This is a genomic window from Actinomadura chokoriensis, assembly GCF_039529475.1.
Classification (GTDB): Bacteria; Actinomycetota; Actinomycetes; order Streptosporangiales; family Streptosporangiaceae; genus Spirillospora; species Spirillospora bangladeshensis.
The window spans coordinates 1-57,671 of sequence record NZ_BAAAMW010000001.1; the positions used below are offsets into that span (position 1 = coordinate 1).

Annotated in this window: 47 protein-coding genes, 2 tRNA genes and 1 riboswitch (1 of these 50 running past the window's edge); of the genes, 31 read left to right on the forward strand and 18 right to left on the reverse strand. The window is 72.8% G+C overall.

Annotation, left to right across the window (positions count from 1 at the left end):
* Positions 1-1,549, reverse strand: a 1,549-nt coding sequence (locus ABFX46_RS00005; RefSeq protein WP_346039232.1) for a cupredoxin domain-containing protein, incomplete at its 3' end; no start/stop codon positions are given.
* The gene (locus ABFX46_RS00010) at positions 1,546-2,823 is read right to left on the reverse strand and encodes a hypothetical protein (protein ID WP_346039233.1); all 1,278 of its coding nucleotides are present in this window, start codon (positions 2,821-2,823) and stop codon (positions 1,546-1,548) included. The genes ABFX46_RS00010 and ABFX46_RS00005, both read right to left, overlap by 4 nt.
* A gap of 59 nt (positions 2,824-2,882) precedes the next feature.
* Between ABFX46_RS00010 and ABFX46_RS00015 the strand changes: the two genes are divergently transcribed.
* Positions 2,883-3,665: a DUF2249 domain-containing protein gene (locus ABFX46_RS00015; protein WP_346039234.1), complete on the forward strand. Its 783-nt coding sequence runs from the start codon at positions 2,883-2,885 to the stop codon at positions 3,663-3,665.
* A 69-nt stretch (positions 3,666-3,734) separates the two neighbouring features.
* On the opposite strand, the gene metH is transcribed toward ABFX46_RS00015, so the two are convergent.
* The gene (metH, locus tag ABFX46_RS00020) at positions 3,735-7,340 is read right to left on the reverse strand and encodes a methionine synthase (protein WP_346039235.1); all 3,606 of its coding nucleotides are present in this window, start codon (positions 7,338-7,340) and stop codon (positions 3,735-3,737) included.
* A gap of 172 nt (positions 7,341-7,512) precedes the next feature.
* Here metH and ABFX46_RS00025 point away from each other — a divergent pair, with 172 nt between their 5' ends.
* Positions 7,513-8,142, forward strand: coding sequence for a nucleoside/nucleotide kinase family protein (locus ABFX46_RS00025; protein WP_346039236.1), 630 nt, complete (start codon positions 7,513-7,515; stop codon positions 8,140-8,142).
* Here the strand turns inward: ABFX46_RS00025 and ABFX46_RS00030 are convergent.
* The 5 genes from ABFX46_RS00030 to ABFX46_RS00050 form a co-directional block, all read right to left on the reverse strand.
* Positions 8,139-8,513, reverse strand: a complete 375-nt coding sequence (locus ABFX46_RS00030; RefSeq protein WP_346039237.1) for a DUF6221 family protein — start codon at positions 8,511-8,513, stop codon at positions 8,139-8,141. The genes ABFX46_RS00025 and ABFX46_RS00030 overlap by 4 nt on opposite strands.
* Positions 8,514-8,571: 58 nt before the next feature.
* Positions 8,572-9,825 (reverse strand): lipase family protein, encoded by a 1,254-nt coding sequence (locus tag ABFX46_RS00035; protein ID WP_346039238.1) that lies wholly within the window; start codon positions 9,823-9,825, stop codon positions 8,572-8,574.
* A gap of 133 nt (positions 9,826-9,958) precedes the next feature.
* A complete protein-coding gene (locus ABFX46_RS00040; protein ID WP_346039239.1) occupies positions 9,959-11,080 on the reverse strand; it encodes a cytochrome P450 in 1,122 nt (373 codons plus the stop codon).
* Complete coding sequence (locus tag ABFX46_RS00045; protein WP_346039240.1) at positions 11,077-11,859, reverse strand: SAM-dependent methyltransferase; 783 nt, start codon at positions 11,857-11,859, stop codon at positions 11,077-11,079. The genes ABFX46_RS00040 and ABFX46_RS00045 overlap by 4 nt, the downstream gene beginning before the upstream one ends.
* 57 nt (positions 11,860-11,916) lie before the next feature.
* A complete protein-coding gene (locus ABFX46_RS00050; RefSeq protein ID WP_346039241.1) occupies positions 11,917-13,044 on the reverse strand; it encodes a glycosyltransferase in 1,128 nt (375 codons plus the stop codon).
* A gap of 77 nt (positions 13,045-13,121) precedes the next feature.
* On the opposite strand from ABFX46_RS00050, the gene ABFX46_RS00055 reads away from it, so the two are divergent.
* The 7 genes from ABFX46_RS00055 (at position 13,122) to ABFX46_RS00085 (ending at position 19,737) form a co-directional block, all read left to right on the forward strand.
* Complete coding sequence (locus tag ABFX46_RS00055) at positions 13,122-14,492, forward strand: type I restriction-modification system subunit M (protein WP_346039242.1); 1,371 nt, start codon at positions 13,122-13,124, stop codon at positions 14,490-14,492.
* A gap of 6 nt (positions 14,493-14,498) precedes the next feature.
* Positions 14,499-15,536: a restriction endonuclease subunit S gene (locus tag ABFX46_RS00060; RefSeq protein WP_346039243.1), complete on the forward strand. Its 1,038-nt coding sequence runs from the start codon at positions 14,499-14,501 to the stop codon at positions 15,534-15,536.
* 32 nt (positions 15,537-15,568) lie between these two features.
* Positions 15,569-16,348, forward strand: a complete 780-nt coding sequence (locus ABFX46_RS00065; RefSeq protein WP_346039244.1) for a class I SAM-dependent methyltransferase — start codon at positions 15,569-15,571, stop codon at positions 16,346-16,348.
* Between the two features lie 277 nt (positions 16,349-16,625).
* On the forward strand, positions 16,626-17,129 hold the full coding sequence (locus ABFX46_RS00070; RefSeq protein WP_346039245.1) for an ATP-binding protein: 504 nt from the start codon (positions 16,626-16,628) through the stop codon (positions 17,127-17,129).
* Positions 17,130-17,314: 185 nt separating this feature from the next.
* Complete coding sequence (locus tag ABFX46_RS00075) at positions 17,315-18,358, forward strand: hypothetical protein (RefSeq protein WP_346039246.1); 1,044 nt, start codon at positions 17,315-17,317, stop codon at positions 18,356-18,358.
* Positions 18,359-18,392: 34 nt separating this feature from the next.
* The gene (locus ABFX46_RS00080) at positions 18,393-19,148 is read left to right on the forward strand and encodes a class I SAM-dependent methyltransferase (RefSeq protein WP_346039247.1); all 756 of its coding nucleotides are present in this window, start codon (positions 18,393-18,395) and stop codon (positions 19,146-19,148) included.
* 10 nt (positions 19,149-19,158) lie between these two features.
* Positions 19,159-19,737 (forward strand): methyltransferase domain-containing protein, encoded by a 579-nt coding sequence (locus ABFX46_RS00085; RefSeq protein WP_346039248.1) that lies wholly within the window; start codon positions 19,159-19,161, stop codon positions 19,735-19,737.
* Here ABFX46_RS00085 and ABFX46_RS00090 read toward each other — a convergent pair.
* The 3 genes from ABFX46_RS00090 to ABFX46_RS00100 form a co-directional block, all read right to left on the reverse strand.
* A complete protein-coding gene (locus ABFX46_RS00090) occupies positions 19,734-20,552 on the reverse strand; it encodes an exodeoxyribonuclease III (protein WP_346039249.1) in 819 nt (272 codons plus the stop codon). The two genes, ABFX46_RS00085 and ABFX46_RS00090, sit on opposite strands and share 4 nt — an antisense overlap.
* Positions 20,553-20,662: 110 nt before the next feature.
* Complete coding sequence (locus ABFX46_RS00095) at positions 20,663-21,994, reverse strand: MFS transporter (RefSeq protein WP_346039250.1); 1,332 nt, start codon at positions 21,992-21,994, stop codon at positions 20,663-20,665.
* Complete coding sequence (locus ABFX46_RS00100) at positions 21,991-22,281, reverse strand: hypothetical protein (RefSeq protein WP_346039251.1); 291 nt, start codon at positions 22,279-22,281, stop codon at positions 21,991-21,993. Before ABFX46_RS00100 ends, ABFX46_RS00095 begins: the two co-directional genes overlap by 4 nt.
* Positions 22,282-22,390: 109 nt before the next feature.
* On the opposite strand from ABFX46_RS00100, the gene ABFX46_RS00105 reads away from it, so the two are divergent.
* The 3 genes from ABFX46_RS00105 (at position 22,391) to ABFX46_RS00115 (ending at position 27,792) form a co-directional block, all read left to right on the forward strand.
* The gene (locus ABFX46_RS00105; protein ID WP_346039252.1) at positions 22,391-23,281 is read left to right on the forward strand and encodes a LysR family transcriptional regulator; all 891 of its coding nucleotides are present in this window, start codon (positions 22,391-22,393) and stop codon (positions 23,279-23,281) included.
* 387 nt (positions 23,282-23,668) lie between these two features.
* Positions 23,669-24,820 (forward strand): FKBP-type peptidyl-prolyl cis-trans isomerase, encoded by a 1,152-nt coding sequence (locus tag ABFX46_RS00110; protein WP_346039253.1) that lies wholly within the window; start codon positions 23,669-23,671, stop codon positions 24,818-24,820.
* 293 nt (positions 24,821-25,113) lie between these two features.
* A complete protein-coding gene (locus tag ABFX46_RS00115; RefSeq protein WP_346039254.1) occupies positions 25,114-27,792 on the forward strand; it encodes a transglycosylase domain-containing protein in 2,679 nt (892 codons plus the stop codon).
* Between the two features lie 116 nt (positions 27,793-27,908).
* Here the strand turns inward: ABFX46_RS00115 and ABFX46_RS00120 are convergent, their stop codons facing one another.
* The gene (locus tag ABFX46_RS00120; protein ID WP_346039255.1) at positions 27,909-28,280 is read right to left on the reverse strand and encodes a hypothetical protein; all 372 of its coding nucleotides are present in this window, start codon (positions 28,278-28,280) and stop codon (positions 27,909-27,911) included.
* Between the two features lie 50 nt (positions 28,281-28,330).
* A riboswitch (SAM riboswitch) is annotated at positions 28,331-28,447 on the forward strand.
* Positions 28,448-28,488: 41 nt separating this feature from the next.
* Here ABFX46_RS00120 and ABFX46_RS00125 point away from each other — a divergent pair.
* From ABFX46_RS00125 to ABFX46_RS00140, 4 genes are all read left to right on the forward strand, one after another.
* The gene (locus ABFX46_RS00125; protein WP_346039256.1) at positions 28,489-29,745 is read left to right on the forward strand and encodes an aminotransferase class V-fold PLP-dependent enzyme; all 1,257 of its coding nucleotides are present in this window, start codon (positions 28,489-28,491) and stop codon (positions 29,743-29,745) included.
* A gap of 101 nt (positions 29,746-29,846) precedes the next feature.
* Positions 29,847-34,031 (forward strand): SseB family protein, encoded by a 4,185-nt coding sequence (locus tag ABFX46_RS00130; RefSeq protein ID WP_346039257.1) that lies wholly within the window; start codon positions 29,847-29,849, stop codon positions 34,029-34,031.
* A complete protein-coding gene (locus tag ABFX46_RS00135; RefSeq protein ID WP_346039258.1) occupies positions 34,028-34,396 on the forward strand; it encodes a hypothetical protein in 369 nt (122 codons plus the stop codon). The genes ABFX46_RS00130 and ABFX46_RS00135 overlap by 4 nt, the downstream gene beginning before the upstream one ends.
* 119 nt (positions 34,397-34,515) lie before the next feature.
* Complete coding sequence (locus ABFX46_RS00140) at positions 34,516-35,538, forward strand: hypothetical protein (protein ID WP_346039259.1); 1,023 nt, start codon at positions 34,516-34,518, stop codon at positions 35,536-35,538.
* A 273-nt stretch (positions 35,539-35,811) separates the two neighbouring features.
* On the opposite strand, the gene ABFX46_RS00145 is transcribed toward ABFX46_RS00140, so the two are convergent.
* The gene (locus ABFX46_RS00145) at positions 35,812-36,204 is read right to left on the reverse strand and encodes a hypothetical protein (RefSeq protein ID WP_346039260.1); all 393 of its coding nucleotides are present in this window, start codon (positions 36,202-36,204) and stop codon (positions 35,812-35,814) included.
* A 331-nt stretch (positions 36,205-36,535) separates the two neighbouring features.
* A complete protein-coding gene (locus tag ABFX46_RS00150; RefSeq protein WP_346039261.1) occupies positions 36,536-37,351 on the reverse strand; it encodes a TrmH family RNA methyltransferase in 816 nt (271 codons plus the stop codon).
* Positions 37,352-37,584: 233 nt separating this feature from the next.
* Here ABFX46_RS00150 and ABFX46_RS00155 point away from each other — a divergent pair, with 233 nt between their 5' ends.
* The 3 genes from ABFX46_RS00155 to ABFX46_RS00165 all read left to right on the forward strand — a co-directional run bounded on the left by ABFX46_RS00155 (position 37,585) and on the right by ABFX46_RS00165 (position 43,501).
* Positions 37,585-39,966 (forward strand): substrate-binding domain-containing protein, encoded by a 2,382-nt coding sequence (locus tag ABFX46_RS00155; protein ID WP_346039262.1) that lies wholly within the window; start codon positions 37,585-37,587, stop codon positions 39,964-39,966.
* Positions 39,967-40,277: 311 nt separating this feature from the next.
* Entirely contained in the window at positions 40,278-41,780 is a 1,503-nt protein-coding gene (locus ABFX46_RS00160; RefSeq protein WP_346039263.1) for an RNA polymerase sigma factor, read from the forward strand.
* A 248-nt stretch (positions 41,781-42,028) separates the two neighbouring features.
* On the forward strand, positions 42,029-43,501 hold the full coding sequence (locus tag ABFX46_RS00165; RefSeq protein WP_346039264.1) for an RNA polymerase sigma factor: 1,473 nt from the start codon (positions 42,029-42,031) through the stop codon (positions 43,499-43,501).
* Positions 43,502-43,550: 49 nt separating this feature from the next.
* Here the strand turns inward: ABFX46_RS00165 and ABFX46_RS00170 are convergent, their stop codons facing one another.
* Complete coding sequence (locus ABFX46_RS00170) at positions 43,551-44,636, reverse strand: phosphotransferase family protein (protein ID WP_346039265.1); 1,086 nt, start codon at positions 44,634-44,636, stop codon at positions 43,551-43,553.
* A 453-nt stretch (positions 44,637-45,089) separates the two neighbouring features.
* Between ABFX46_RS00170 and ABFX46_RS00175 the strand changes: the two genes are divergently transcribed.
* Positions 45,090-45,776, forward strand: a complete 687-nt coding sequence (locus tag ABFX46_RS00175; protein WP_346039266.1) for a hypothetical protein — start codon at positions 45,090-45,092, stop codon at positions 45,774-45,776.
* Between the two features lie 44 nt (positions 45,777-45,820).
* Here ABFX46_RS00175 and pdxR read toward each other — a convergent pair whose 3' ends face one another.
* Entirely contained in the window at positions 45,821-47,188 is a 1,368-nt protein-coding gene (gene pdxR, locus ABFX46_RS00180) for a MocR-like pyridoxine biosynthesis transcription factor PdxR (RefSeq protein ID WP_346039267.1), read from the reverse strand.
* A 69-nt stretch (positions 47,189-47,257) separates the two neighbouring features.
* Between pdxR and ABFX46_RS00185 the strand changes: the two genes are divergently transcribed.
* The 7 genes from ABFX46_RS00185 to ABFX46_RS00215 all read left to right on the forward strand — a co-directional run bounded on the left by ABFX46_RS00185 (position 47,258) and on the right by ABFX46_RS00215 (position 50,727).
* Positions 47,258-47,908 carry a pyridoxamine 5'-phosphate oxidase family protein gene (locus ABFX46_RS00185; protein ID WP_346039268.1) on the forward strand — a complete coding sequence of 217 codons (651 nt, stop codon included), beginning with the start codon at positions 47,258-47,260 and terminating at the stop codon, positions 47,906-47,908.
* A 52-nt stretch (positions 47,909-47,960) separates the two neighbouring features.
* A complete protein-coding gene (orn, locus tag ABFX46_RS00190; protein WP_163058926.1) occupies positions 47,961-48,557 on the forward strand; it encodes an oligoribonuclease in 597 nt (198 codons plus the stop codon).
* A 54-nt stretch (positions 48,558-48,611) separates the two neighbouring features.
* A tRNA-His gene (locus ABFX46_RS00195) sits at positions 48,612-48,687 on the forward strand.
* A 121-nt stretch (positions 48,688-48,808) separates the two neighbouring features.
* Positions 48,809-49,375: a response regulator transcription factor gene (locus ABFX46_RS00200; protein ID WP_346039269.1), complete on the forward strand. Its 567-nt coding sequence runs from the start codon at positions 48,809-48,811 to the stop codon at positions 49,373-49,375.
* A gap of 85 nt (positions 49,376-49,460) precedes the next feature.
* Positions 49,461-49,533, forward strand: a tRNA-Lys gene (locus ABFX46_RS00205).
* Positions 49,534-50,219: 686 nt separating this feature from the next.
* Positions 50,220-50,384 carry a hypothetical protein gene (locus ABFX46_RS00210; protein WP_346039270.1) on the forward strand — a complete coding sequence of 55 codons (165 nt, stop codon included), beginning with the start codon at positions 50,220-50,222 and terminating at the stop codon, positions 50,382-50,384.
* A 1-nt stretch (position 50,385) separates the two neighbouring features.
* Positions 50,386-50,727 (forward strand): hypothetical protein, encoded by a 342-nt coding sequence (locus ABFX46_RS00215; protein ID WP_346039271.1) that lies wholly within the window; start codon positions 50,386-50,388, stop codon positions 50,725-50,727.
* Between the two features lie 56 nt (positions 50,728-50,783).
* On the opposite strand, the gene ABFX46_RS00220 is transcribed toward ABFX46_RS00215, so the two are convergent.
* Together ABFX46_RS00220 and ABFX46_RS00225 are read right to left on the reverse strand one after the other, a co-directional pair.
* Positions 50,784-51,452: a response regulator transcription factor gene (locus ABFX46_RS00220; protein WP_346039272.1), complete on the reverse strand. Its 669-nt coding sequence runs from the start codon at positions 51,450-51,452 to the stop codon at positions 50,784-50,786.
* Entirely contained in the window at positions 51,449-52,609 is a 1,161-nt protein-coding gene (locus ABFX46_RS00225) for a sensor histidine kinase (protein WP_346039273.1), read from the reverse strand. Before ABFX46_RS00225 ends, ABFX46_RS00220 begins: the two co-directional genes overlap by 4 nt.
* Before the next feature lie 111 nt (positions 52,610-52,720).
* Here ABFX46_RS00225 and ABFX46_RS00230 point away from each other — a divergent pair, with 111 nt between their 5' ends.
* The 4 genes in view from ABFX46_RS00230 to cydC are tightly spaced (at most 28 nt apart) and all read left to right on the forward strand, a layout consistent with a single transcriptional unit that may run on beyond the window.
* Positions 52,721-53,992 carry a cytochrome ubiquinol oxidase subunit I gene (locus ABFX46_RS00230; protein WP_346039274.1) on the forward strand — a complete coding sequence of 424 codons (1,272 nt, stop codon included), beginning with the start codon at positions 52,721-52,723 and terminating at the stop codon, positions 53,990-53,992.
* 28 nt (positions 53,993-54,020) lie between these two features.
* Positions 54,021-54,788, forward strand: coding sequence for a cytochrome d ubiquinol oxidase subunit II (locus tag ABFX46_RS00235; RefSeq protein ID WP_346039275.1), 768 nt, complete (start codon positions 54,021-54,023; stop codon positions 54,786-54,788).
* A 10-nt stretch (positions 54,789-54,798) separates the two neighbouring features.
* The gene (cydD, locus tag ABFX46_RS00240) at positions 54,799-56,370 is read left to right on the forward strand and encodes a thiol reductant ABC exporter subunit CydD (protein WP_346039276.1); all 1,572 of its coding nucleotides are present in this window, start codon (positions 54,799-54,801) and stop codon (positions 56,368-56,370) included.
* Positions 56,367-57,671, forward strand: the 5' portion of a protein-coding gene (gene cydC / locus ABFX46_RS00245) for a thiol reductant ABC exporter subunit CydC (RefSeq protein WP_346039277.1). 276 nt of this gene lie beyond the right edge of the window; the window shows 1,305 of its 1,581 coding nt (coding positions 1-1,305); it begins with the start codon at positions 56,367-56,369; the stop codon falls past the right edge of the window. Before cydD ends, cydC begins: the two co-directional genes overlap by 4 nt.

Consider the following 57,671-nt stretch of genomic DNA (forward strand, 5'->3'; position numbering starts at 1 on the left):
GACCCGGCACCGTGCACCAACCGTCGATCGCACCCTTCACCGACGGCACCGTCAGCGTCGCCGACTCCCCCTGACCCAGCATCGGCGTCGCCTCACCCGACGCCAACCGCAGGTCATGCCGCATCGCGTCCTTGTTCGTCACCTTCAGCACCAGACGCGTACCAGGCGCCGCCTCGATCGTCCCCGGACGAATCCGCATATTCGCCAACGTCACCTCCACCACCCGCGTCCCCGACGCCGCCACCGTCTGGGACGACGACGAATCGCCGTTCCCCACCGTCACCCCGGCGGCCAGGGCGGTCAGCAGAACACCAGCCGCCAGGCCCGCAATGACCGGAGAGGGGCGGTGAGACCGGAGAATCGTCGCGACCGCCAGCACGATGAACGCGGCCAGGGCGGCCAGGACGACGATCCATGCCGCGCGCGACGCCCGTTCCGGCACCGGGAGCACGAGCAGCGGCACCGCAGCGTTGATCAACGCCACCCGCACCACCCAGAAGCGTTCGATCAGCGCCGAGTTGGCCTTCAGGGCGGCCGGTCCCCCGCCCAGGACCACGGGCAGCAGGAACGTCAGCGCGCCCAGCAGCGTCTGCCCCACGAAACCGACCAGCACCAGCGGGAGCAGCCCCGAGAGGCTCTGCCGCGAAGCGTCCGCGATCAGCGTGATGGCGAACCATGTCGTCCCCGCCGCGAGCATCCAGGACGCGGCCGTATGCGGACGCCGCTGCCGCAGCACCCGGACGAACGGGACCAGCGCCAGCGCGGCGGCCCCCGCGTACACCAGCAGACCGCCGACCACGACCCACCGCAGCGAGGCGAGCAGGCCGCCCACCGCGACCGCGAGCCCCGGCACGGCGAAACGCAGCGACCAGCGGGCGATTCGTCCCGTCCCGTCCACCATCCGGGTGCGCAGGACGGTCGGCCACAGCGTGAACAGCGTGCCCAGCACCGCGAGCCCCACCCAGCCCAGGATGTTGACCTGCGCGTGCGCGGCGTGCAGCCGCTCGTGCCATTCGGACGGGATCCGCCCGGACGCCATCAGCCCGCCCAGCGCCCCGCCCGTGACCAGCGCCGCCCCCGCCCACAGGTACCAGGCCACGACGTGCGCGAACCGTCCGCCCAGGGCGCTCCGACCGCGCAGCGCGAGCACCGCGATGTGCGCCGCGACGACCCCCACGACGCCGGCCGCACCGCCGACCGCGAGCGCCGCGTATCCCTCGGACACCCCGCACAGCACCGCGACGATCCCGGCGTTCAGCACCGCCAGCCGGGTCACCGGCCACCAGTCGGGCGGGGCCTGGACGCGCAGGAGCGCCGACGCGAAGTGCTCCGTCCACGTCACGATCGCGTTGGTCACCGCGCCCAGCAGGAACAGGTGGATCAGCAGCCATTGCGGCATCGGCAGGTCATGCCGGACGAAGGCGGCTGCGACGGTCAGCGCGAGCCAGACCAGCACGACCCCGTTCGCGACGGCGTGCCACGCGGACCGCGAGCGGCGCGGGGCCGGCGGCGGGCCGCCGACCTTCGGACGCACACCGAGCGACGTCATGTCGGTTCCTTTCCGGCAGGGTCGTGCGCGGCCCCTCCGCCGCCCGGCTGCGGCGCGGCGTCCGCCTCCGGCGGCGATGCCGCGTCCCCGCCCGGCCCCGACGCGGCCGGGCCGGCGTTTCCGGCAGGCGCGGTCACGGGGTGTCCCACCGTGCGCGATGGGGCCCTTTTGACCAGGCGTGATGCGGCTGCGGCGCAGGCGCCGAAGAGGAGCAGGGAGACTTCGCCGAGCACTCCCCCGGTCGTCCGCGCCACCGCGACACCGGCGAGGTCGCCCGCGACCCGCAGCGCCAGCGACGCGTGCAGCAGGGCGAGCGGCACGTACAGGATCGGGTGGTACGGCAGCCGGACCCGCAGCACGGCGGGCAGGATCACCGGCGCGTGGCCGAACACCATCGAGATCACGAAGCCGAGGAACACCGCGTGCAGCGCGGCGTCGTAGAAGCCGGTCGCCGACGGGACTCCGGCGGCGAGCCAGATGCCCCCGGCGACGGCGAGCCAGGCGTATCCGGCGAGGAGGCAGGCGGCGGCGAAACGCGGCAGGCCGTTGCCGCGGACGGTGCGGCGCGCGACATCGTGGACGGCGAGCCAGCCCGCGAGCGCCACCATGCCGAGGCCCGCGAGGCGCCAGCCCGGTTCGGCCCACCGCACGGAGACGGCCGCGCCGGCGCCGAGGAGCGCGGCCGCGGCGACGAGCCCGTCGGACGCGCGGCGCCCCAGGAAGGCGACGCGGGCGAGTTCGAGGCGCTCGCCCGCGATCGTGAGGATGAGGAACGCGGCGAGCCACGGGACGATGTCGCCGACCGTCCGGCCGCCGATCCACAGCATGCCGCCGATGTACCAGGCGGCGGCGCCCGCCAGCTGGACGGCGAGGTCGCGTCCGGTCCGGCGGCCGAGGACCGTGATGTAGATCGCGACGAGCCAGCCGCCGGCGGCGGTGAGCAGCAGCCGTCCGGGGACGGCGAACCCGGCGGCGGTGACGAGGCCGCCGGCCGCGGCGAGCGCGGGGGACGCGTAGGCCCAGGGCCGGCCGAGGGCGACGGCGCGTTCGAGGGAGATCAGGGTGCCGAGGAAGCCGAGGGCCATCAGCGGGCCGTGCTGCTGCGCGAACGACGTGCGCGGCAGCGGGACGGGGAGGTCGAGGAGGCCGAGGGCGCCCCAGAGGGCGACGAGGAGGGTCAGCAGCGCGCCGGCGAGCAGCGGGAGCCGGCGCGCCGCCGGGCGGGGCACGGCCCGGGGTCGTTGGTCGCGTACCCCTGTGGCCTGATTCTCCATGGCCGCTATTATAAATACAAGTAGTGTTGTGAAAAACAGGCCGGCACTGAGGAGTGCTCATGACCACATCGACCGCCAGCCCGCAGCAGGAGACGGTGCGGGCCATTCTCGACCACCACGAGCGGCTCGGCCGGACGATGGCCGACCACGCGCTGACCATCGCCCGCGCGGCCGACCAGCTCACCGCCCCCTACGACCGGCGCGACAAGCTCGTCGCGTTCTGCACGGACGAGATCCTCCCGCACGCGGAGGCCGAGGAGGGGACGCTCTACAAGGCGGCCGAGGACCTGCCGGAGGCGCGGCTGCTGCTGCGCGCGATGCTGCGCGAGCACGTCGTCCTGCGCGAGAAGGTCGCCGAGCTGGCGGCGGCGCGGACGCCCTCGGAGGCGGTCGGCGCGGCGGCGGCGGTCAACGCCCTGTTCCAGTCGCACCTGCACAAGGAGAACGACCTGATCCTGCCCGCGCTGGTCGACGCGGGCGTCGACCTCGGCGCGCTGCTGGACGGCATGCACGAGATCCTCGGCGCGGGCGCGGCGGCGTCCCACGACGACGGCCACCAGTGCACCTGCGGCGGCCACGACGCGCACCCGGGCGTCCCGGGCGCGACCGCCGAAGTGGCGGACGGCGAGCTCGACGTGCGGGTGCTCGCCCACGGGCAGCGGCACCAGCAGATCTTCGCGACCTTCCAGGCGCTGTCGGCGGGGACGGCGTTCGTCCTGGTCAACGACCACGACCCGAAGCCGCTCTACTACCAGTTCGCCGCCCAGTTCCCCGGCGAGTTCAGCTGGGACTACGAGGAGGCGGGCCCGGAGGTCTGGAAGGTCCGCATCGGGCGTCCCTGAGCCCTCCGCGAGACACGCCTGACGGCCGCGGCGCGGTGGCCGTCAGGCGTTTCCGTCGTCCGGCCCGTCCTACTTCGGGTCGTAGGAGAGGTTCGGGGCCAGCCAGCGCTCGACCTCGGCGACGGGGAGGTCGCAGCGGACGGCGTAGTCCTCGACCTGGTCCTTGCCGATGCGGCCGACCGTGAAGTACCGCGACGCCGGGTGCGCGAAGATCAGGCCGCTGACGCTGGCGCCGGGCGACATCGCGTACGACTCGGTGAGCTTCATGCCGAGGCGGCCCGCGTCCAGCAGGTCGAACAGGGTCCGCTTGAGGCTGTGGTCGGGGCTCGCCGGGTAGCCGAGCGCCGGGCGGATGCCGCGGAACTTCTCGGCGTGCAGGTCGGCCAGGTCGGGCTCGGAGCCCGGCTCGAACCAGGCGCGCCGCGCCTCCAGGTGGACGTACTCGGCGAACGCCTCGGCGAGCCGGTCCGCGAGGGCCTTGACCATGATGGCCTTGTAGTCGTCGTTCTCCTCCTCGAACTTCGCGGCGAGGTCCTCGGCGCCGAGGATCGTCACGGCGAAGCCGCCGAGGTGGTCGCCGGACGGGGCGATGTAGTCGGCGAGGCACCGGTTCGGGCGGCCCTCCGGCTTGGACGTCTGCTGCCGCAGCATCGGGAAGCGCGGCCCGCCGTCCAGGAGGATGTCGTCGCCCTCGGAGTGCGCCGGCCAGAACCCGTAGGCGCCGGACGCCTCGAACGAGCCGTCCGCGATGATCTGGTCGAGCAGCTCGTTGCCCTCGTCGAACAGCTCGCGCGCGACGGGCTGGTCGAGGATCGCCGGGTACTTGCCCTTCAGCTCCCAGGCCAGGAAGAAGAACTGCCAGTCGATCATCGCGCGGATCGCGGCGAGGTCGGGCTGGACGATCCGGACGCCGGTGAAGTCGGGCGTCGGAAGGTCGGAGAAGTCGACCTGCTCCCGGTTCGCCCGGGCCTGCTCGTAGGTGAGCATCGGGCGGCGCTGCTTGTTCTCGTGCTGCTCGCGGAGGCGGGCCTGCTCCTCGCGGTTGGCGGCGTCCAGCGCGGCGGCGCGGTCCTCGTCGAGGAGGTCGGAGACGACGCCGACGACCCGGGAGGCGTCCAGGACGTGCACGGTCGTCGCGTCGTAGGCGGGCGCGATCTTCACGGCGGTGTGCTGCCGGGACGTGGTGGCGCCGCCGATCAGCAGCGGCAGCCGCATCCCGCGGCGCTCCATCTCGGCGGCGACGGAGACCATCTCGTCCAGCGACGGGGTGATCAGGCCGGACAGGCCGACGGCGTCGGCGTTCTCGGCGATCGCGGTGTCGAGGATCTTGGCGGCGGGGACCATGACGCCGAGGTCCACGACGTCGTAGTTGTTGCAGCCGAGGACGACGCCGACGATGTTCTTGCCGATGTCGTGCACGTCGCCCTTCACCGTGGCGAGGACGATCTTGCCCTGGCCGCGCTCCTGCATGATGCGGCCGGCGCGCAGCGCCTCCTCCTTCTCCTTCTCCATGAAGGGCTCCAGGTAGGCGACGGAGCGCTTCATCGCGCGGGCGCTCTTCACCACCTGCGGCAGGAACATCTTCCCGGATCCGAACAGGTCGCCGACGATCTTCATGCCGTCCATCAGCGGGCCCTCGATGACGTCGAGCGGACGGGCGGCCTTCTGCCGGGCCTCCTCGGTGTCCTCCTCGATGAAGTCGACGATCCCGTGGACGAGGGCGTGGGACAGGCGCTGCTCGACCGGCGCCTCCCGCCAGGACAGGTCGACCTCGCGGACGGTGCCCTTGCCCTTGACCGTCTCGGCGAACGACACGAGCCGGTCGGTGGCGTCGGGACGGCGGTCGAACAGGACGTCCTCGACCAGTTCGAGCAGGTCGGCGGGGATGTCCTCGTAGACGGCGAGCTGCCCGGCGTTCACGATGCCCATGTCGAGCCCGGCGCGGACGGCGTGGAACAGGAACGCCGAGTGCATCGCCTCGCGGACGACGTCGTTGCCGCGGAACGAGAACGACAGGTTGGAGATGCCGCCGCTGGTGCGGACGCCGGGGCAGCGCTCCTTGATCCGCGGCAGCGCGTCGATGAACGCCTTGGCGTACCCGTTGTGCTCCTCGATGCCGGTCGCGACGGCGAGGACGTTCGGGTCGAAGATGATGTCCTCGGCGGGGAACCCGGCCTTCTGCGTCAGCAGGTCGTAGGCGCGCCCGCAGATCTCGACCTTGCGGTCGGCGGTGTCGGCCTGGCCCGTCTCGTCGAACGCCATGACGACGACGCCGGCGCCGAAGTCGCGGATGCGGCGGGCCTGCTCCAGGAACGGCTCCTCGCCCTCCTTGAGGGAGATCGAGTTGACGACGCCCTTGCCCTGGACGGTCTTGAGCCCGGCCTCCAGCACGCTCCACCGGGAGCTGTCCACCATGATCGGGATGCGGGCCACCTCGGGCTCGGTCGCGATCAGGTTCAGGAAGGTCGTCATCTCCCGCTCGCTCTCGAGCAGGTCGGCGTCCATGTTGACGTCGAGCAGGTTCGCGCCGCCGCGGACCTGCTCCAGCGCCACGTCCACCGCGGCCTGGTGGTCGCCCGCCTCGATCAGCTTGCGGAACCGCTTGGAGCCGGTGACGTTCGTGCGCTCGCCGATCATGACGAAGCCGGTGTCGGCGCCGATCTCGAACGGCTCCAGGCCGCTGAACCGGCTGGCCCTCGCGGGCCGCGCGACCTCGCGCGGCGCCATCCCGCGCACCGCCTCGGCGATCTCGGCGATGTGCGCGGGGCCCGTCCCGCAGCAGCCGCCGACGAGGTTGACCATGCCGGACGCGGCGAAGTCGCGCAGCAGCGCGCCGGTCTCCTCCGGCGTCTGGTCGTAGCCGCCGAAGGCGTTCGGCAGGCCCGCGTTCGGATGCGAGGCGACGTAGGTGCCGGCGAGCCGGGCCAGATCCTCCACGTGGGGGCGCATCTCCGCGGCGCCGAGGGAGCAGTTCACCCCGACGACCAGCGGCTCGGCGTGCTCGATCGACCGCCAGAACGCCTCGACGGTCTGCCCGGACAGCGTCCGCCCGGACAGGTCGACGATCGTCACCGAGATCCACAGCGGCAGCTCGGGCGCGACCTCGCGGGCCGCGGCGATCGCGGCCTTGGCGTTCAGCGTGTCGAAGATCGTCTCGATCAGCAGCAGGTCGACGCCGCCCTCGGCGAGCCCGGCGATCTGCTGCGCGTAGGCGTCCTTGACCCGGTCGAACGTGACGGCGCGGTAGGCCGGGTCCTCGACCCGGGGCGACAGCGACAGCGTCACGTTGAGCGGCCCGACCGAGCCGGCGACGAACCGGCCCCCGTACTCGTCGGCCGCCTGCCGCGCGAGCCGCGCGCCCTGCACGTTCATCTCGTGGACGAGGCCCTCGAGGCCGTAGTCGGCCTGGCCGATGCTCGTCGCGGTGAACGTGTTGGTGGTGGTGATGTCGGCGCCGGCGTCGAGGTACTGCCGGTGGACGTCCAGGATCACGTCCGGCCGGGTCAGGTTCAGCAGGTCGGGGTCGCCGGTGACGTCCTTCGGGTGGTCGCCGCCGATGCGGTCGCCGCGGTAGTCCTCAGGGGTGAGCCCCGCGCCCTGGAGCATCGTGCCCCAGGCGCCGTCGAGCACCGCGATCCGCTCTTCCAGAAGCTCGCGCAGATTGGTGTGGGTCATTGTTTCCGAGCACCTCCCAGTTCATATGGGAGGCGCCCTTGCGGAAGTCGGTCTCTGGGGCCCGAGCGTGGCGGGCTCTCGCCCGTTGCAGCGCCTCTCGGACCCGTACCGAGGTTACCTTCCCGAGACCCGGTGTGTCAGTCGCGTCCCACATTGCGGGCAGGATGAAGTGATGCGCGTACGACCGATCTCGCCGTCGCTCGTGGTCACGGAGCTTTCCGAGCGGATCGCGGCGTCCGGGCGCGGTTCGTGGCTGCGGGTCGCCATCGACGGCGCGCCTCCCGCCGCCCCCTCGGACCTCGCCGACGCGCTCGTCTCGCCGCTGCGGGCTCTGGGACGGGACGTGGTCCGGGTTTCGGCGGACGATTTCCTGCGTCCGGCGTCGCTGCGCTACGAATTCGGACGGGACGACCCCGACCTTTATTACGACGAATGGCTCGATGTGAACGGGCTCGTGCGGGAGGTGCTAGGGCCGCTGGAACCGTCCGGGACGGGGAAGGTGCTGCCGAGCCTGTGGGACGCCGACCTCGACCGGGCCACGCGGGCGCGGTACGTGTCGCTGCAACCCGGCGGGATCTGCCTGCTCGACGGATCGCTGCTGCTCGGGCGGGGTCTCCCGTTCGAGCTGACCGTCCACCTGACCTTGTCGCGCGGCGCCCTGGCCCGCCGCATGCCGGATGACCGCTCCTGGACAATCCCCGCCTACGCGCGCTACGAGCGGGAGGCGGACCCGCTGCGCGCCGCCGACGTCGTCCTGAAGGTGGACGACCCCGGCCATCCTGCACTGGTCACCGACGCCTAGGGGCACCATTCCCGCTGGTAGGCGGGGTGGGTGGCGTAGGGAAGCGCGAGGAGGCGCAGGACCGACTCGCGGACGGCCTGGGCGGCTTCCAGTTCGGGGGTGCGGTGGCCCTGGGCGAGGATCCAGGCGTTCTTCTCGTAGTCGTCGATGATCTGGCGGCGGGCGGCCGCCTCGGCGAGCGTGCGGGCCGGGTGGTGGCGGGCGATGTGCTCGGCGTAGGCGTCGTTCTCCGCCTTCGCGACGAAGGCGGGCTCGTCGGAGTCGATGGTGATGGTGCCGGAGGGGGCGGCCTTCCAGGGGGCGGACGAGCTGTCGCGGGCGATCTGCTCGTCCCGGGCGAGCCGGGCGCGGAGGAACTCCACCAAGTCCATGGGGCCATCCTGCCCTCTGCGAGAGCGGGACGGCCCCATGGGTGCTCCGGAGACCGGATCAGGCGGCGCAGTTGCCGGTCACGGGCTTTCCGGCGAACCGGTCGGTGAGGAAGGCCATCGCGTCCGGCTCGCTCCAGAGCATGCCGGTGGCATGCTCGGCGAACGTGTAGGTCTTCCAAGTCACGTTCGCGCCCTTCGCGCACCACGCCTTGTGCAGCGTGTCGGCCTGCCCGAACGGGATGATCTCGTCGTAGACGGCCTGCGTCTGCAGCACCGGCACGGACGGGGCGGTCGAGCCGAGCTTGTTGGCGTCGAGCCGCTGCCGCCACTCGGGCGTGTCCAGCGGGTCGCTCGTGGTGTAGTCGCTGATCTTCTTGAACAGCGTCCCGGCGAGCGTGCCGATGCCGTCGACGCTGACCAGGCAGAGGTTCTCGGCCTTCGCCAGCAGGTCGCGGCCGTTGTCGTTGAGGTACTTCTCAAGGTCGAGTTCGGGGTAGGCGGTGTCGTAGCCGACCGCCGCCATGAACATCAGCCCGACGAACGGCGAGCCGTCCAGGCTCTTGGCGACCGCGAGCAGGTCCGCGGGGACGCCGCCCGCGAAGGCGCCCTTGAGGTCGAGGTCCGGGGCGTAGCTCTCGGCCAGCTCGGCGGCCCAGCCGGAGGACGTCCCGCCCTGCGAGTAGCCCCACAGGCCGACCGGCGCGCCGCCGAGGCCCGCGTCCGGGAGGCGCTGCGCGGCGCGCGCCATGTTCAGGACGGCCTTGCCCTGCGAGCGGCCGACCTCGTAGGTGTGCTGGCCGGGTGTGCCGAGGCCCTCCATGTCGGTGACGGCGACGGCCCAGCCGCGGCTGAGGGCGTCGGCGACGAAGAACATCTCGTAGTCCATGCCCTGGGTGAGGGTGTAGGACGGCGCGCAGGAGTCGCCGAGGCCGCGCGTCCCGACGGCGTAGGACACGAGCGGGCGCTTGCCCTGGCCCGTCCACGCCTTCGTCGGGACGAGCACCATGCCGGACACGGCGGTCGGTGCGCCCTGCGCGGTCTCCGACCGGTAGAGGATCTGCCACGACTTGACGCCCTCGTAGGGCGAGTGGCCGAGCGGGTCCATGGTGAACACGGCCGGACGCGACCGGATGACGTCGCCGGGAGCGCCGGCCGGGAGCGGAGACGGCGGCGTGTAGAACGGATCCTGCCCGGGGGGCACGGGGTCCTGCGGCGCGGCGGCGGCGGTGCCCTGCAGGGTGGCCGCCGCCAGGGCGACGCCGATGCAGGACGCCGCCAGGGTGCGCAGCACGCGGCGGACGGTGATGGACATGGCGGGTAACCCTTCGTCTTCGCCTGCCGTCGGCGTGACGGCCACCCGACCGTAACGTAATTGGATACTTACTCCAATGAAGCTCGGGACACATCGCAGCGGCGGCTTTTGTCCCGGCTCGACAAAACGGGGGTCACCACCGCACGGGCAGCCGGGTCGGGCCCCTGACCAGGCTCGCCTCGCGCCACGGGACCTCCTCCGCCGGGACCGCGAGCGCCAGGCCGGGGAACTCGGCGAGCAGGACGGCCAGCGCCGCCTCGGCCTCCAGGCGGGCGAGCCGCGCGCCGAGGCAGAAGTGCGCGCCCTGCCCGAAGGCGATGTGCGCGGGACCGTCCCGGGTCGCATCGAAGCGGTCGGGGTCGGGGAACATGCCGGGATCGCGGTTCGCCTCGGCGAGCAGCGGCAGCACCAGCTCCCCGGCGGCGACGCGGCCGGACGGCAGCTCGACGTCCTCCGCCGCGACCCGCGGCAGCGCGTACAGCGCCGGGGTGTCGTGCCGCAGCAGCTCCTCGACGAGCCCCTCGGTCGGTTCGAGGCCGCGGAAGCGGTCCTCGCCGAGCAGGGTGAACACGCCCGACGCGATGAGGTTCGCCGTCGTCTCGTGGCCGCCGGTGATCAGCGCGGTGACCAGGCTGACCAGTTCCGGCTCGGTGAGCGCGTCGGAGCCGTCCCGGGCGGCGATGAGGTCGTCGATGAGCGCCTCGCCCGGGTTCGCGCGGCGCTCGGCGAGCAGGCCGTGCACGTGGTCGCGGAACTCGCGCGCCGCCTCGGCGCGCCCGGCGGCGTCCAGGTCGGACGTGGTCAGCGCCGCGTCCGCCCAGCGGCGGTAGCGCTCGCGGTCGGCGTCCGGGACGCCGAGCAGCTCGCAGATCACCCGGACCGGCAGCGGGAACGCGAACCCGGCGACCAGGTCGGCCGGCGGGCCCTGCGCGGCCAGCTCGCCGGCCAGCTCCCGGGTGATCTCGACGATCCGGGGGCGCCACCGCAGGATCCGGCGCGGGGCGAACGCGCCCGCGACGATGCGGCGGATGCGGGTGTGCTCCGGCGGGTCCATGTTGAGGATCAGGTGCGGGTCGTCGCTGATGTCGCTGCCGCTCACCATGCGGGCGGCGGGCGTCCCGCTCAGGTCGCGCTTGAAGCGCGGGTCGGTCAGCACGCGCCGGACGTCCTCGTACTTGTGCGCGGTCCTCATGGTGGCGCCGCTGGGGAGGACGGTCTCGGGCAGCCCGCCGCCCCGGTCGTCATCGGCGGTCACCGGGCCTCCTTGATGCCGACCCCGCACAGGTAGTAGTCGCCGCCGGCGCCGATCGTCCCGGTGGCCGGTTCGGGACGCCATTCGTCCAGGCGGACGAGGCCGGGGTCGAGGAGCGTCCAGCCGTCGAAGAAGTCGAGCAGGCGTTCGCGGGACCGGTGGGTCATGCCGGTGTTCGCGCGCCCGTAGACGCTGACGGAGTTCTCGGTGACCTCGTCGTCCCCGGTGATGTGGGAGACGACGATGTGGCTGCCCGGCGCGAGCGCGTCGCGCAGCGCGGCGACCGCCTCGTACGGGCCCTCGTCGTCGGCGAGGCAGTGCAGGACCGACAGCAGCATCAGCCCGACCGGCTCGCCGAGGTCGACGGCCGCGCGGACCGCGCCGTCGTCGAGCAGCGCGCCGACGTCGCGCAGGTCGTGCCGGACGACGACCGTCGCCTCGTCGGTGGCCGTCAGCGCGCGGCCGTGCGCGACGACGACCGGGTCGTTGTCGACATAGACGACCCGCGCGTCCGGGACGAGGGGCCGGACGGTCTCGTGGACGCTCCCCTGGGTCGGCAGCCCGGTGCCGATATCGAGGAACTGCCGGATGCCGGACGCGGCCAGATGGCGCGCCGCCCGCTGCATGAAACGGCGATTGTGCCTGGCCAGGACGGGAGTGAAGGGCGCGGCGTGCAGAATCTTCTGGGCGGCTTCGCGGTCGACCTCGTAATTGTCCTTGCCGCCGAGGTAGTAGTCGTACATCCGGGCGACATTGGGTATAGCGGCGTTCGTCTCGTCCACGCGGGCTCCCTGGGTTCCGGTTTTGCATTATGCCGCGCGGCCGGTGGCGGAGGGAGGTCAATGGGCGGCCGCGGTGCGCCCTTTCCAGGCACCTCCTCTTCCGGCTCGGTGGCGGCGCGCGGAATCGACCGTCATGGCGGCGTACAGGAGCGCGACGGCGGGCAGCGCGAGGGCGCGCAGCGGCGACAGGCCGTAGAAGCGGAGCATCGGCGCGTAGGTCAGCGTCATGACCGTCCAGGCGAGGGCGCCCGCGACGAGGGCGGCGGGGTGGCCGGTGACGGCGCCGGCGACCGTCGCGGCGGGCGGCACCGCATAGAGGAGCAGCAGGCCGAGGACGGTCCCCGCGAGCAGCGCCGGCGAGTAGCGCAGCTGGTGGTAGGCGCTGCGGGCGATCATCATCCACAGGTCCGCGAGGCGGGGGTAGGGCCGGCGGCTGACGACGTCGCGGCCGAGGTCGAGGCGGCACCGCCCGCCGGCGCGCTTGATGAGGCGTCCCATCGCCACGTCGTCGATCAGCGCGCCGCGGATCGCCGCGATGCCGCCGGCCGTGTCCAGCGCGGCGCGGCGGACCAGCATGCAGCCGCCGGCCGCCGCGGCCGTGCGGGCCCCGTCGCGGGTGACGCGGCGAAACGGATAGAGCTGCGCGAAGAAGTACACGAATGCTGGAACGATCACTTTTTCCCAGCGCGTGCGGACGCTGAGCGTCGCCATCTGGGAGACGAGGTCGCGCCTAGCATTGACGGCTTCGCGGACGAGCCTTTTCACCGTTCCTGGCTCGTAGGCGATGTCGGCGTCGGTGAACAGGAGGAATTCCGGGTCGCCGGCCGCCCGGACGCCCTCCGACATCGCCCACACCTTTCCGGCCCATCCCTCCGGGCGTTCCCGCGCGGTCACCACGTGCCCGGTGAGCCGGGCGGCCGTTTCGGCGGTCCCGTCACTGCTCCCGTCGTCGACGAGGACGACGCGGAACGCGCCCGGATACTCCTGCGCGAGCAGTGTCGGGAGCGTCTCGGGGAGGACGGCCGCCTCGTCGCGGGCGGGGACGACCGCGGTGACCTCCGGCCACGCGGGCGGATCGTCCTGCTCCGGCAGGCCGGGCCCGGTGCGCCAGAAGGCGCCGTGGCCGAGGGCCAGGTAGAGCCATCCGATCAGTGCCGCCGCCGCCAGCACGTCCACGATCACCACGCTCCGCAGCCTCGCACCGCGGAACGCGCCCGTCCACCGGACGGGCCGGTGGGGCGGAGGGCGCTAGAGTCACGCAGGTGGACGACGTCCTTTGGAAGGCCGCCGACAAGCTGCGGGGGGCGGTCGACGCGGCGCAGTACAAGGACTTCGTTCTCGGGTTGGTGTTCCTGAAGTACGTGTCCGACTCGTCCGGCGAAGGGCCCTTCGTCGTACCGGACGGGGCGCGCTGGACGGATCTGGCCGGGGCCTCCGGAGACCTGGGAGCGCGCATCGACGCCGCCATGGACGCGGTGATGCGGGCCAACCCCTCGCTCGACGGCGCGCTACCGAAGATCTTCGGCGGCGTCGACCAGCGGCGGCTCGGCGAACTCGCGGGGCTGATCGGCGAGGTCCGCTTCGGCGGCAAGGCCGCGCGGGACGTGCTCGGCGAGGTCTACGAGTACTTCCTGGAGAAGTTCGCGCGGGCGGAGGGCAAACGCGGCGGCGAGTTCTATACGCCGCCGAGCGTGGTGCGGCTGCTCGTCGAGATCCTGGAGCCTTTCAAAGGACGGGTGTACGACCCGTGCTGCGGTTCCGGCGGCATGTTCGTCCAGGCGGAGAAGTTCGTCCTGAGCCATCGGGGACGGCTCGACGACATCGCCGTCTACGGGCAGGAGGCGAACGAGCGGACGTGGCGGCTGGCCAAGATGAACCTCGCCGTTCACGGGCTCTCCGGCGACCTCCACCGCGCGGACACCTTCTACTCGGACGCCCATCCCGGCCTCCGGGCCGACTATGTCCTGGCCAATCCCCCGTTCAACATGTCGGACTGGTACCGCGACACCGGCGATCCGCGCTGGCGCTACGGCGTCCCGCCGGCCGGGAACGCCAATTTCGCCTGGCTCCAGCACATCATCTCCAAGCTCGGGCCGGGCGGCCGCGCGGGCGTCGTGATGGCGAACGGCTCGCTGTCGTCGCGGCAGTCGGGCGAGGGCGCGATCCGCGCGGCGCTGGTGGAGGCGGGCCTGGTGTCCTGCGTGGTGGCGCTGCCGGACCGCCTTTTCCGCAGCACCCCGATTCCCGCCTGCCTCTGGTTCTTCGACCGTTCCGCCGGCGGCGGGCCGGTGCTGTTCATCGACGCCCGCGACATGGGGACGATGGCCGACCGCACTGAACGTGTCCTCACCGAGGACGACCTCGCCCGGATCGCCGGGACGTACCGCTCCTGGCGCGGCAGCGGCTACTCGGACGTCCCGGGATTCTGCCGTTCGGCGGACTTGGCCGAGATCAGGTCCCACGACCACGTCCTGACTCCCGGCCGGTATGTCGGAACCGCACGCGGAGATCAGGACGACGAGCCCGCGGCCGCCAGGGTCGAACGCCTCACCAAGGAGCTCTACGCGCATTTCGAGGAGTCGGCGCGGCTCGACCAGGTCGTCCGGACGGAACTCGGACGCCTGGATGGCTGACCGCTGATGGCCGACGTGGCGCTCGGCGAGATCGTCACCTTCACGAACGGCAGGTCGGGCCCCGCCGAGGGCTCCGCCTACCCAACTTATGGCGCCAACGGCGTCATCGGCACGTCCGCCCGTTCCAACGCCGCTCCGAACGCCACCGTCATCGGACGCGTGGGCTCCTACTGCGGCGCCGTGCATTACAGCCCGGAGCCGTGCTGGGTCACCGACAACGCCATCATCGCCACCGCGAAAGAGGGGGTGAACCCCCGCTACGTCTACTACCTCCTGAAAAGACTCGCGCTGAACCGCTACCGCATCGGTTCCGGGCAGCCTCTCCTCACCCACGGGATCCTGAACCGCCTCACCACCACCCGCCTGACCAGGGGGGAACAAGACTCGGCGGCATCCGTCCTGGGTGCGCTGGACGACAAGATCGCGGTCAACGGCCGCATGGCCGCCTGCGCCGACGAACTGATCCGCGCCCGCTACGCCTCCTGCGCGACTCCGGCCCGGGCCTCGAAACGGATCGGCGACCTCGGAGAGCTGATCCGGTCGAACGTCCCCGCCGCCCACATCGACTCCGGCGAGAACTACATCGCGCTGGAGCACATGCCGAAACGGCACATGTGGCTGTCGACCTGGACCGGTGCGTCCGGCATCACCAGTGCGAAGAGGCGGTTCGCCTCCGGCGACGTCCTCTTCGGCAAGCTGCGCCCCTATTTCCACAAGGCCGGACTGGCGTTCGTGGACGGCGTCGCGTCGACGGACATCCTCATCGTCCGCCCGAAGGAGCCGGCCCACCGGGGCTGGCTGCTCGCGGCCCTGTCGAGCGACGCGGTGATCGCCCACGCGTCCGCAGTCGGCGACGGTACCCGGATGCCGCGCGCGAAATGGCCCGACATCGCCGCGTTCGAGGTCCCGTGGCCCGGAGACGCCCAAGCTCGGGCCTTCAACGAGTTCACCGCCGTCCTGGCCGCGCGCGTGCGAGCCGCCACCGCCGAGACACGGACCCTGGCCGCTCTGCGCGACACGCTCCTTCCCCGGCTGATCCCGTGACGGCCCGCCGGGAACGGCGCCATCATCGAGGGGTGGAATACCTGCTGAGCAACCGCCAAGTTGAGGCCGGGGAACGGTTCGCGGCGATCTCGGAACTGTTCGACCGGTGGACGTTCCGGCACATGGACGACATCGGCGTCGGGGACGGCTGGCGATGCTGGGAGGTCGGCGCGGGCGGCCCGTCCGTCCCGGCCTGGCTGGCCGAACGCGTCGGCGAGCGCGGCCGCGTGCTCGCGACCGACATCGACACCTCGTGGCTGCGGGACGCGCCGGTGGACGTCCGGCAGCACGACATCGTCCGGGACGAACCGCCCGAGGGGCCGTTCGACCTCGTCCACGCGCGGCTGGTCCTGGTGCACCTCGCCGACCGGGACGCGGCGCTGCGGACCATGGTCGAGAGCCTGCGCCCCGGCGGGTTCCTGCTCGTCGAGGACGCCGATCCCGCGCTCCAGCCGCTGGCCTGCCCGGACGAGCGCGGTCCCGACGAACGGCTCGCCAACAGCGTCCGGCGGGGCTTCCGCACGCTGCTCGCCGAGCGCGGCGCGGACCTCGCCTACGGCCGCAGGCTGCCCCGGCTGCTGCGCGACGCCGGCCTGGCCGACGTCCGCGCGGACGCGTTCTCCCCGATCGCGGCGCCCGCCTGCGGGGTCCTGGAGGCCGCGACCATCCTGCAGGTCCGCGACCGGCTCATCGCCGGCGGCCACGCCACCACCGGAGAGATCGACCACCTCCTCGCGGCGATCGCCGAAGGCCGCCTGGACCTGGCCCTGGCGCCGCTGATCTCCGCCTGGGGACGGCTTCCCGGCGAATAGCGCATTGCCCCCCGAAATGCCCGATCTCTAGCGTGGGTAGGCGGTGCCGCAGGTGGATGCTCACCTGGCCACCCGATCCCGGTACGTCACCTCCGAGGTGCGGAGAGCGATGGGGTGCTGGGTGGGGCAAGGGGCTTGCGTGCGCGCAAGGGGTGGTGACTGGCGGTTGTTCGCTGCGTCAGGCTGTGGGTTGTTTCGCTCCACGTCCGACTTCGACTTGGCCTGAGAACACATGTTCGCTTACAGCCCGACACGGAGACGTGAAACCAACGCCGCCATGAACGTAACAGACGCGTGGGCCGGGGGGCCCGTGCTGGCACCCTCACTCGAACTCGGGATCCCGTCCGCCTGGAACAACGGCAAGTCGTCCGGGCGGCTCATCGGGGAGATCGACCTCGCCGCGACGCCGCCGGCCGTGCGGCTCGCGCGCGGCTACGTCCGAGAGCTCGTCGGCCAGCACTTCGGCGCGGACCGGTCCGAGCTCGGCGACCTGGAGCTGCTGACCAGCGAGGCCATGACCAACTCGGTGCTGCACGCGCTGCCGCGGCGGGAGGGGACGGTCGGCCTGGCCGTCCTGCACCTCGACCGGTACGTGCGGGTCGAGGTCACCGACGGCGGGCCGGCGCCGGAGCGGGCGCGGCCCGCGGACGAGCAGCTCCACGGGCGTGGCCTCACGCTGATGAAGGCGCTCGCCACCGACTTCGGGGTCCACCGGGGCAGGAACGGGACGTCCACGTTCTGGTTCGGGGTGGGCGTCCGGGAAGGGTGGCGGCTGGCGTGACACCGGTGCCGCGGGACGTCCAGGTGAGCGGGGGCCTCCTGGGCCGCGCCGCCGTACCGGGGTGACCGGCCGCCATGCTCGCCGTCGCCGGTGACGGGACGGGCACATCTTCGGATCGTCCGGCCCCGGTCTCCGGCGCTTCGCTAGGATCGAAGCGTCGACAATTGCCACCTCGAGGGCGAGTGATGACAGCGGACGGTGCGCCGAAGTCTCTCTCCGACATCACCCGGGCCATGGGCCTGAACATGTCCGACGTGGCGGCCTTCTCCGGGCTCGACGAGAGCACGATCTTCCGGCTGTGGGACAACGCCGAATGGCTCGACCGGGTCAGCGGGCGGTCGCTGCAGAGCCTCATGTCGTCCGTTCCGGGGATCGCCGAGTACTCGATGGCGCACGCCGTCCGGAAGAGGCGGGACGGGCTCGTCGGCGACCTGCACTGCGAAGGGCTCGCGGTCAACGTCGACGCCCTGGAGAACTCCACCGTGGCGCAGCAGCATCTGCTGAACGCGCTGGAGGCGGCCCTGCACATCGTGCGCGGGCAGGCGACGCAGAAGACGTCGTCGTTCATCGCCCGGTTCTGGGGCCGGGAGCAGGACCGGGCCCTCGAAGCGATTTACTCGACCGACTCCGGCGGGCTGCTGAAGGACCCGCAGAAACTCTTCGACGCCTCGGTCGACCTGGCGCCGCGGCTGAACCGCAAGACGTACTCGTTCCATTCGATCCTGGCGCTCAACATCCTGACGCACCAGGTCAGCAAGGTCACCGGGGCGCTGGAGGCCGATCTCAGCTTCGAAGTCCCCGGACGGCAGAGCGCGTTTATGATGCGCGGCGTCGTGATGGGCTCCCTGATCAGCTCGGACGACCTCGAACTCGCCGAGCGGTACCGCAGGGAACTGGACGCCACGCCCGTGTACGCGGCACTGGAGGAATGGTCGTTCCCCACCTACACCAGAGACGGCCGGATCAGCAGCGACTTCACCTTGCCGAGCTCCCTGTCGCTGCGCAACACGGCAACCGAGGTGCTGCGCGAGATAGCGGTCTACAACGACGCCTACCTGTACTACCTGGTGTCGACGTACATTCCGCTGGCGCTGAGACGCGACCCCGCGTTCGGCGGAAGGATCGCGGAGTTGGTCCAGGCGCTGGAACTGCGCGGGGCCGACTGCCGGGACAGAACGATCAGACAGACCTGCAACACGCTGGTGCGGCGGCTCAAGGGCGTCGCCTGAACCTGCGTGGAACGCACTGAGAAATGGGGAGCCGGTGGAGGACACGGCGCAAGCCATCACGAATCTGACGCGCGAAAGGTGGGAGGCCAACGCGCAGTACTGGGTGAAGGTCATCAGGGAGAGCCGCGACCGGTACCGGACCGAGCTGACCGACGCCGCCGTCCTCGACGCCGTCGGCCCCTGCGCCGGCCTCCGCGTCCTGGACGCCGGATGCGGCGAGGGCTACCTGTCCCGCAAGCTCGCCTCCCTGGGCGCGGACGTCACCGGCGTGGACGCCGCGCAGGGGCTGATCGACGCGGCCTCGTCCCATCCGTCGCCCGGCGCCGCGTTCATCCGCGCCGGCGTTGAGGACCTCCCCCTGGAGAGCGGCCAGTTCGACCTCGTCCTCTGCAACCACCTGTTCAGCCACCTGCAGGACCCGACCCGCGGGATCGGCGAGTTCGCGCGCGTGCTGAAGAGCGGCGGGCGGCTGGTCCTGCTGACGCTGCACCCGTGCTTCTACGTCGAGAACTCCGAGCAGGGCGCGATGAACAGCGTCCCGGCGGCGCAGTACTTCGCCTCGCGCGGCATCGACCAGAGGTTCCTGGTGGACGGCATGGAGTCCCCCTCGATGATCACGAGCTGGCTCCGGCCGCTGGAGTACTACGCTGGAACGCTCCGAGACGCCGGATTCGTCATCGCCGACCTGCGCGAACCGCACCCGACGGAGGAGCAGCTCCGCGACGACCCGTGGTGGCGCAAGGGGTTCCCCACGGCGCTGTTCATGCTGCTGATCGCGGAGCGCCGCTAGGGTCGTCCCCATGGACCCCGAACTGGCCGAGCATCCGGACCGGCTCCGGTGGAACGCCAAGTACGGGGACGCTCCGGCGCTGTCGCCCGTCCATCCGCTGGTGGAGCGGGCGCTGGCGCTGCCGATGCCGGACGGCGGCGTGCTCGACCTGGCGTCCGGGCCGTCCGGGAGCGCGCTGCTCGCCGCCGCGGCCGGACGGCCCGTGACGGCGGTCGACATCTCCGAGATCGCCCTCGGCCGGCTCGGCGCGGAGGCCAGGCGGCGCGGCCTGGAGTCGCTGATCACGCCCGTCCAGGTGGATCTCGGGCGGTGGCGGCCGGAAACGCCCGGGTACGCGCTCGTCGTGTGCACCGGTTTCTGGGACCGCGCGGTGTTCGAGCGCGCGGCGGGAGCCGTCCGGCCGGGCGGCCTGCTGGTCTGGGAGGCGTTCACCGAGGACGCCCGCCGCGACCGCCCGCGGATGCCCGCCGAGTGGTGCCTCGCCCCCGGCGAGCCCGCCTCGCTGCTCCCGGACGGCTTCACCGTGCTCGATCAGGCCGACGTCCCGTCCGCCGGCAAGCGCCGGCTCCTCGCCCGCTTCGGCGGTTAGTCGAGGTCGACGACGATCGGGGCATGGTCGGACGGCCCCTTCCCCTTGCGCGCCTCCCGGTCGACGTAGGCGGACCGCACCCGCTCGGCGAAGGCGTCGTTCCCGTAGACGAGGTCGATGCGCATGCCGAGGTTCTTGTGGAACATGCCGGCCCGGTAATCCCAGTAGGTATAAGGGTGCGGGCCCTTCATGGGGGTGGGGACGACGTCGTGGAGGCCGAGGGCGCGGAGTTCGGCCAACGCCTGGCGTTCGGCCGGGGTGACGTGGGTGGAGCCGGCGAAGACGGACGGGTCCCAGACGTCGTCGTCGGTGGGGGCGACGTTGTAGTCGCCGGTCGCGGCGAGGGGCGTCCCGGCGGAGAGTTCCTCGGCGAGCGCGTCGCGCAGGGCCGCGAACCATGCGAGCTTGTAGAGGTAGTGGGCCGAGTCGGGGGTGCGGCCGTTAGGCGCGTACAGCGACCAGACCCTTATACCGCCGCACGTGGCACCGATCGCGCGCGCCTCCGGGACGAGCAGGACGGGCTCCGTCAACTGGGTCTGCGCCTCCGCCTCGCCCTCGTAGACGGGCTCACCGGGGAAGCTCTTCGAGACGTCCTCAATGCCGACCCGTGAAAGGACCGCGACCCCGTTCCAGCGGCCGTCGCCGTGCGCCGCGGTCTCGTAGCCGAGCTCCGCGACGTCGCCGGACGGGAACTTGTCGGCGGCGCACTTGGTCTCCTGCAGGCAGACGACGTCCGGTTTCGTCTCGTCCAGCCAGGCCAGAAGGCGCGGCAGCCGGGCCTTCACCGAGTTGACGTTCCACGTCGCAAGGCGCATGCCCCCACCCTGCCATCCAGAGCAAGATCAAAACGCCCCGCCGGGATCGACGGGGATCGTGAGGGGCCGCGGCATCCCTCGGCCGGGTGGGAGGGACGCCGCGGTGGTCCTCAGGTGGTGCGTCTTGTGGCGGCCAGGGCGGCGGCGGCCAGGGGGAAGAGGGCCGCGACCGCCAGGATGCGGGAGGGGTCCAGCGATTCGGCGAGCGCCCCGGCGACGGCCGAGCCGGCCCCGCCGCCGACGAAGAGCGTCAGGTTGAGCAGGCCCATGCCCGCGCCGCGCAGCGGCACCGGGAGCCGTGCCGACACGTCACCGGTGATCACGACCTGGGAGACGGCGAACGCGGCGAGGCAGAGCGACGCCGCGACGACCGGCGGCCAAGGGCCGCTGTTCCCCGTCGCCGCCGCGGCCAGCGCGACGGCGGCGGCGAGCGCGGTGCCGGCCAGCAGCAGGCGGCCGCCCCGGGCGCCGAGCGAGCCGGCCCACCGGGCCAGTGCCGCGCCGACCGCGGCCCCCGGCAGCAGCGCGGCCCCGATCGCGAGGACGCTCCAGCCGTGCTCCCCCGCCAGGATCTGCGGGACCAGGTACATCGCGGCGAAGAGCCCGCCGAAGACCCCTGCCCCGGTCACCGCCGAGGCCCGGTAGCCCGGGTCGCCGATGACCTGGTGCGGGACGAACCCGTCCGGCCGCCGGGCCACCCGCCGCGCCAGCGCGCCGCCCGCGAGGACGAGCACCGCCGCGAGGACGGCGACGACCGGGCCGCCGAGGTCGAGCGTCCCGGCCTGGACCAGCACGAGCATCGCGCTCACGGCCGCGGTCAGCGCGGCGGCCCCGGCGGCGTCGACGGACCTGCGCGACCCGGGACGCAGCGCCAGCCCGAGGCAGAACGGGACGGCCGCGACCGACAGCACCGGCAGTACGACGGTGACACGCCAACTCAGCCAGGTCGTCACCGCGCCTCCGGCCAGCGTCGCCGCGGAGGCGAACACCGCCATGATCGCGCCGTATCCGGCGAGGACCCTCGGGCGCGCGGCGGGCTCCACCCCCGCGAGGAGCGCGGCACCGGCCGCGGCCGTCCCCCCGGACCCCGCCGCGAGGACGAGCCGCCCGGCCACCAGGACGCCGAGGCTCTGCGCCGCGACGCACACGACCGCGCCGGCCACCAGCACCACCGCCGCGATCGGCAGCGCCGCCCGCACGCCGAGCGCGTCCGCCAGGCGGCCGAAGACCGCGGTGCCGACGCCGAGCGCCAGCGCGTGCGCCGTCAGCACCCAGGCGACCTGCGCGGGCCCGGCGTGCAGCGCCGCCGCGATCTCCGGCAGTGCCACGGCCGCCGCCGTCACGCCGAACACCGACGGCCCGAACAGCGCGCCGAGCCGCAGCGCCGCCGACGCCGGCCCGATGCGCGGCGCCGCGGTCGTCGGGTTTGCGGTCGCGGTCACCGGTGGCTCCGCGGCGACGACCAGTGCTCGGCGTCCACGAAGTGCACGTCGTAGCGGTCCTGCTCGGACCGCAGCCCGTCGAACGGCTCCAGCCCGTGCCGGACGCGGGCCGGCCGCCGGAGGTAGCCGAAGCGCTCGACCCCCGGCGTGAGGACGGCCAGCAGGTCCGCGCCGGTACCGGGGGGCGCGCCGAACGCGTGCGGCAGCCGCGGCGGGACGACGACCAGGCCGCCCGATGGAGGCTCGACGACCTCGGCGGCCTCCGGGGTGACAACGAGGGGATGCAACGACCTCACGCTCCTGTCGGAAATCGGGTTCTCCGTCCGGCACCCATTCGAGCCGGGGAACAACCCGCGAACCACAGGCGCTTGGGAGCATTGATCATCACGGATCGAGATGAATCGGGGGGACCGGGTGGAGCTGCGCCAGCTGGAGTACTTCGTGGCGGTCGCCGAGGAGGCCGGGTTCGGCGCCGCCGCCGCGCGGATCGGCATCGTCCAGTCGGCGGTGAGCCAGCAGGTCCGGCGGCTCGAACGGGAGCTGGGCGTGCCGCTCTTCGACCGCACCACCCGGCGCGTCCGGCTGTCCGGCGCGGGCGAGCGGCTGCTGCCCGAGGCGCGCGCCGTCCTCGCCGCCGCGCACCGCACCCGGCAGGTCGCCGCCGATGTCCGCGCCGGCGCCGACGGCGTCCTCCGCCTGGGCACCGTCCACGGCCCCGGCGACCGGGTCTACCGCGTCCTGAGCGAGCTGGCCGCCGTGGCGCCGCGCGTCCAGGTCCGCCCGCGCCGCATGGCCCTGCCCGACCGGCTGTCCGCCGTCCGCTCCGGTGAGCTCGACGCCGCCCTGGTCCGCGCGCTCCCCGACGCCCCCGGACTCGAACTGCTCCCGGTCTGGACGGACCCGCTGTACGTCGCCCTGCCCGCCGGGCACCCCCTGGCGGACCGTCCCGCCCTCGACCTCGCCGACCTGGCGGACCTCCCCCTCCGCCTCGCCCCGCGCGAGGACAACCCGCCCTTCCACGACCTGATCACCGGCGCCTGCCGGACGGCCGGGATCGCGCCACCGCCCGGCCCGCCCTTCACCACGTTCCAGGAGACCCTCACCGGCATCGGGGCGGGCACCCCGTCCTGGACCGTCTTCTACGAGGTGGCGGGCCTGCCCGAGATTCCGCGCGTCACCGTCCGCCGCCTGACCGCCCCCGCGATGACGACCTTCCTCGCGGTCACGCCGGGTCCTCCCGTTCCGGCCGTCCGCCACCTGCTGGAAGCCCTGATCCGGACCACCTGACCGGATCGCCGGAGCGATGACGGGGAGCCGGGATCGCGGGCCTCGGATACGGGCTCGCCGGGGAAGCTCTTTGAGACGTCCTCAATGCCGACCCGTGAAAGAACCGCGTCCTCGTTCCACCGGCCGTCGCCGTGCGCGGGGGCCGGGTTGGCCGAGTTCCGCGACCTCGGCGGACGGGCCGCCCCGCCGTGCGGCTGGGTGAGTCATCCGTCCGGCGGGGATATCCTGGCGGCTTCTCCAGTCCCCTGCCAGACGGCACCGCGGTCCGCACGTGACCGGTAGATTGCGGGTCGGCCTCCTTTACACGGTTTTCACGCTGTGCTTAGCCCGGCCCTGGAAGGGTGGTCACGTTCGTGATGTCGTCTAACCCGGAGCAAGTGAGGAACCATGTCCGAGGATGACAAGCCCCGGGGCAAGCCGGCGGTCAAGGCGAAGGCGAAGATCCCGAACGCCCAGAGCATCCGCAGCCCCGAGTTCACCCCGCACGGCATCAGCGCGGGGCGCGGCAGCGGGCTGAACCGGCCGTCCGCCCCGTCCGCGCTGACCGCCAAGCAGGCGCGCAAGCGGCGGCTGATGGTGATCGCCGGGATCGTGGTGGCGGCGCTGGCGGTCTCCGGCGGCGTGTACTGGTGGGTCAACCGCCCCGATCCGGTGATCGAGGTGACCGGCAAGTTCGCGGCCGAGCCGAAGGTCGAGATCCCCACCAAGCTCGCGCCGACCCGGACGCTGAAGGTGACCACCCCGATCAAGGGGACCGGCCGCGCGCTCGCCGACGGCGACACCGCCTACGTCTCGTTCGCCACCTACAAGTGGGCCAAGGACAAGGACGAGGAGAACTCGCGCGTCAAGAGCACGAGCGAGAAGGTCAGCTCCACCTGGGAGCAGCAGGCCCAGCAGCCGGGCGGACCGCGGCCCCTCGTCCTCGGCAAGAGCGGGCTGAAGGAGATCGACAAGAACCTGGTCGGCAAGACCGTCGGCAGCCGCGTGGTGCTGCAGCTCCCGCCGTCCAAGGACCTCAGCCAGCTGAGCCCGCAGCAGATCACCGACAAGGACGCGGTGGTGTTCGTCATGGACATCCAGGCCGCCGTCCCGAAGGACCCGAAGCCGGAGGGCACCCCGCAGAAGCTGGACGACAAGAACCTGCCGAAGGTCGAGGACAAGGGCGCCAAGGAGCCCAAGATCACGATCCCGGACGCGGACGCGCCGGACAAGCTGCAGGTCAAGACCCTCGTCCAGGGCAACGGCCCGGCGCTCGCCAAGGGCGACGACGCGATCGTGAACTACGTCGGCAAGATCTGGAAGAGCGGCGACAAGTTCGACTCCAGCTGGGACAACAAGCAGCCGGTGAACTTCCCGATCGGGACCGGCGCGACGATCCCCGGCTTCGACAAGGGCCTGACCGGCGCGAAGGTCGGCAGCCGCGTCCTGCTCGTCCTGCCGCCCGCGGAGGGCTACGGCAAGCAGGGCAGCCCGCCCAAGATCAAGGGCGACGACACCCTGGTGTTCGTCGTGGACATCCTCGCGAAGATCGAGAAGTGAGCCGGGCGCGGCACGGCCGCGCGGGCGGGATCGCCTGAGGACGACGTTCGAGCGGCGGGGTTCCGGTGAGGGCCCCGCCGCTCGGCGTCGGCCTCGGCGCCGGCGGCGTGCCCGCGACGCGTCCGCGGCGGCATCGCCCGTTTCGCGGAAAAGTCGGTGTTGCGACGTCCGTCACGACAACCGGCGGGACGGATTGCCCGTCCTCTATTGGGAAGCCATGGGGTTGCGCATTGGGCGGCCGGCGCACGTATCCCCTCAGGTATCGTCGGTAGCGCATTATTCACGGGGGGCTTGTGAGCGACAGCGAAAAGGTCCCGGAGGGCGACGCGCCCGCCGGGCCCGCCGAGGTGGACCGGCATGACACCGAGGCCGGGGCACCGGCCGGCACGGACGGTCCGGCGACCGGCACGCTGACCGCGGAGACCGAAGAATCCGTCCGGGATGCCGAATTCCCGGACGGGGACGACAAATCACAGAACGGCGACAAGGGCCGCGAAGCACCGGACTCCGCCGGCGCCGCCGCCGAATCGCCGCCCGCCGAAACGGCCGCCGAAGCCGCACTCCCCGACGCGTCCGGCGCCGAATCGTCCGCGAAGGACGCCTCCGGCGGCGACGGCGGGTCCGCCAAGGCGGATGAACCGGGCGAGCCGGGCGATGTCGCAGACCAGCCGGGGTCCGATGGTGTCGGAGCGCCGGGCACCGGAGATACCAAGACCATGCCCGCCGCCTCGTCCGAGCACGCTGGATCGCCGCCGTCCGGAAACGACGGCGGCGGAGGCCGCGGCGGCGGGGGCGGCGGGGGGCGCGGCGGCGACCCCGGGAAGCGGCCGCGGAGCCGCCGGTCGCGCTGGCTCCGCCGGACGCTGTTCGTGCTGCTCGGGCTGGTCGGCTTCGTCGTCGCCGCGTTCGGCGTCGCCTACCTGTTCACCCCGGTCCCGTCCCCGCAGGAGAAGGCGATCGCGCAGGGGCCGACGTTCTACTACTCCGACGGCAAGACGCAGATCGCCAAGACCGGCATCAACCGGGACGCCGTCGACCTCGACCGCGTCCCCGAGAGCACCCGCAACGCGGTCATCGCGGCGGAGAACGGCAGCTTCTACGACGACCCGGGCGTCTCGGTGCAGGGCACGACGCGGGCGTTCTGGTCGACGGTGACCGGGCAGCAGTTGCAGGGCGGGTCGACGATCACGCAGCAGATGGTCCGCAACTACTACGGCGGCATCGGCAAGGAGCGCTCGGTCACCCGCAAGCTCAAGGAGATCATGGTCGCGCTGAAGGTCGACCGGGAGAAGTCCAAGGACTGGATCCTGGAGCAGTACCTCAACACGATCTACTTCGGGCGCAACGCCTACGGGGTGCAGGCCGCCGCGCACGCCTACTACGACAAGGACATCTCGCAGCTGACGCCGGCCGAGGGCGCCTACCTCGCGGCGGCGATCCAGCAGCCGAGCAACTTCTCCGACCCGACCGGCGCGCAGCGCGCCCCCGCCGAGCAGCGCTGGCGCTCCGTCCTGGCGAACATGGTGCGGGACAAGTACCTGACGCCGGCCGAGGCGGCGGCGATGACGTTCCCCGTCCCGGACAAGCAGAAGATCACCGACGTCCTCAAGGGCCAGAAGGGCTACATGGTCAATGTGGCCAAGAAGGAGCTGACCGACCGCCGCGGCTACAGCGAGGACGAGATCAACCGCAGCGGGCTGAAGATCACCACGACGTTCGACAAGCGGCTGATGGACGCGATGAAGCGGGCCGTGACACAGAACACCCCGGACGGGATGAGCAAGAAGATCCGCACCGGGGCCGTGTCGGTCGATCCGGACACCGGGCAGGTGCTCGCCTTCTACGGCGGCCGGGGCTACCTGGAGGAGGCGCTGAGCAGCGCGTTCGGCGACCACGCGCAGGCCGGGTCGGGGTTCAAGCCGATCGCGCTCGCCGCCGCGCTGCAGGACGGCCGGTCGCTCAGCAGCACCTACGACGGCAGCTCGCCGCAGACGTTCGCCGGGTCGTCCATCCGCAACGACAGCAACGAGAGCTTCGGCATGGTGAACCTCGTCACCGCCACCCAGCACTCGATCAACACGGCCTACGTCAACCTCGGCCAGGACATCGGCAACGACAAGATCGCCGAGATGGCCGAGAAGATGGGCATCCCCGCGTCGCAGATGACCAAGGACCAGCGCAGCGCCGCCACGTTCCCGCTGGGGATCGTGTCGCTGCACCCCGTCCAGCAGGCGGGCGTGTACGCGACGTTCGCGGACGAGGGCATGCACCGGACGCCGTTCGTGGTGAAGTCCGTCACCGACAACGAGAACCACAAGCGCACGTTCACCGAGAAGGGCAACCGGGCGCTGAGCGCGCAGAACGCCCGGGACGCGACCTACGCGATGCAGAAGGTCGTGCAGGGCGGCACCGGGACGAACGCCCAGCTCCCGGACGGCCGCGACGTCGCGGGCAAGACCGGCACGACCGACAAGGGCAAGGCGATCTGGTTCAACGGGTTCATCCCGCAGATGGCGACGTCGGTCGCGATGTTCCGCAGCGACGGCAAGCCGCTGAACATCCCCGGCTACGGCGCGTACGGCGGGCAACTGCCCGCGCAGATCTGGCGGACGTACATGACGGACGCCGTCGACATCAAGGACTACGCGCCCAAGTCGTTCGGGTCGCCGTCGGAGCGGCCGGGCGGCGGCTACGGGCGTCCGACGGGGCCGAGCACGCCGGGCCAGACGGAGCCGCCGCGCACGGAGGGCCCGTCCGGTCCGCCGCCGGACACGGAGGAGCCGGACATCCCGACTCCGCCGACCGGGCTGCCGACCATCATCCAGCCTCCGGACGGCGGGGGCGGCGGAGGCGGCGGCGGGGGCGGTGACGACCCCGGCGGCGGTGGCGGTGGCGACGGCGGCGGCACCGGCGGAGGCGACGGCGGCGGCACCGGCGACGGTGGAGGCGCCCGCATCGGCTCCACCGGCTGAGTCCCGGCGCGGCCTCCGGGCCGAGGCCGCCGAGTAGTGCTCCAGAGCCGCGCGGCCCTCGCGTTCGGGGGGGCCGCGCGGCGTCGGCGGGCTTCGCGGTCGCGCGGCGGCGGAGCCTAGTCGCAGGCTTTGCCGATGGTGGCCGGTGTCTCCTTCATCACGGTGTTGAGCTGGGAGACGTCGCCGGTGCCGACGGGTGCGGCGGCGGCGCGCAGCTTGTCCGCCTCGCCCTTCAGCGCCTTCTTCAGATCGTCGTCGTCGGCCTTCTTCGCGAGCCCGTCCAGCCGTCCCGCCAGCTGCTCGGTCGGCTGCCGCCACCGCGCGGGCTCGGCCGCCGGGATGCTCCTGACCTGCGTGATGTACTGCTGGAACGCCTTCTTCGTGTCGGTGCACACCTGGCCCGAATTGCCGCTCAGGACCCCGCACCCGCTCAGGGTGCCGAGCACCACCACGCTCCCGGCCAGCGCCCGAACCGCCCCGTACCGCATCGCACCCTCCCGCTTGATCCCCGATCGGACCCGCATATAATTCCGCACAAGGTCATGAGCGCCAGCGTCAAGCCCCGGCTTGCTGGCCGGCAACCCTTCGTCCGCGATGGGGTGCCCCGGGTGAGGACCTGGCCGGACGCGGCACCGCGTTCCGGCAAGCGCGGATCCCGACCTGTCCTCCGGGGTCCCTGACCCGGAAGGTCCCGGTATGCCCACGCTGCTCGCCCGCTCCCCCATCACGCCTGCTGTGACGCGCCCCGAGGGGGTCCGGGTTCGCCGGATCCCGCGCGTCGTCGGGGCGGACGCCCCGGTGCCGCTGCGCGACGGCGGCCACGTCCCGTACGCCAACTTCGACTACGCCGCGAGCGCGCCCTGCCTGGAGGCGGTGCAGGAGGCCGTCACCCGCGCGCTGCCGTACTACAGCAGCGTCCACCGCGGGGCGGGGTACGCGTCCCAGGTCACGACCGGCGCGTACGAGCAGGCGCGGGAGACCGTCCGCTCGTTCCTCGGCGCGTGGCGGCGGTCGGCGGTCGTGTTCACCCGCAACACCACCGACTCCATGAACCTGCTGGCCCGCGCCGTGCCCGCCGGGACGAGCGTCGTCGTGTTCGAGACCGAGCACCACGCGTCCCTGCTGCCGTGGAAGCGCGCCGTCCGGCTGCCCGCGCCCGCCACCCCGGCCGAGGCGGTCGCCGCCGCCGACCGCGCGCTGCGCGCGTGCCCGATCGGGTCGCGGCTGCTCGTCGTCACCGCCGCGTCCAACGTCACCGGCGAGCTGTGGCCCGTCGAGGAGCTGGCGCGGGTCGCGCACCGGCACGGCGCCCGCATCGCGGTGGACGCGGCGCAGCTCGTCCCGCACCGCCCGCTCGACATGACCGCGCTCGGCCTGGACTACGTCGCGTTCTCCGGCCACAAGCTGTACGCGCCGTTCGGCGCCGGCGTGCTCGCCGGACGCGCCGACTGGCTGCGCGCCGCCGAGCCCTACCTGAAGGGCGGCGGGGCGAGCGCGTCGGTCGGCGCGACGACCCGGTGGGCGGCGTCCGCGGAGCAGCGGCACGAGGCGGGCTCGCCGAACGTCCTCGGCGCCATCGCGCTGGCCGCCGCCTGCGACGCCCTCTCCGCCGCCTGGAAGGACCTCGCCGCCCGCGAGGAGGAACTGGTCGAACGCCTCCGGACCGGGCTCGCCGCCCTCCCGCACGTGCGGGAACTCTCATTGTGGGGCGGCCGGGCGCCGCGCGTCGGGATCGTGTCGTTCACCGTGGACGGCTGGAACGCGCGCGACGTGGCGCTTACCCTGTCGGAGGAGCACGGCATCGGCGTGCGGGACGGGCGGTTCTGCGCCCACCCCTTCGTCCGCCACCTGGCGGGCGGGGACACCGCCGTCCGCGCCAGTCTCGGCATCGGGACGAGCGAGGAGCACATCGACCGGCTGCTCACCGCCCTCGCCGGGCTGGCGGCGCGCTGACCTGCGAACACCCGCGCGCGGGCAGGCGATTATGCTCTTTGGTCCTGTTCGCCCATGTAGCGTAGGCAGTCGCGCGGGGACGAGCACGGAGGAAACAGGGGGTGGCGACCGTGGCCGACGCGTGGCGACCCACGTCGGAGCTGGAACACCGACTGCAGGAGACCGTACGGGCCGGGGACCAGGAGAGCTACTTCCGCCTCCTCGCGGACAGCGAACTCGTCGTCCCCGTCCCGCCCGAACTGGTGGACGGCGTGCTCGCGAACGAGACGCAGCCGTCCTGGCCGACCCAGGAGGAGGACGGGCGCGTCCACGTCCTGGTCTACACGTCGGCGTCGGCGATGCGCGCGTGCCTCGGGCCGTCCTACCAGCACTTCATGACGGTCCGGTTCGGTGACATCGCGGAGACCTGGCCGGACGCCCGCTGGTGGCTCGCCATCGACGCGCCCGCCCACGGCGTCGGCGCGGTGCTGCCCATCGAGGCGCGGATGCCGGCCTGGTTCGTCCGCCAGGTCGCCGACGGCGACGGACGCCCGCCGCAGGTCGGCCGGACGCCCGCCGCCTGGGAGGAGCTCCGCGACCAGCACCGCGACCTGCCCCGGCAGTCGCCGCGCCCGGAGTTCCAGCCCGCGAACGACGTCGAGCGCGAACTGCTGCGCGCCGCCGCCAACAACGACCACGACCTGTTCCTGCAGACGCTCGCGGACACCGACGTCCTGCTGCCCGTCCCGGACGACATGGACTTCGCGCTGCGTCCCGGCCGGCCCGGTTTCCCCTGGCAGACGCGGGAGGTCGACGGCTCCACGGTCGTGCCGGTGTTCACGTCCCCGGAGCGGCTCCTCGAAGCGTCCGGCGCCGGTACCGAGTACATCAAGCTGCCGTTCACGGTCGCGCTGCGCTACTGGCCGAACCACGACTGGCTGCTCGCGATCAACTCGGGCTCGCCGGCGGGCGGCACCGTCCTCGCGCAGCAGCTCCCGGGCCTCGCGACCTGGGCCGACCAGCGCGCCGCGCAGCGCATGACGGACCACTTCGAACCGCAGAACGACGTCGAGCAGCGCCTCTTCGACGTGGCCCGCCGCCGCGACACCGACGCCTTCTACAAGACGCTCCTCGGCGCCCAGGTCCTGGTGCCCGCCGACGCGGACACGCCCTGGGGCATCGTGCCCGGCGACTCCGACTTCCCGTGGCGGCCCGTGCCCATCCACGGGCGGACGTCCATCCAGGTGTTCACGTCGCTGAAGTGGATGAACGAGGCGATCGGGTCGTCCCGCTTCATCATGCCGAGCCTGCACGAGATGGTCGCGGCCTGGCCCGACGCCGACTGGACGCTCGTCCTCAACCCGGGCACGCCCATCGACGCCTCGATGCCGGCGGACCAGCTCCGCACCCTCCGCGGGCCGGCGACGCCGCCGTCGGCGTCCACGCCGCCGCCTCCGGAGGCGCCTGCGGTTCCGGTGGCGCCGGCCGTCCCGCCGGAGAAGGCTCCCGGCCGCCACTCGGCTCCGGCCCCCGACCACGAGTACGCGGCACCCACCGCCGAGGGCCCGCACGAAGCCACCGGACCCGTCCCCGACCCGAGCCGCCCCACCGCCCCCTACGCGGACCCGGCGAGCATGGGGAGCGCGGGCATTGCCGGGGCACCGAGCGTCCCCGCGAACGAGGGCACACCCGGCGCGAACCAGGACTTGCCGCACGCGGCCACTGGCGGCGGGCACGGCCTGGAGGAAACCAGCGCGGCCCCCCACGCCGTCCCGCCGTCGCCGGGTATCGCAGGCGTCCCGGCACCCCCCACAGGCGAAGCTCCTCTCGGGAACCTCGGCACGAGCCACGAGTCGGCGGGCGGCACCGTCGAGAGCCCGCACGGCGCACCCCTGTCGTCCGGCATGCCCGGCACTCCGCAAGAAGGCACGCACGACGCCACGGGCACCGAGCAGTCCACCTCCCCGCACGAAGGCATCGCCGGCCTGAGCGGCGGCCGCGGCCTTGAGCGAACCGACGCAGCCGCCCCAGCCCCAGGTCCCGAGGCTGGCTCCGCACATGGCGGCACGGGCACGCCCGAGACGCCGGGTGCGGGACGTGAGACCGGCGCGCGTCCTGACGAAACGCCCCACAGCCTTCCCGGCCTGGCCGCTGAAGGCAGCCTTGAAGGAACCGGCTCAGCCAACACAGCCCCAGGGGCCGAGGCTGGACCCGTGCCTGGCAGCACGGGAGCGCCGCCGGAGATGCCAGATTCGGGACGCGAGACCGGCGCCCGTCCGGGCGAAACACCCCACGACGTTCCCGGCCTGGCCGGTGGTCACGGGTCCGGCCAGCCCGCAGGGATGCCGCACGAGCGCCTCTTGGGCGACACGGGTATCCCGGGCCCCATCGCCGAGGGACCGCATGGCGCACCCGGCCTTCCCCCCGAAGGCGCCCAGAGCATCCCAGGCCCGGTCGGCGGAGGGTCCGGCAGCACGCCCAGCCCTCTGGGCCCGGCCGGTCCGGCAGAGGGCGGCAACACCGGCCTGCCCAGCGCGTCCGACCCGACCGGCGCACCCGGTGTGCCACGCGAAGACGCGCTGAATGCCCCGGGCGGGTTCGGCCGGCATGGCGAGGGCCCGCAGCAGGGCTTCACCAGCGATGCTGCCGGACGCGACACGGAAGGATTCGGCACGCCCGGCGGCCCGCACGAAGGTGCCCTCCAGGGCCCGAGTCCGATCAGTGGCACGGGGTCGGCAGGGTTCGGCGATACCGGTCGGCCCGGCGCGTCCGACCCGACCGGCGCCTCCGGCGGGTCACATGAAGGCGTCCCCAACCTCCCACCCCAAGGCGGCGTCAGCCCCGGACCAGCGGAGACCGGCTACACCGGCCGGCCGGGCACGTCCGCCATGCCCGGCGCATCTGACGCGCCGCGTGAGGGCATGCCCGCCACCCCACCCCAAGGCGGCGGCACCTCCGGGACGACCGAGACCAGGGATGCCGGTCAACCCGGCATGCCCGGCGTACCGAACATCCCCGGTTCGGGCGGGTCGGCGGACGGCGGCGACACCGAATGGGCCGGTCAGCAGAGCGGGGGGCCACAGGAGGACTTTGCCGGCGGACGTCACGGCGGGACGGGAAGCGCAGGTGCGTCTGAACTGCCCGGCGGCCCTGTTGGTGAGACGGCGGACGAGTTCGCGGCGCGTCCTGGCGGTGGCGCGTACGACGGGGCTCCCGTGTCCGACATGTCCGGTGGACGGCATGCGGGTGCGGCGGGCGACTCGGCGCGAGGGCTGCGAGCCGTCGAGGAGCCGGATCCGGCGCCCGCGTTCGAGCCCGGGAACCGGATCGACCAGGAGCTTTACGAGGCCGCGTCGGACGGCGACTCGGACGCGTTCCTCCGGGTGCTGCTCAACGCCAACGTGCTCGTCCCGATCCCGGTCGAGGCGCCGCTCGAGGTGACGCCCATGCAGCGGGAGTTCCGGTGGGACGCTGCGCTGCGGAGCGAGTCCTCCGTGCAGGTGTTCACGTCGCTGGTGCGGCTGCGCGAGGTGCTGCCCGAGTCGCGGTTCGTGTACGCGGACTTCCGGCGCCTCATCGGCGCGTGGCCCCGGGACGACTGGGCGATGCTGCTCAACCCGGGGACGCGCATCGGGGCGTCGCTGCAGGGCGACCAGGTGCGGGCGCTCAGCGAGTGGGCGCTGCGGGTCGGGCTGGTCCCGGGGCGGCCGGAGGTTCCGCTGCCGCCGCCGCGGCCGGAGCCCGAGGCGGCGCAGCTGCCGTCCGACCTGGACGACCGCGTGTCGTCCCCGACGATCATGCAGAAGGTCGTCCCGCACGGGCATGTCGCCTGGTACCTGGAGCAGGGCTACGACCGGGTCGGCGGTTTCGTGCACTCGACCGGTGACGTCGCCGAACTGCAGACGCCCGGCCAGCTGTACGAGGCGCTCGGAATGCTGTACGACGGCTCCCCGTTCTCGCCCGCGGACGAAGGCGTGTACGTCATCCGGTGGCCCGCCTACTGCCCTGACCTGTACCGGGTCCCCTTCGGCGGACGGGACGAGGCCGAGATGTCCGCCTGGGGCGACGCCGGCTGGGTCATCGAGCGGCCGCCGTTCCTGGGCAGCGGGTTCGCGCCGGGGAGCGCCGGATCCATCCGCGAGTACAAGGTGGACAGCGTCCGGCTCCCGTACGGCGCGGAAATGTACTACCTCGGCCGCGACCGGTCCGAGCGGTTCGTGGCGATGTACGACCCCGACCAGCTCGCCTGGCTCCGGCCCGAGCCGAGCGTCGAGAGCCGGGACGGACGGACGGAGGCCGCACAGTGATCCGGGACGGGTACGTCGCGCGCTGGCTCGGCCGCGACTTCGAGGCCGCGCCCGGCGCCGACGGCGAGGTCAGGCTGTACGCGCCCGGTCCGACGGACGGGTTCGAGGAGCTGCGGCCGGGACGGTTCCGCCGCATCGTCCCCGCGTCCGAGATCGAGGACCTCCGGTACGTCCGGACGACCTGCCGCTGGCGCGGCGAGCGGTTCGTCATCGTCGGCGAGCATGAAACATGGCTGCGCGTCGAATACACGGGCGGGCAGGCCCCCGTCGCCGAGAGTCTGGGGCTCGACCGCATCGACCAGGGCATCTGGCAGGCGTGGGCCCCCGGCACGGAGATCGAGGACGTCCGCGAGGAGTTGATCTGATGCGGAACGGGCTTGATTTGGCCCGTAGATCCGTGTTCGCTTGATTCCCGAGGCGATCCCTCGGGTATCACACAGCGGGCTCGGGCGCTCAACGGCGACGCGACGGAGGTGCGGCGGCAGTGATCTGCCGATCGGCGGTCAAACCGGTGTTCATCGGCCTCGGCACAGCGGCCATCTTCGCCACCGGCGGCGCATCCGCCCTAGCCGCCACCGAACCTCCCTCACCGCCCCCCTCCGACTCCACCTCGACATCACCCACCCCTACCGAGTCCGATGCGGGGTCCCCCAGTACAAGTCCGACGACCACTCCTCCGCCGCCCGCCACGCTCGACGTCACCGTTACCCCCATCGCCACCAAGGCGGACCCGGGCGAGCGCATCCAGGTGAACACGCATATCAGGGCCGTCGGCGGCGAAGTGACGGACATCAAGGTCGTGAAGATCGAGGTGGCGCCCGCGGCGGCGCAGTTGGGCGGCGAGTGCCTGCCCCCCTTCAAACCGGCGGGTGGTTGCCTCGTCGGAGACCTTCCAGACGGACAGCGCGACACCGTCGTCTCAACGGTGAAGGTCGCCAAGGACATCAAGAAGACCGTAAAGGTCAAGTTCACCGTGACCATCAGCGCGACCGGCCTCGATGTCGTCGCCACCCAGCCGGTCACCGTCACTTACGTTCCGAAAGCGACACCGAAGCCGACCAAGACCTCAGCTTCGCCCACTCCCACAAAGTCGTCCGGGACGGGTGGGAGCGGCAGTTCCGGGGGGTCGGGTTCTGGGGGCGGTTCCACGTCCGGCGGGACGAGCGGGTATGTGCCGCCGTCGCCCAACTCGTCCTTCGGTCCCCAGAGTCCGCAGGTGGCGCTGCCGCCCATCCAGGCGCCGAGCCCGTCGGTCGCGCCGAGTCCGGTGCCCGGGTCGGTGACCCCGCAGAGCCGGTTGCAGGGCAACAAGGCGCCCGTCGCGCAGGACATCACGTTCGAGCGAATGGCGAGCACGCAGATCGCCTGGCTGGCCGCCCTGCTGGTCGCGTTCTCACTGCTGCTGACGCAGCTGCGCCTCGGCAAGCGACGCATGCCGGCCGTGGCGGCCGCCAAGCGCCCGAAGGGATCGCACCGACGCCCCCGCCGCGGCATGTTCGGCAAGTAATATCCCCACCGGTTTTTCGGCGGCAACCACGCAGCCGACCACGCAGTCAAGTCTTTCCAGAAAAGGCTTCGACTCCCTCAAGAGGGCACTGGTAGATGCCCCAGCCGGTCGCCGGACTCCGGGTGCATGGGCGCATGACGGCAATGCCCGTGAGGACGGTCTCGTCACCGTTCCCCAGAGGTACTGCACTGACATGATGTGGCCGATCTCCTCACTGCGGGCACTGCTCCGACCGCGGGCGGAGAACAAGGAGGAACGACACCAGGCCGGCCGTCACCGGATCGCCTTCGCGGCGAGGCGGAGAAGGCCGAGCAATCCGAAGTGCGTCCCGGCGAACAGCCCCATGGCGAGCAGGGTCACCGGCAACTGCCACCAGAACGAGTGCCTCGGTGCCCCCTTCTCGACCGACAGGTACGTGCGGCCCGATTTCCCTTTGGGCATCGTGCGGATCTCGAAGTCGACCTTGCCGTGCAGAGGCGTGGCCGTCTTGATCTCGTCCGCCCCGATGAAGCGCGTGCTGATCTGGAAGCCGTCCGGGGTTTCGAGGGCGCACCTGTACATCAACCATCCGCTGATGGGCGAACGGGCACAGGGACCGACGATGGCCGAGCCGGTGGCAACGGTTCTACCGCCGTTGTACAACAACGTCATTCCGACGACGCTCACGCTCAGCCCCACCGTGGCCCCTAAAAGGACACCGATCGCCTTAACAATCTTCGGTGGCCGCTCCAGATGGCGAGCAATGCGGCGGCGGGTGCGGCGGCGAGCTTTCACACGTGCGGCTCTCATGACCTGACCGAGCCTCTCGTTCTCGACCGAGAGGCGCGGCCGTTCCCCTGACGGGCTCGTCAGCGGCCGAGGTCGGCCCCGGTCAATGGCAGGGACGACCTGAGCGTACAGATCACAACCAGGACGGGTTGTGTGCGGCGAATTCGCCTGGTCGGTCGGCAAGGGCGGCGGACGGCGGTTTGCCGGGGGCGCAGATGTCGTGCGGAGGTCAGGTGCGGGTTAGGGCGTAGCAGGCTATTGCTGCTGCGGCCACCACGTTCAGGGAGTCGACTCCGCGGGACAGGGCTGTTTCGTTCATGGGGATGCGGACGCGGTGGTCGGCCTCGTGCAGCCAGCGGGACGACAGGCCGTCGCCTTCCGAGCCCAGGAGCAGGGCCCGGCGGTCGGCGGTCTTCACCTCGTCGATGGGGTCGGCGTCCGGGGACGGGGTCAGGGCCAGGAGTTGGAAGCCCGCGTCGCGGATCGCGGAGAGGTCGTTGTGCCAGTCGGTCATGCGGGCGTACGGCAGGGCGAAGACGGCGCCCATCGACACCTTGATCGAGCGGCGGTAGAGGGGGTCGGCGCAGCGGGGGGCGAGGACGGCGGCGTCCACGCCGAGGGCCGCGGCGCAGCGGAAGATCGCGCCGATGTTGGTGTGGTCGACGATGTCCTCGCAGATCACGATGCGGCGCGCGCCGGTCAGGACGGCGTCGAGCGGGGGCAGCGGGAGGCGTTCGAGGGACGCCAGGGCGCCGCGGTGCACCTGGAAGCCGGTGATCGACTCCATGACGGGGTCGTCCACGACGTAGACGGGGGCGTCCAGGCCGGACAGGACGTCGGCGAGCGGGTCGGCCCAGCGGCGCGCCATGAGGAGGGAGCGCACGGGGTGGCCCGCGGCGATCGCGCGGCGGATCACCTTCTCGCCCTCGGCGACGAACAGTCCGTGCTCCGCCTCCAGGCTCTTGCGGAGGTTCACATCCCGCAGCCGCACGTAGTCTGCGAGGCGCGGGTCGGCGGGGTCCTGGACGGGGACGAGGTGGGCCATGACCCCCAGTCTGCCGCCCGCCGCGGCCGGATTCGGTCGGCGTCGAACCCGTGGCCGCGCCGATCCGTACCGTCGCGGTAGCAGTCCGTGACGGCCGGGGGCAATGCCAGGTTCGTCGGGACATACGGTGATGACCTGCGTCATTATCAGTTTTGAGTTCTTTGTAACCTCTGGTTCGTACTACTACAGTGCCGGGGAACATCGGCGGGTTTCTGGTGAATCGAGGGCAGGCCATGAGCGGACGTCATCGCAATGACTTCCCCGAGGGGATGGAAGGCGGCTACGACGCGTCCAGGCCCGTCTTCGGTCCGGCCAACGACGGGTCGTCCGACTGGTTCGGCGCGCGGGACGGCCAGGGCCGGCCGCTCTCCCAGCCCCCGGCGGGGCCGCAGGGCGCACCGCCCGGCGCCTCGGGCGAGACGCCGGAGTGGTTCACGCCGCGGCAGTCGTCGGAGGAGCCGGTCTACGGCTCCGGCGGCTTCGGCGGCGCGTCCGACGCGGGCGGCTACGGCCTTGGACGATCCGGCGGATACCCGCAGGGTGAGCAGAGGTCGGGCGGCTACCCGCAAGGTGAGCAGCGTTCGGGCGGCTACCCGTCGGGTGAGCAGAGGTCCGGCGGTTACCCGCAGGGTGATCCGCGGCGGTCGTCCCCGCAGGGGCCCGCGCCCGAGTCCTCCCCGCTCGCCGGCACCGGGTACAGCGAGTACGACTCCATCCGGAGCTCGGACGGCGGCCCGTCCGGGTTCTTCGGCGGCGGCGCCGGCGGCGGAACGGGGTCCGGCGGAGGGCGCGGATCGGGCGGGTCCGGCGGGTCCGGTGGCTACGGCGGCGGGTCCGGCGGCTATGACAGCGGATCCGGCGGCTACGAGTACGGGCGCCGCAAGAAGAAGCGCAGCGCGACCGCGCTGATCGGCCCGATGGCGGGCGCCGTCGGGCTGGCGCTGCTGCTCGGCGTCGGCGTCTACGCGTTCGCCGAGAGCGGCGGCGGCTGCTCCGGCGACGACGCGATGAACCTGTCGGTCGCGGCGGCGCCGGACATCGCGCCGGTCGTGGAGAAGGCCGCCGGGCGCTTCAACGACAGCAAGCAGAAGGTCGACGGCAAGTGCGTCAAGGCGACGGTGAAGAAGGTCGAGCCGGCCGCGGTGACGCCGCTGCTGTCCGGGCAGGCCGTCGCGGGCGGGTCCAACGAGCGGCCGGACGTGTGGATCCCCGACTCGTCCCTGTGGATCTCGCTGGCGCAGGCCGACGCCGAGGGCGATGACAAGAGCGGCGTCATCTCCACCAAGACGTCCATCGCGAAGAGCCCGATCGTCGTCGGGCTGCCGCAGTCGCTCGCCGCGCAGCTGCAGAAGCAGGGCATCACGGCGAGCCCGTCCTGGGACAACCTGCTGAAGGCCGCCGGCGGTGTCGCGGGCGGCGCGGTGACGAAGAACCAGATGATCCCGGCGGGCTCGGTGCGGCTGGTCGTCCCCGACCCGATGAAGAACGCGGCGGGCATGGGCTCGCTCATGGTCACCAGCATGCTGCTGGCCAACGACCCCAACCGGGACTCGATCTTCACCGGCATCGTCCGGACGGTCCGCGAGAGCACCGTCCCCACCGTGGAGGCCGAGTTCGCGGCGTTCCGCAAGGGGCAGACCGGCAAGAAGCCGATCTCGCTGTCGTCCGAGCAGGCCCTCTTCCAGTACAACCGGACGAAGCCGGCGGAGCCCGCGGTGGCGCTGTACCCGATCGAGGGCACGCTGTCGATGGACTACCCGTTCACCGTCACCAGCAAGGACGCCTCCAAGCAGAAGGGCGCCCGGCTGCTGGAGAAGGCGATGACCACCGAGGCCACCCGCAAGGACGTCCACGAGCTGGGCTTCCGCACCACCGACAGCAAGGCGCCGGCGGGCTTCACGCAGGCGGCCGGGGTGAGCCCCGCCAAGCCGCGGCAGCTGCCGCAGCCGAAGAGCGAGGACGTCGCCAAGATCATGCAGGCGTGGTCGAAGCTGACGCTCGGCCTGCGCATGCTGACGCTGATCGACGTGTCCGGCTCGATGCTGGAGAAGGTCGGCCCGAACACCAACCGGCTGCAGGCCATCGCGCAGGTGTCGCAGGGCGGGCTCAGCATGATGTCGAACGACACCGAGCTCGGCCAGTGGCTGTTCTCCACGAAGATGAACGGCGACCTGCCCTACAAGATCACGGTGCCGATCGGCCCGCTCGGCGAGCGGATCGGGTCCAACACGCGGCGCGGGCTCGTCCTGTCGACGCTCAACCAGATGAAGCCGAAGCCGAACGGCGACACCGGCCTGTACCGGACGATGCTGGCCGCGTACAAGAAGATGAACGACACCTACAAGCCGGAGTTCGGCAACTCGATCCTGCTGCTCACGGACGGCAAGAACGACGACGACGGCGGCCCCACGCTGAAGGCGACGCTGCAGCAGCTGAAGTCCATGCAGGACCCGAACAAGCCGATCCAGGTCAACATGATCGGGTTCGGCAAGGGCGTGGACCGCAACGAGCTGGAGCAGATCGCCGCGGCGACCAACGGCAACGTCCAGGTCGCGCAGACGCCGCAGGAGATCTCCAAGATCTTCCTGAAGATGCTGTCCCGCCGGATCGAGTGACCCGGCGGCCGGCGGTCCGCGGCACCGGATGATCACCTTTCGGTGATCTTACGGATGCGTCAGGTAGTTCCTGATTTTTCCTGGCCTCCGGTGTCAACCGGGTGCCGCGGTGGATCGTCAAACTGGGTGGAGGCCCGACGGGGAGCGGGGCCGTCGGGCCTCCGACCCGCTTTCCCCCCGGCCCGTGACGGGGACACGACCGCCGGGCGCACCCGGCGGCGGGAGAGCACACGCTCCCCCCTTCTCGATCTTCCGGCCCGTCCCCGATGCCGCGGACGCGGAAGCCGAACACTGCCCGCGGGAGGACATCCGTGTCCGGTTGGCCCAGTCTCGACCGCGCCGACGACGAGCGCCTGGCCCGGTCGCTGGCCGCAGGCGATCCGAGCGCCCTCATCCAGGTGATGGATCGCTACGCGGCCCGCCTGTACGACTACTGCCACGCGCTGCTGCGCGACCAGGAGCAGGCGGCCGGGGCGCTCCACGACGCGCTCATCGCCGCCTACGCGCACGTGCCCGTGCTGCGCGAACCCGAGCGGTTCCGCGGCTGGCTGTACGCGCTCGTCCGCAACGAGTGCCGGCGGCGGCTGCGCGACCCCGACCGTCCCGCCGCGCGGCACGAGGCGCCCGAGGTCGAGGACGGCTTCCTGGACGAGGCCGAGCTCGCCCGCCGGCAGGAGACCCGCCGGCTCGTGCACGGCGCCCTGTCGGCGCTGCGCGGGCGCGAGCGCGAGGCGCTCGACCTCATGCTGCGGCACGGCCTGGACACCTTCGAGGTCGGCGGCGTCCTCGGCCTCGGCGCGCAGGAGGCCGCCGACCTGACCGGCGCGGCCAAGGCGCACCTCGACGACGCGCTCGCCGCCGTCAACATCTCCCGCACCGGGCGCGGCGACTGCCCCACCGTCGCCGCGATCGCGGACGAGGGCGGCCGGGCGCTGCCGCCGCAGGTCGTCCGCAAGCTCGTCCAGCACGTCGAGACGTGCCGGACGTGCGGCTCGCGGCGCGGCGGGGCGATGCCCGCGGCGCGGCTGCTCCAGGTGCTGCCGGTCGCGATGATGCCCACCGACCTGCGCGGACACGTGATGGCCACCGCCACCGACGCCGCGCTCGCCTCGGACCTGTCCTACATCGCGCACCGCGCCGAACCCCTGGACGAGTGGGGCTGGCCCTACCCCGACGACGGGTCGCCCGTCCAGGACGCCTCCGGAGGGCGCGGGCACCGCGCGCTCTGGCCGGCGCTCGCCGCCGCCGCGGCCGTCATCGTGATCGTCGCGGGGGCGTTCTACGTGATGTCGGGCGGCTCCCCCACCAGCGGGACGACCGCGCAGGACCCGTCGGGCGGGGCGTCGGCGTCGGTGGTCGACCCGTCCTCGCCGCCCGACTCCGAAGACCCCCTGGACTCCCCGACCCCCACGCTGAGCACCCCGAGCCCCACCCCCAGCTCCACGTCGCCGACCCCGACCCAGACCCCGTCCAAGACGCTCAAGCCGTCCACCCACTCCTCCGCCCCGCGCCCGACCCGCTCCAAGCCGACCACCGGGCATCTCGCGGTGGGGCCGGGTTGCACTGCGTCTCCAGGGCAGCCCTGCACGATCTCGGTGACCGCAGAAGGCGGAGCTGTGAGGAGATGGGGAGTCAGTTCGGCTCCACAGGCTGTGCAAGTCAGCGGGGGTGCCCCGCTGGCCAGCGGCCAGACGGGCAATGCCACGGTCAGCATCTCCGGTGCCTGCGACGAGTCTGGCTCTGGGACGGTCAGCTTCTATCCGAACGGCCAAGCCACCGTCTCATGGACCTGCCCGCCTAACGGCCCTAAGTGACACAGCCGTAATCCTCACGAGGCGACACCCACCACAAGGTGTGATGTAGATCACATTTGTATGACCGGGTGGCTCTCGACTAGGACAGATGGCGACAACGTGTACCGAATCAGTCACTGAAATCCGTCCTTAAGGAGAAATCCCAGCAACTTGGTGGCAAGATCAGGCAACCAGAGTCGGCCGACAGGCGTCGGGGCTCGCCGGGGGCACGATCACAACACCACCGAGATACGACTGGGAGGGTTCCCGTGGCCGGTGAGCCAGGGCCCGGGCGGAACGACGACCAGAGGCTGGCGGACTCGCTGCGAGCCGGGGACGTCATCGCCCTGACCGAGGTCTACGACACGTACGCGCCGTTCCTCTACGACTACTGTCACGGCCTGCTCCGCGACCGGGTGGAGGCGGCCGGCGCGCTGCGCAACGTCGTCATCGCCGCCCGCGAGCACGCGGACCGGCTCACCGAGCCGGACCGGCTGCGCGGCTGGCTCTACGCGATCGCCCGCAAGGAGTGCATGCGGCGCCGCGACAGCCCGAACCGGCACACCGGGCAGGAGGCGCCGGAGGCCGAGGACGAGCTGACCCCCGAGCAGCTCGCCCGCCGCGAGGAGCGGCGGCTGCTCGCGCACAGCGCGCTCGCCGCGCTCAACGGCCGGCAGCGCGAGGCGATCGACCTGTCCGTGCGGCACGAGCTGGACGAGGTCGACGTCTGCGGCGTCTTCGGGATCCCGCTGGAGGAGACGCTCGCGCTGGTCGAGAAGGCCCGCGAGGACCTCGCCGCCTCGCTGCGCGCGGCCCTCATCGCGCAGAACCACTGGAAGAGCTGCCCCAGCGTGGCGGCGCTCACCGAGTCGTGGCCGCTGACCCCGCAGACGTCGGCGTCACTCGTCCGGCATGTCGCGAGCTGCCCGATCTGCCAGGTGCAGGAGACGCCGGAGCTGCCCCCGGACCGGCTGCTGTCCGTCCTGCCGATCGCGGCGATCCCCGCCGAGCTGCGGCTGGACGTGCTGACCGCCGCGACCGCCGAGGACCGCGCGGGCAACCGCCGCGCCATCGCCGCCTGGACCGAGCCGTTCGACGAGTACGGCTGGCCGCTGCCCTACCAGCCCGCCGCCCCGCGCGCCCGCGACCGGGAGCCGCGGCGGCGCGGCCCGGTGCTCGCGGCCGTCGCCGTGACCGTCGGCCTGCTCGTGCTGTTCGTCGGCGGCTGGACGTGGCTGCACAACGGCAGCGGGACGAACGCCTCGTCGAACGGCCCGGCGGTGCCCGGCGACAGCGGCTCGCCGGGCGACTCGGGCGTGCCGGAGCCGTCGCCGACCGAACCGTCCCCCACGGTGTCCTCGCCGTCGCCGACCCAGTCGAAGTCGCCGTCGAAGTCGCCGTCGCCGTCCAAGAGCCCGTCGAAGACCCCGACGACGAAGCCTCCGACGCAGCCGACGACGCTGGCGCCGAGGCCCCCGAAGGCGGGCAGGTTGAGCGTGAGCGGATGCGACATGGAGAGAAGGGACTCCTGCGCGATCAGGATCACCGCCGTCGGCGGCCCGGTGAACTGGCGGGTGACTGGGACGTCCGGGCCCGTCCGCGCCGAAGGTTCCGGCCACCTCGACGCCGGGGAGAGCACCCAGGTTTCGGTGTCACGGGCGGACGGCTTCTGTTTCGGCAAGCAGACCGGGTCCGTGTCGATCTCACCCGGCCAGTCCGCTTCGGTGTCCTACATCTGCTGACCGCTCGATCCGCCGGACGGGACCGTCCGTCCGGCGGAGTGCGGGCGGGCTAGGAGAGGGAGCCGGTGTCCAGGGTCCGGTGGGCGCGGTCCAGGAGGACGGGGACGCCGCCGCCGATCTGCTCGAACCCCTCCCCCACGGTCGCGTTCTGCAGGAAGCGGGCGTGGATGCCCTCCAGGATGACCGCGAGCTTGAAGCACGCGAACGCGACGTAGAAGTCGAGGTCGGCGAGGTCGAAGCCGGTCAGCGCGGCGTACCGCTCGGTGAACTCGCGGCGCGTGTAGAAGCCGGGCGCCGAGGTGATCGTGGCGCCGACGGGGAGTTCTTCGGCGTCGGCGGCCTCGGCCCAGTAGACGAGCGTCAGCCCGAGGTCGGAGAGCGGGTCGCCCAGCGTCGACATCTCCCAGTCGACGACGGCGGCGATCTCGGGGCGCGGCTCCAGCCGGGCGAGCGCGTTGTCGAGCCGGAAGTCGCCGTGGACGAGGCGGGCGGGGGCGTCCGCCGGCATCCGTTCGGCGAGCCGCGCGACGAGGCGGTCGTACTCGGGCAGGTCGCGGGTGGTCCCGGTGGCCCTGATCGCCTCCTGCGAGCTGTCCCACTGCTTGCCCCAGCGCTTGAGCTGGCGCTCCATGTAGCCGTTCGGGCGGCCGAAGTCGGCCAGCCCGACGGCGTCCACGTCCACGGTGTGGATCGCCGCGAGCGCCTCCACGAGCGCGCCGGAGAGGCCGCGCGCCTGCTCGGGGGTCATGTCCGCGGCGTCCTCGCGGGTGCGCAGGACGCGGCCGTCGACGAAGTCCATGAGGTAGAAGCGGGCGCCGATGACGTCCTCGTCGTCGCAGAACGCCAGCGTCGTCGGCACCGGCACGGCCGTCCCGCCGCCGAGCGCGGACAGCACCCGGTACTCGCGGCCCATGTCGTGGGCCGTCGGGAGGACGTGGCCGAGCGGCGGCCTGCGCAGCACGACGCGGCGGCCGCCGTCCAGGGTGATCCCGTACGTCAGGTTCGAACGCCCGCCCGCGATGAGGTCGATCGCGGTGATCCGTCCCGAACCGGGCAGCTCACGGGCCAGCCAGGACGCCAGGCGGGGGACGTCGATGCCGGGGACCCCGGCCGGAAGTTCTGCGTCAACGGTCATGACGCCCTATTAGAACGTGGCTCGGTCCGGGGTGTGAACCCCACCCCCGTACATGGGCCCTCACCTGCGCGCGGACGCTTATACGCGCGATGCGTTGTCGTCCACTTCCGGCCGACTTGCAGGAAGGCTTCACCCGGCCTTCAGCATCCGCACTGACCTGCGGGAACACCGCCGTGCACGGTGCCGGGCCCCGAGGGTCCCCAGATCTCGCGGAGAAAAACCTGATGCCAGGTGGAATCTTTGAACACCCGGGGTACGCCTCTGCGACGACACCCGAGCACGCCGGGCCCCTCCTGGCACGGGTATCGGCAGCCGTCACCCGGCCCATGAGACGGCAGGCTGGACTTATGCGTCCTGCTGGGCTAAGAGAAGAGGACTAGACCATTCGGGACTAGACCGCCCGATTGGGGGGGACGCACCGTGGCAGACGCATGGCTGCCGGGAGCCGGCCGCATGCCGGCACAGCAGGACGGAGGAGCGTTGCGGGGAGGTGCTCCCCGTGCCGTCTGGTGCGCCGGAGAGTACGATCCGCGCGCCGTCTCCGCGCGCTCGGTGGCCGCCGACCTCGTCAAGGAGGACCGGCCGCCGCACCTGGTGTGGCATCCCGGCACCGGCGAGATCGTCCAGATCCTCCCGATCACCCGCGCGGCCCGGCTGCTCGGCGACCGCGTCGGCCGGGAGGGCCGCGTCTGCGCGCAGATCATGGTGGTCGGCCAGTCCCGGACCCCGTTCACCGGATCGCTGCTCCTCGGGCTCGACGCCATCGTCCAGTGGCTGGACGCGTGGGGCGTCGCGCGCCGCTGGCCGGCCGGCCCCCCGCTGCCGTCGCCGCAGTCCTACCACGCGAGCCGCACCCGCAAGGAGTGGGCGCGCGGCGGGCACTACGGCGCGTCGCAGGTGCCGACGCTGGACCGGCCCGACCCCGGCGGCATCGACATCCGGCGCATCACCGGGCCCGACACCCCGGTCGCGCCGATCCCGAAGCCGCGCGCGCCGAGCGCTCCCGGCGGGGCCCGGCTCCTGCCGCGCCCGCGCACCCCCGACCCCGTCCGCCCGCCGCAGCCCGAGCCGCCCGCCCCGGCGCCGCTGCGGCCCGCCTCGGAGCCCGTACCGGTCGGCCAGTCCGCCATGTCCAACTGACGAGACCCGACCGATCAACCCCGTACCCGCCTACGCGGCCGGGCTCAACCGGCGAGGTCCCGGACGACCTCGCAGCCCTTGCGCAGCTCGGTCATGGTCGCCGCGGACCCGTAGCCGATCACCAGCCCGGACGCGCGCCGCGGCCCCATGTGGTGGCGCTCCAGGGTCTCCACCAGGACGCCGCGTTCGCCCGCCTCGACCGAGATGCGCCGCGCCTCGGGCTCCGGGACGTCCACGACCAGATGCAGGCCCGCGGTGTCGCCGCGCAGCCGGAGCCCGTCCAGCGCCCGCACCACGACCTCCCGGCGGCGCGCGTACTCGCCGCGCATCCGGCGGACGTACCGGTCGAGATCACCGCGTTCCAGGAGGAGGCGCAGCGCGTCCTGCGGGACGACGGCGGTGCGGTCGTTCAGCAGTTCCCGGCGCAGCGCCACCGCGCCCACCAGGTCGGGACGCCCCGCGAGCCACCCCACGCCCATGTCCGTGGTGAGGATCTTCGCGGTCGTGCCGAGATAGACGACCACGTCCGGGTCGAGGCCGTACAGGGCGGGCAGGGGTGCCACGTCGAACCGGAACTCGCCGTCATAGTCGTCCTCGGCGATGAGGGCCCCGTTGCGCCGCGCCCACGCCAGCAGGGCCTGCCGGCGCGGGACGGGCAGGACCCCGCCCATCGGGTACTGGTGCGACGGCGTCGTGTAGACGAGGCGCAGGTCGTCGGGAAGTGCCTCGGCGATGATGCCGTGCTCGTCGACAGGGCACGGCACGAGCGTCGCGCCACGTCCGCTCAGGACGGTGCGCGCCTTCCCGTAGCCGGGATCCTCCACCCCTACGCGGTCGCCTGGGCGAAGCGCGGTCGCGGCAAGGAGATCGAGCCCGTTCGTTGCTCCACGTGTCACCAGGAGTCCGTCCAGAGGGACGCTCACACCGCGGCTACGCCTGATATAGCCCGCGAGTGCCTCACGCAGGCCGGGAAGACCGTGCGAGTCCTGGCGTTGCTGCGGGGGCATGCCGGCGGCGAGCCGCCATGCCCTGCGCCATGCGGGCGTGTCCAGGGCACCGATCCAGGCGGTGCCGGGCCTCAGGTCGATCTCGTGTGGGGCCGCCGTCCTCCGCGCTGGTCTCGTCACCGGTTCCTGCGGCCTCGGCACAGGCGCGGCGGCGACGCCTTCGGTCACGTACGTGCCGGACCCGTGCCGCCCTTCGAGCCACCCCTCGGCGTAGAGCTGCTCGTAGGCCTCGGTCACCACCGTCCGGCTGACGCCCAGCAGCTTTCCCAGCGCCCTGCTGGACGGGAGGCGCTCCCCCGCGGCGAGCCGCCCCTCCGCCATCGCGTCCCGCAACTGGCCGACGAGCTGGGCGCTCATCGGCTCCTTGGCGCCCCGGTCGACGGCGAGGGGCAGATCGATCGACAAAGTGGTCTCCGGCTATGCGCGTCAAGTGGCCATACCGACCAGGCCACTTCCCTCCTAGCGTAAACCGGTATGAACGCACTCTCCTCGACCGACCGCACCCGCCTCACCAGGCTCCCCGAGCGTTCCGGAGCCGACCGCTCCGCCCTCTACGCCATCCTCGACGCGGGCCTGATCTGCCACCTCGGCATCATCGTGAACGGCTCACCACGCGTCCTCCCCACCGGATACGGCCGCCTGGACGACACCCTCTACATCCACGGCTCCACCGGTGCGAGCAGCCTCATGGCGGGGCCGTCCCAGGACGTCTGCGTCACCGTGACCCATCTCGACGGGATCGTCCTGGCCCGATCGGTGTTCCACCACTCCGTCAACTACCGAAGCGCCGTCATCTACGGGAGACCCCAATTGGTGACGGAAACCGACGCGAAGCTCACCGCACTACGGGCCATCACCGAGCAACTGGCCCCCGGGCAATGGGACGCCACGCGCGCCCCCACCCGCAAGGAACTCGCCGCAACGGCCGTTCTGGCGATTCCCCTCTCCGAGGCGTCGGTCAAGCTCCGCCAAGGCCCGCCCAGCGACGACGAACCCGACCACGCCCTCGACATCTGGGCCGGTGTCCTGCCCGTCCACCAGGCGTTCGGCCCGCCGCACCCCGACCCGCTGCTCCGCCCCGGCATTCCCGTTCCCGGGCATATCGCCCAGCGCGTGACCTCCTAAATCCATCCGGCCCAACGCCCCGCGCAGTCGTCCATGGCCGTAGGGTGAATGCATGAACGAGCGGCTGGTCTGGATCGACTGCGAGATGACAGGACTCGACCTGCGCAACGACGCGCTCATCGAGATAGCCGCGCTGGTCACCGACAGCGAGTTGAACATCCTCGACGACGGCGTCGACGTCATCATCAAGCCGCCGCCCGAGAGCGTGACGCAGATGACCAAAGTCGTTCGCGACATGCACACCACGTCCGGCCTCCTGGACGCCCTGCCGACCGGCGTCACCCTCGCCGAGGCCGAGGACATCGTGCTCGGCTACATCCGAGGCCACGTGAAGGACGCCAACAAGGCGCCCCTGTGCGGCAACAGCATCGCCACCGACCGCTCCTTCCTGGCCCGCGACATGCCCGCCCTCGACGCCCACCTCCACTACCGCATGGTGGACGTCTCCTCCATCAAAGAGCTGGCCCGCCGCTGGTACCCGCGGGTGTACTTCGCCAGCCCGGAGAAGAAGGGCGGCCACCGCGCCCTCGCCGACATCACCGAGAGCATCCAGGAACTGCGCTACTACCGCGCCGCCGTCTTCGTCCCGCAGCCCGGCCCCGACTCCGACACGGCCCGCTCCATCGCCGCCAAGGTCGCCTCCGGCTGACCCACCCCCGCGAAGCCGCTACACTACTGGGAGCCGGGAGCGATCCCGGCCGCGGTGGGTGTAGCTCAGCTGGCAGAGCACTTGGTTGTGGTCCAAGATGTCGGGGGTTCAAGTCCCCTCACTCACCCCAGTGCGGGGCCCCGGTCGATCGGCCGGGGCCTTCGTCATGTGCGGCGCGGTCCATCGACTCTCGAAGATCGTCCGGTTATGCTCCGTCCCTATACATGTCAACGACACGCCAAGGGCAACGGATGAGTGTCGACGAGACGGCCCCACTGCGCGTCCTCGTGGTGAACGCCGATCCCCGGGTCCGCGCGGACGTGATCTCCCTCCTGGACGCCGGCGACGAACTCCGGGTCGTCGCCGACACCCCCGACCCCCAGACCGCACTCACCCTCGCCGGGCGCCTGCGCCCCGACATCGTCCTGCTCGACGCGCCCTCCGCGGCCCACACGGCGGCCCTCAGCGCCGCCTCCCGCGTCTTCCTCCTCACCGACGACCGGCCCGCCGCCGAGACGGCCCTCCGCGCCGGCGCCTGCGGCCACCTCGTCCCCGGCTCCTTCACCGTCCGCGACCTGATCCGCGGCGTCCGCGACGCCTCCCGCACCACCCTCGGCCTGTCCGCCCGCGAGTCGGAGGTCATGGACCTCATCGCCACCGGCCGCTCCAACGGCGAGATCGCCCGCCAGCTCTTCCTGTCCGAGAAGACCGTGAAGAACCACGTCAACCGCATCTACGCCAAGCTCGGCGTCAGCTCCCGCGCCACCGCCATCGCCCTCTGGCGCGGCATGGTCAGCGTCCTGCCCGCCCGGGACTAAACCGATTCGCACAGGCCCCCGCCCCCTGGTACTGTTCTTCCTGTCGCAAGGGACCCCGGCCCCGGCCGAGGCCCCACACGAACAGGCGCCGTTAGCTCAATTGGCAGAGCAGCGGACTCTTAATCCGCGGGTTCGGGGTTCAAGTCCCTGACGGCGCACTCGGGCACCCCTGTTCGCAAGGCCCCTTTGGGGCCTCTTGCTCCCGGGTGCCTTGTTCTTTTTGGGGGGACGACCCCCCCATGCCCCCCGATTCGGGGGTCACCCCCCAGACCCCCCACTTGCGATCCTTGTTCGCACGGCCTTTTGGCGCCTGCCTTCCATTGGGGACGTCCACCAGGCCCACACTGCTCGCCGCGTGTGAGGTGCTTGGGTCATTCGGAGGTGGGGGCGTTAGGCCCAGGGAGCGGATCCAGATTTTGTCGAGGGTGTCGATGAGCACTTCCGCGTCGTATTCGACGCCCTCGTAGGACCAGGCCATGACCACGCGTTCGACCATCAGGGTCAGGGCGTGCGCGGTGTGGCGCGGGTGACCCTGCTGTGGAAATGGTCGGCGACCTCGTCCCACTGGGCCTTCAGCCGCTCGTCCTCGTCGCGCGCCTGGTAGACCGCCTGGAGGACGTGGGCGTTGCGCCTGAACGCGTTGATGTAGACGCGGTTGACTTCCCGAATGCGGCGGGTCCTGCTGGGTGGTGATGCGGTCGGCCGCGATCCCGGTCAGTTCGGCGGAGATGCCCTTCATCAGCTCGTAGAGCAGGTCGTGCTTGGACCGGTAGTAGGTGTAAAGCGCCCCCGATCCGACCCGCGCCTCGGTGCTGATGTCGGAGAGCCGGGCGTTGTGGGCGGTGTGGCAGACCACGGCGCTCTGCACGAACGGCGTCCTGCGCTCGGCGTCGCCGACGAGGCCGTCGTGCTCCACCACGGCCGGGTGGTGCTCACCGGCCCCGCGGCCGATCTGCGGGAGGACCGGGACCAGGTCCAGCGGGTCTACTTCGGAGACAAGGAACGCTGACATGACCCTCAACGCTCGCCAGCGGGCGGCGCTCACCACGATCTGCGAGACCTTCGCCCCCGGTGACGGCGCGGGCATTCCGTCCGCCGCCGCGCTCGGCGCCGTGGCCATCGCCGAGGGACTCGCCGCCGACCGGGAACGGCTGCTGCTGAAGCTGGGCGATTCGTCCTCAGAACGCAAGCGCGTGCTGTTCCAGGCTCTGCGCAGCATCGCCACCACCTCGTACCTGCTCGCCCCGGGCCCGACCGGGACCTCGCCGGTCTGGGACGCCATCGGGTACCCCGGGGCCGCTGGAATCCGCTCCACGACCGAAGCTCGCGCCGGTGTCAGCGCCGGGGGCTGATCCAGCACGCCGACGCCGGCCAGCGCGCGACCACCGGGACCCCTGTTCTCCGGTGGTCAGCGGAGGAGGCGGCGGGGGGTCACGATGCCGGCTTCGTAGGCGATGATGACCAGTTGGGCCCGGTCGCGGGCGGCCAGTTTCTGCATGATGCGGCTGACGTAGGTCTTCGCGGTCGTGGGGGTGACGAACAGGCGGGCGGCGATCTCGGTGTTGGAGAGGCCGTCGGCGACCAGGGTGAGGACCTCGCGTTCGCGGACGGTCAGCGCGTCCAGGGCGGGGGCGGCGGCCTGGGGGTCCACGCGGCCGGCCAGTTCTGCGATCAGGCGGCGGGTGACGGACGGGGCCACCAGCGCGTCGCCCTGCGCCACCACCCGCACGGCGCGGATCAGCTCGGCCGGGTCGATGTCCTTGAGCAGGAAGCCGCTGGCCCCCGCGCGCAGGGCGCCGTAGATGTACTCGTCCAGCTCGTAGGTGGTCAGGATGATGACCTTCAGGCCGGCGTGCGCGGGGTCGGCGGCCAGGCGGCGGGTGGCCTCGATGCCGTCGAGGTCGGGCATCCGGACGTCCATGAGGACGACGTCGGGACGCAGCGCGCCGCACTGCCGGACGGCGTCGGCGCCGTCGCCCGCCTCCCCCGCGACGGCGATGCCGGGCTGTCCCTCCAGGATCGAGCGGAACCCGACCCGGACGAGGGTCTGGTCGTCGGCCAGCAGGACGCTGATCACGCGTGCTCCCGGAGCGGCAGCCGGGCGAGGACACGGAAGGCGCCATCGCCGCAGGGGCCCGCGTGCAGTTCGCCGCCGAGGGCGGTGGCGCGTTCGCGCATGCCCTGGATGCCGTAGCCGGCGCCGCCGCCCGGTGCGGCGCCGGTGTTCTCGACGCGGATGTGCAGGTCGCCCGCGTCGACGCGGATGCGGACGGTGGCCTCCTCGGTGCGCGCGTGGCGGGCGACGTTGGTCAGCGCCTCCTGGACGATGCGGAACGCGGCCAGGTCGACCTCGGCGGGGACGCGCGGCCCCGCGCCCTCGACGGTCGTGCGGACCCGGAGCCCCGCGCGTCCGGCGGTGTCCACCAGCTCGGGCAGGCGGGCGAGGCCCGGGGCGGGCGCGGTCGAGCCGGCCGCGGTCGGGCCGGCCTCGTCGGCGTGCCGCAGCACGCCGAGCGTGGCGCGCAGTTCGCGGCTCGCGTCCAGCCCCGCGTCCCGGATCACGGTGAGGGCGTCGGCCAGTTCGGCGCGCAGCCCGGGATCGTCGCGGCGGGGGCCGCCGGTGAGCTGGAACAGCGCCGCGCCCGCCCGGACGTTGATCATCGAGATGTTGTGCGCGAGGACGTCGTGCAGCTCGCGGGCGATGCGCATCCGCTCCTCGGTGACGCGCCTGCGGCCGTCGGCCTCCCGGCCGCGCTCGGCCTCGGTGACCCGGTGCTCCACCTCGGCCAGGTAGGCGCGGCGGTTCCAGGTCACCCCGCCGACCGCGAGCACCGCCACCAGCCATCCGGCCACCAGGACGGCGCTCTCCCCCTGCCCCTGCGCCCCGTGCAGGATCACGCCGAGGACGGCGATGACGGCGAGGACGATCGCCGCGGGCAGCCGCCCCTCGGCCGCGGTGGTGTAGAGCGCGACGATGTAGGCGACGAAGACGGGGCCGCCCGACGCGCCGAGCGCGCCCGACAGCGAGGTCAGCAGCAGCGTCAGCACGAGGACGCTCACCGGGTGGCGGCGGCGCAGCGTGAGCGCGGCGCACGCGGCGACGGCGGCGGCCAGCTGGCCGGGGAGCGGCGCGGGCCCGTCGCGGGTGAACGCGGACCCGAGCACGAGGACCAGGGTGGCGGCGCCGATCGCCGCGTCCGGGAGCAGGCCCGCCGGCGGACGGTGGAGCCTCATCCGGAACAATATACATGGCTACTATTTTCGCGTCATGTCTCCCGTGGTCGACATCGCGGTGTCGACCACAGGCCGACGACAGCGCGGGCCCGGCTCGGTGAGGATCCCGGCATGGACGCCGAGACGCTCGACCTCGCCCGGCTCCAGTTCGCGATCACCGCCGGCGCGCACTTCCTGTTCGTCGCGCTGACGCTCGGGCTGGCGCCGCTGCTGGCGGCCGTCCAGACGCGCGCGACCGTGTCCGGGAGCGAGACGCACTGGCGGATGACCCGGTTCTGGGGCCAGCTCTACGTGATCAACTACGGCATGGGGATCGTCACCGGCCTGGTGATGGAGTTCCAGTTCGGGCTGAACTGGAGCGGGCTGACCACGTTCGCCGGGGACGTCTTCGGTGCCCCGCTGGCGATGGAGACGATCGTCGCGTTCTTCATCGAGTCCACCTTCCTCGGGCTGTGGATCTTCGGCTGGGGCCGGATCAACCGGTGGGCGCACCTGGCGGTGCTGTGGATCGTGGCGCTCACCGCCTACGTCTCGGCGTACTGGATCATCGCCGCCAACGGCTGGCTGCAGAACCCGGTCGGCGCGGAGCGGCGCGGGGACCGGATGGTGCTGGTCGACCGCGCCGCCATGCTGGCCAACCCGGACGCGCTCATCGCGCTGCTGCACGTGATCGGCGCGGCCCTGCTGACCGGCGGCTTCTTCCTCGCCGGGGTCAGCGCCTTCCACCTGCGGCGCGGCACCGCCGACCGGGAGGTGTTCCGCCGGTCGCTGCGGCTCGGGATGATCGCGGCGCTGCCCGCCTCGCTGCTCACGCTCGGCGCCGGGTTCAACCAGTTCGCGGTGGTCGCCGACCATCTGCCGATGAAGTTCGCGGTCAGCCAGGGCGACCCCGCCGAGCAGGCGCGGCTGCAGGCCGAGCTCGCCGCCCGGCTCGGCCCCGGCGACTACAGCCCGCCGGGCTGGATCGACCTGCCGCTCGGCCTGATGATGATCCTCGGCACGGTGCTCTTCATCCTCGCCTCGGTGGGGCTCGTCCTGGCCTACACGAGCCGGGGCGGGATCCTGATGCGCGCCTGGCTGCGGGTGCTGACCTGGTCCGTCGTGCTGCCGTTCGCCGCGGTGATCGCCGGCTGGGTGTTCCGCGAGGTCGGCCGGCAGCCGTGGACGATCAACCAGGTCCTGCGCACCGAGGACGCGCTGGCCCCGTCGGCGTCGGCCGGGAGCATGCGGCTCACGCTGATCGGGTTCACCGCGCTGTTCGCCGTGCTGATCGCGCTGGACGCCTGGCTGCTCGGCCGGTTCGCCCGGCGCGGCCCCGACGGGTCGACGCTGGGCATGCCCGCCGACTCGGCCGCGGACCCCGAGCCCCTGCCGAACTTCTGACGCCGCCCCACGCTGACAGGGAACTCTCATGGACGTCCTCGCCATCGGCCTGCTGGCCTTCGCAGCCGTCGGCTACTTCGTGCTGGCGGGCACCGACCTCGGCACCGGCATGATGCTGTTCTTCCTCGGCCGCGACCCGGCCGAGCGCCGGCTGGTGATCGCCGCGTTCGCGCCGTTCTTCCTCGCCAACGAGATCTGGCTGGTCCTCACCGCCGGGCTGCTCGTCGGCCTGTTCCACGAACTGGAGGGCGCGCTGTTCGGCGCGCTGTTCGGCACCGTCGCCGCGCTGCTCGCCGGATGGGTCGTCCGGGACGTGGGCTTGTGGCTGCGCGGCCGGGTGGACGCGCCCGGCTGGCGGCTGCTCTGGGACGGCGCCATCACCGCCGGGAGCTGGACGGTCACCGGCGCGTGGGGCTGGATCGTCGGCTCGGTGCTGCTCTACCGGCTCGAACCGGCGACCTCGCTCGTCCCGCTGATCGGCGTCGGGGCCGCGTGGGCGCTGTTCGCGCTGCACGGCCTGGCGTTCGCCTCGCTCCGGCTGCGCGGCGCCCCGTACGAGCGCGCCCGGACGGTCACCGGCCCGTCCGGGGAGTGGGCCACGCTGGCGCTCACCTCGGTCGGCATGACCGCGATCCCGCTGGCGCTGGGCGCGCGGCTCCCGCTGCGCGACTCGGTGACGGAGTCGGCGGAGTTCGTGGCCGGATCGACCGCCCTGCTCCTGCCCGTCCTCGTCGCCGCCCAGCTCTGGACGTGGTGGATCTTCCGCCACCGGGTGACCGCGCCAAGCTACCTGTGAGGGCGCGGCCGTGACCGCGCCCGACCTCCCCGGACTCGACCGCCGGCGGCTGCTCCGCACCCTCGCGCCGCCGGCGGTCGTTCAGGGAGTCCTGGTGGTGGTCCAGGCGGAGTTGCTGGTCCGGGCGCTCGCGCCGCCGGCCCCGGGCCCGCTGCCGTGGCTCGCCGCGGTCGTCGCGCTGCGCGCGGCGGTGTCCTGGGCGACTGGGAACGCCGTCCACCGCGCCGCCGCGCGGCTCAAGGACGGGCTGCGCGCGGACCTGCTGCACGCGCGCGGCGGCACCACGCTGATCGTCCGGGGCCTGGACGCGCTCGACCCGTACGTGACCGGCTACCTGCCGCAGCTCGCCACGGCCGCCGTCGTGCCGCCGCTGGTGCTGGCGCGGCTGCTGGCCGCCGACACGGCGTCCGGGCTGACGGTGCTGGTCACGCTGCCGCTCGTCCCGGTCTTCGGCGTCCTCGTCGGCCGGCACACACGCGTGGCCACCCGCGTGCAGTGGGAGCGGTTGAACCGCCTCGGCGGCCACTTCCGCGAGGTCCTCGCGGGCCTGCCGACGCTGCGCGCGTTCGGCCGGGCCGGCCACCAGGAGGGCGAGGTGCGGCGGATGGCGGACGCGCACCGGCGCGCCACCCGGCGCGTGCTGCGCACGGCGTTCCTGTCGGCGCTCGTGCTGGACCTGGTGGCGACGCTGTCGGTCGCGCTCGTCGCCGTCCCGGTCGGGCTGCGGCTGCTGGACGGCGGCATCGGCTACCGGACGGCGCTGCTCGTCCTGCTGCTCACGCCCGAGGTCTTCCTGCCGCTGCGCGCGCTCGGCGGCCGGTTCCACGCAGCCGCGGAGGGCATGGCGGTCGCGGCGGAGACCGCCCGCGTGCTCGGCCGCGCCGAACCCGAGCCCACCGGTCGCGCCGCGCCGCCGCGCGGCGACATCCGGCTGGAGGACGTCAGCGTCCGCTACGGCGACCGGCCCGCGCTCGACCGGGTGTCGCTGGTGATCCGGCGGGGCGAGGTGGTGGCGCTGACCGGGCCGAGCGGCGCGGGCAAGTCGACGCTGCTGGCGGTCCTGCTCGGCCTGGCCGAGCCCGACGAGGGCCGCGTCCTGGTCGGCGGGACCGACCTGCGCGACCTCGACCTCGCCGCGTGGCGGCGACAGGTCGCCTGGGTGCCGCAGGCCCCGCACCTGTTCGCCGACTCGGTGGCGGGGAACGTCCGGCTGGGCATGCCGGCGGCGCCGGACGCGGCGGTGCGCCGCGCGCTGGCCGACGCGCACGCGCGGGACTTCGTGGACGCGCTGCCCGACGGCGACGCCACGCTGCTCGGCGAGCGCGGCGCCGGGCTGTCGGCCGGGCAGCGGCAGCGGATCGCGCTGGCCCGCGCCTACCTGCGCGACGCGCCCGTCCTGCTGCTGGACGAGCCCACCGCGCGGCTCGACCCGGGCAGCGAGCAGGCCGTCGTCCACGCGGCGCGGCGGCTGCTGCGGGACCGGACCGCGGTCCTCGTCGCGCACCGGCCCGCGCTGCTGGGCGCCGCCGACCGGGTGGTCCGGCTGAGCGAGGGACGCGTCGTCGAGGAGGTGCGCCGGTGACCGCGTGGGCCGTCCTGGCGGGGGTCGCGGCGCGGCTGTGCGCGCTGGGCCTGACCGCCTCCGCCGCCTGGCTGATCGCCCGCGCCGGCGCCGAGCGGCCGGACCTGGCCGCGCTGGGCCTGGCGATCGCGGCGGTGCGGGCGTTCGCGTCCGCGCGGGGCCTCTTCGGCTACCTGGAGCGGCTGGCCGGGCACGACGCCGCGCTCGGCCGGGCGGCCCGGCAGCGGGTGCGGCTGTACCGCGCGCTGGCCCGCGGCCCTCTCCCCGGCGCCGGGTCCCGCGACGCGGACGCGCTCACGCACATGGTCGCCGACCTGGACGCCGGCCAGGACCTGCGGCTCCGCTGCGCACTGCCCGCGATCATCGCCGGGGTCGCCGGCGCGGCGGCGGCCGCGTTCTGCTGGGCACTGCACCCCGCGTCCGGCGCGATCGTGGCCGGCGGCATGCTGGCGGCGGGCGCGGCCGTCCCGGCGGGAGCCGCCGCAGCCGCTCGCAGGCTCGGCGCGCGGCTGGCCGACGCGCGGGCCGAGCTGACGGCGCGGGTCCTGGACCTCACCGAGGGACGCGCCGACCTGCTGGCGTTCGGCGCGCTGGACTTCGCGACGGCCGCCGCGGAACGCCAGGCGGCGCGGCTCGCGCGGGTGGAGCGCGCCGGCGGCTCGGTGTCCGCCGCGGCGCTGGCGGCCGGCGCGGCCGTCCAGGGGCTGACCGCGCTCGGCGTCGCCTGGACGGCGGCCGGGACGGGCGCGGTGACCAGCGCGGTGCTCGTGCTGACCGCGCTCGCCGCGCTGGACGCGGTCCAGCCCGCGATCCCGGCAGCGCAGCTCTACGTCGCGCTGCGTCCGGCGGCGGCGCGGGTGCGGCGGCTGATCCGGGCGGACGCCGCGCTCCCGCCCGACGAGCGGCCGCACCGCCCGGCCGTGCCCGGACGCGTCGCACTGCGCGGCGTCCGGGTGCGGTACGGGGACGTCCCGGCGCTGGACGGCGTCGACCTCGACCTGGCCCCGGGACGCTCGGTCGCGGTGCTCGGCGAGAGCGGCGCCGGCAAGTCGACGCTGCTGGCGCTGCTCGCCGGGCTCGTCCAGCCCGGCGAGGGCCTCGCGCTGCTGCGGCCGGCGCGCGGCCTGTACCAGGACGCGCACCTGTTCGCGGCCACGGTGCGGGTCAACCTGCGGATGGCGAAACCGGACGCGGAGGACGCCGAGCTTCGCGCCGTCCTGGACCGGGTGCACCTCACCGGCTGGCTGGACGCCCTCCCCCAGGGCCTGTCCACGCCCGTCGGCGCGGGCGGCCGGGGCCTG

What these genes read in the sequence shown, in the direction of transcription:
- ABFX46_RS00010 (WP_346039233.1), bottom strand. Translation starts at nt 2,823, where the DNA reads ATGGAGAATCAGGCCACAGGGGTACGCGACCAACGACCCCGGGCCGTG.
- ABFX46_RS00015 (WP_346039234.1), top strand. Translation starts at nt 2,883, where the DNA reads ATGACCACATCGACCGCCAGCCCGCAGCAGGAGACGGTGCGGGCCATT.
- metH (WP_346039235.1), bottom strand. Translation starts at nt 7,340, where the DNA reads ATGACCCACACCAATCTGCGCGAGCTTCTGGAAGAGCGGATCGCGGTG.
- ABFX46_RS00025 (WP_346039236.1), top strand. Translation starts at nt 7,513, where the DNA reads ATGCGCGTACGACCGATCTCGCCGTCGCTCGTGGTCACGGAGCTTTCC.
- ABFX46_RS00030 (WP_346039237.1), bottom strand. Translation starts at nt 8,513, where the DNA reads ATGGACTTGGTGGAGTTCCTCCGCGCCCGGCTCGCCCGGGACGAGCAG.
- ABFX46_RS00035 (WP_346039238.1), bottom strand. Translation starts at nt 9,825, where the DNA reads ATGTCCATCACCGTCCGCCGCGTGCTGCGCACCCTGGCGGCGTCCTGC.
- ABFX46_RS00060 (WP_346039243.1), top strand. Translation starts at nt 14,499, where the DNA reads ATGGCCGACGTGGCGCTCGGCGAGATCGTCACCTTCACGAACGGCAGG.
- ABFX46_RS00070 (WP_346039245.1), top strand. Translation starts at nt 16,626, where the DNA reads ATGAACGTAACAGACGCGTGGGCCGGGGGGCCCGTGCTGGCACCCTCA.
- ABFX46_RS00075 (WP_346039246.1), top strand. Translation starts at nt 17,315, where the DNA reads ATGACAGCGGACGGTGCGCCGAAGTCTCTCTCCGACATCACCCGGGCC.
- ABFX46_RS00085 (WP_346039248.1), top strand. Translation starts at nt 19,159, where the DNA reads ATGGACCCCGAACTGGCCGAGCATCCGGACCGGCTCCGGTGGAACGCC.
- ABFX46_RS00090 (WP_346039249.1), bottom strand. Translation starts at nt 20,552, where the DNA reads ATGCGCCTTGCGACGTGGAACGTCAACTCGGTGAAGGCCCGGCTGCCG.
- ABFX46_RS00105 (WP_346039252.1), top strand. Translation starts at nt 22,391, where the DNA reads ATGAATCGGGGGGACCGGGTGGAGCTGCGCCAGCTGGAGTACTTCGTG.
- ABFX46_RS00110 (WP_346039253.1), top strand. Translation starts at nt 23,669, where the DNA reads ATGTCCGAGGATGACAAGCCCCGGGGCAAGCCGGCGGTCAAGGCGAAG.
- ABFX46_RS00120 (WP_346039255.1), bottom strand. Translation starts at nt 28,280, where the DNA reads ATGCGGTACGGGGCGGTTCGGGCGCTGGCCGGGAGCGTGGTGGTGCTC.
- ABFX46_RS00125 (WP_346039256.1), top strand. Translation starts at nt 28,489, where the DNA reads ATGCCCACGCTGCTCGCCCGCTCCCCCATCACGCCTGCTGTGACGCGC.
- ABFX46_RS00150 (WP_346039261.1), bottom strand. Translation starts at nt 37,351, where the DNA reads ATGGCCCACCTCGTCCCCGTCCAGGACCCCGCCGACCCGCGCCTCGCA.
- ABFX46_RS00155 (WP_346039262.1), top strand. Translation starts at nt 37,585, where the DNA reads ATGAGCGGACGTCATCGCAATGACTTCCCCGAGGGGATGGAAGGCGGC.
- ABFX46_RS00170 (WP_346039265.1), bottom strand. Translation starts at nt 44,636, where the DNA reads ATGACCGTTGACGCAGAACTTCCGGCCGGGGTCCCCGGCATCGACGTC.
- ABFX46_RS00175 (WP_346039266.1), top strand. Translation starts at nt 45,090, where the DNA reads ATGCCGGCACAGCAGGACGGAGGAGCGTTGCGGGGAGGTGCTCCCCGT.
- ABFX46_RS00185 (WP_346039268.1), top strand. Translation starts at nt 47,258, where the DNA reads ATGAACGCACTCTCCTCGACCGACCGCACCCGCCTCACCAGGCTCCCC.
- orn (WP_163058926.1), top strand. Translation starts at nt 47,961, where the DNA reads ATGAACGAGCGGCTGGTCTGGATCGACTGCGAGATGACAGGACTCGAC.
- ABFX46_RS00200 (WP_346039269.1), top strand. Translation starts at nt 48,809, where the DNA reads ATGAGTGTCGACGAGACGGCCCCACTGCGCGTCCTCGTGGTGAACGCC.
- ABFX46_RS00215 (WP_346039271.1), top strand. Translation starts at nt 50,386, where the DNA reads ATGACCCTCAACGCTCGCCAGCGGGCGGCGCTCACCACGATCTGCGAG.
- ABFX46_RS00225 (WP_346039273.1), bottom strand. Translation starts at nt 52,609, where the DNA reads ATGAGGCTCCACCGTCCGCCGGCGGGCCTGCTCCCGGACGCGGCGATC.
- ABFX46_RS00230 (WP_346039274.1), top strand. Translation starts at nt 52,721, where the DNA reads ATGGACGCCGAGACGCTCGACCTCGCCCGGCTCCAGTTCGCGATCACC.
- ABFX46_RS00235 (WP_346039275.1), top strand. Translation starts at nt 54,021, where the DNA reads ATGGACGTCCTCGCCATCGGCCTGCTGGCCTTCGCAGCCGTCGGCTAC.